Raw genomic sequence first — 57,283 nt, 5'->3', positions numbered from 1 at the left:
CATGCTAACACTTAAGCACTAAGCTGGAGAATAAGTTTGCTTGGGTCACTCTCACGCTTTGGGTACACTAGCCGGGTTTAGTGTTTTGCAATAATGGAGCGGTTTTGAGCGCATTGCCTGTTACCCAGATATTCCCTGATTTATTGGCGAGTTTGAGCAATAAACAACAGTTTATAGTATGTGCTCCACCGGGGGCCGGTAAGTCGACAGCATTACCGCTAATGTTACTGCAACAAGCAAAGCTTAAAGGCAAAATTATTTTGCTGGAGCCACGGCGTTTAGCTGCGCGCAATATCGCAGAGTTTTTGGCAAGCCAATTAGGCGAATCGGTGGGGGAGCGAGTTGGCTACCAAATGCGCGGTGACAAGCGACATTCTTCTCAGACCCAGTTATTAGTGGTAACCGAAGGCATATTAACTCGCTTGATTCAGCAAGATCCTGAGCTAGATGGCGTTGCGATGGTGATCTTCGATGAATTTCACGAACGCAGCATTCATGCCGATTTAGGTTTAGCGCTTAGCCTAGAAGTACAGCAGGCTTTTAACCCTGAGTTAAAGCTAATGATTATGTCGGCTACGCTTGAAAGTGACGCCTTGAGCAAGCTATTGCCCGAGGCGCAGATACTAGAAAGCCAAGGTCGCAGTTTTCCCATCACTTATAGTTATCATTCTATTAAGCGTGATTGGCAGTGGAGCGAGCGCTTTGCCCAGTTAGTGGCAAAAGCCATGGCCGAGCAATCCGGCAGCGTGTTGGCATTTTTACCGGGTAACGCTGAAATTCGCCAAGTTGAGCAGCACTTGCGGCCATTATTGTCGGCCGAGTATCAGCTGCATAGCCTTTACGGCAAGTTGAGTTTAGCCGAGCAACAAGCGGCTATTCGTCCGGCGCAAGACGGCAAACATAAAATCGTTTTAGCCACCAATATTGCCGAAACCAGTTTAACCATTGATGGCATTAGTTGTGTGGTAGACAGCGGTTTAGAGCGCCAAGCAAGTTATCATGCCAATAGTGGAACCACACGCTTACAAACCAAAATGATTTGCAAGGCTTCGGCGATACAACGGGCTGGGCGAGCAGGGCGCTTACAAGCTGGTCATTGTTATCGCGCCTACAGCGAAGAGCAATTAAATCATCGCCCCTTTGCTGCCAGCCCAGAGATTACTCGTAGTGAGTTAAGTCGTTTGGTGATTGAACTCCTACATTGGGGAGCCGATGCCGGAGAATTGCAATGGCTAGACATGCCACCTAGTGCTCACCTTCGGCAAGCCAAGCAATTGTTGAGTGATTTAGCCTTACTAAAAGATGGGCGTTTAAGTGATCGAGCGGAGCAATTAAATAGCAGTGGTGTTGGGCCACGAATGCTCGCCATGTTAGATCAAGCTCAGCAATGGCAGCAGCAACACAATGTTGAAGGCTTGTTGTGGCGAGCTTGTGAGTTAGCAGCGTTGCTAGATAGCAATAACTCACATCAAAGTGATCAACTTAGCCAAGCATTTACAGCCTTAAAAGGCCTTGCTAAGCAGCAATATCAGCAACAATTAAAGCAACTGGCGCAGCGCTTTAAGGTTAAAGCGACTGGGGGCGTAGCCGAGCATTGGGACGGTTTGTTGTTGGCTCAAGCGTTTCCCGACAGAATCGCCTTAAAGCGCCAAGGGCGTAATTATACCTGCAGTGGCGGTTTTGGTTTAGAGCTTGACGAACAACAGCATCAATTGAGCAAAAGTGATGCCTTAGTAGTGTGCGATCTATATTGGCCAGAGGGAAGAAACCAAGGCAAAGTTGCGCTGGCTTGCCAGCTAGATTTAGCGCAACTAAAAACCTTACAAGCAGAGCGTTTTACTAGCAGGTTACATTGCCAGTGGTCCGATTCCGCTAAACGGATCGTCGCCGAGAAGCAGCAATGCTTAGGAGAGTTGGTGCTAAGTGCCAAAGCTGCTGAGCAGCTTGAAGCAGAACAAGTGGTCAGTGCTTGGCTTAAGCAAATTCGAGTTAAAGGTTTTGCTTGGTTGCCAATTGGCGATAAGGCCAGCGCTTGGCTTGAACGGGTACGTTGTGCTCAACAGTGGTTTAGTGAACTGGCGATGGCAGGTTTTAGTGAAGAAGCGCTGTTAGAGGATGCAGAGCAATGGCTAACTATGCACTTGGTGAGTTGCAGAACATGGCAGCAGCTTAAAAATATCGATTGGTTGGCGGCCTTAAAGTCGCGGTTAGATTGGCAGCAACAGCAACAAATTGAAAGTTTAGTGCCTAGCCACTATTTAGCGCCTTCCGGTAACCGGGCGGCGATTCGTTACCAACTAGGGCAAGCTCCGGTTGTGGCTATTAAACTGCAGGAGATGTTTGGCCAACCGCAGTCTCCCCAGCTAGGCAATAAAGTTGCTATTACCTTAGAGTTGCTCTCTCCTGGCGGCAAGCCTTTGCAGCTTACTCAAGATTTAGCCAGCTTTTGGCAGTCTGCTTATGTAGAAGTTAAAAAAGAGATGAAAGGGCGCTACCCTAAGCACCCTTGGCCTGATGATCCGGTTAGTGCGCAAGCCACTCATAAAACTAAACGCCAACTCGAACGCTCCAAATAAACTTAATCGAAAGTCTTGAGCGGTGATTAGCTAAGCACTTAATAGGCAACCGTTAAAATAGGCGCAATTATCACGTTATTTGCGCTTAAAAAACACCGCCAGTGGGAGTATCCTTGTTGCACTTTGGCTTTCGCATTTCCTGCGCGTTTTAGTGAGCCATCCGTTAACGTTTGATCAAGCAGTAAGGCAGTATGAGTCCCAAAAAGCCCGATGGCTCGGCTAAAAAGCCAAGCCCCAAAAAAGCCTCGGCAAAGAAGCCGGCTAGCAAAAGTAACCGTACTCCAGCTAAAAAGACCACTAAACCGCGCTCAAGCGCTAAAAAAAATACTAAACCTTCAAGGGGAAAACGCCTGTGGGGCATTAGTTGGAAGCTAGCATTAGTTGGCATTGTCATTATGGTTGCCTGGGGTGTGGTACTAGACAGCAAAATTCAGCAGCGTTTTACTGGCGATAAGTGGCAACTGCCGGCAGCGGTATATGGCCGAGAGCTACAGCTCTATCCTGGTTTACGCCTAAGCAGAAAAGAGCTGCAAGATGAGTTGGCGTTACTAAATTATCGCAAAGTAAAACGCGCTAAACGTGGTGGTGAATATGCGGTATCGGAAACCAAAATTGAGGTAGTACGCCGCCAATTTGAGTTTGCCGATGGGGTAGAGCCCGAGTTGCCGATGCTACTCACGTTTAGCCCTTCACGTTTGGCTAAAATTCAGCACCGTGATACCGGCGAAGAGATTGCCCAAACCCGTCTTGACCCAGTATTGCTTGAGCGCCTGAATGTGACTGAGCAGGAAGATCGGCTGTTTGTGCCGTTAAATGATATTCCAGCAAGCTTAAAGCAGGCCTTGATACTTACCGAAGATCGCCAGTTTTATCAGCATGACGGAGTGTCACCCATGGCTATTGCCCGCGCCTTAATGGTGAATTTGCGTGCCGGGCGAACGGTACAAGGCGGTAGCACGATTACTCAACAGTTGGCTAAAAACTTCTTTTTAACGCGCGAACGTACCTTATGGCGTAAGCTGCAAGAAGCCTACATGGCGCTACTCATCGATTTTCGTTACAGCAAAGATGAGATTTTAGAGAGCTACTTTAACGAAGTATATCTTGGGCAAAATGGTAGCAATGCGGTGCATGGTATTGGCCTCGCCAGTTATTTCTATTTTGGTCGCCCAGTGAATGATTTATCGGTGGAGCAAGTGGCCTTGTTAGTGGCCATTATTAAAGGCCCTTCATATTACGATCCATGGCGCCATGAACAGCGCGCGATAAATCGTCGTGACTTGGTTTTACGTATATTGGCCGAAGAAGGTGAATTGTCGGCCGAGCGTTATCAGTTGGCTGTGAAAAAGCCATTAGGCTTGAGCAAGCGTGGCAGTATGGGCTATCAGAAAACGCCAGGCTTTGTATCGCTGGTTCGCCGAGAGCTGCAGCAGCATGCTAACAACTGGCGTAATTACAACGGTGTGAAAGTATTTACTACCCTGGATCCGCTATCACAACGTCATGCTCAAAGCGCCGCGCAAAATGTTTTAGAGCAGTTAGACAAAGGCGCGAAAAAGAAATTGCAAACAGCCATGGTGATTAGTGAACGCCATACTGGCGCGATCCGCGCGCTAATTGGCGGCAGGGAAAAGAATAATCAAGGGTTTAACCGGGCATTGGATGCGCGCCGCCAAATTGGCTCCTTAGTTAAACCCTTTGTTTATCTTACCGCAATAGAGCAAGGGCATCAGTTAGGCGAGTTGTTGGAAAACAGCCCCTTAGCGGTGCCTTTAGACGACGGCACCAATTGGCAGCCTAATAACTATGATAAGAGCTTTAGTGAGCCAGTGATGTTAGTGCGAGCCTTGGCCGAGTCACTTAACGTACCAACGGTGCGCTTAGGCCTTGAAGTAGGGGTCGATTCAGTCGTTGATACTTTAAAATTAGCTGGCTTGGAGGAGAATACTCGACCTTATCCGTCGATACTTTTGGGAAGCTTAAGCCTGTCGCCATTTCAAATGGCGCAGCTTTATCAAACCTTAGGTGGGGACGGTGAATATCGTCCACTTTATGCCGTGCACCAAGTGAACGACGGGCAAGGCAATGTATTGTATAAAGCTGATAATGACGCAGAGCGCCGCTGGTCTGAAATGGCCAACTTCCTCACGCTGTATGGCATGAGCCAAGTGACTCGCAGCGGCACTGCGCGCTCGCTCAAGTGGCGCATTCCCAAGGTCGATTTGGCGGGCAAAACGGGCACCACTAACGATTTGCGCGATAGCTGGTATGTGGGCATAGACCAGCGAGAGATTGTTACGGTTTGGGTTGGGCGAGACGACAACAAGCCCGCAGCAGTTACCGGTTCTTCTGCGGCATTACCAGTGTATGCGGCATATCTCAAAACCTCGTATCCACAGTCGCTACGAGCCATGCAACCCGATAACCTTAGCTGGGTACATTTTGCCAAAGCTAATGGACAGCCAACTTCTGCCGGCTGTGGTGAAACAAGCTTACTGCCTGCACCTAGCAGCCAAGCTGAATTAGCCGAAGGCTGTGTGCAACAAAGTGCAACTAAGGCCAAAACCTGGCTACAAAGTTTATTTAATTAAGGATCTGGAATGTTACAAGCAAACCAAGCGCAAATTATGTTGCAGCTACAAGACAACATGAACGCCAAAGTGAACCCAGAGTGGCTAACTACTCGTTCGCCATTTTTGCGTGCGGTAGTTATTGAAGGCGCAGAAGCGATTGAGCATCACGGTTGGAAGTGGTGGAAGAAACAAGACTGCGACCTAGAACAGCTACAAATGGAGCTAGTAGATATTTGGCACTTTGTATTGTCTGAGTTACTGCTGCAATCAGATGGCGAACATGCACCCGCTCAGGCTTACATTTTCGAAAATATTGAGCAAAGCACTGTGCAGTTTGATGGCAAACAGTGGCAATTTAGCCAACTTAACTTATTAGAGAAGCTTGAATTGCTTATTGGTTTAGCTGCCGCTAAGCGCACCAGTATTGGCTTGTTCTCGGCTCTGTTGGGGGATTGTAAGATGAGCTGGCTGGATCTTTATCAGCAATACGTGAGTAAAAACGTGCTTAATTTCTTCCGCCAAGATAATGGGTACAAACAAGGTACTTACCGCAAAGTGTGGGATGGCAGGGAAGATAACGAGCATTTGGTTGAGCTAATGGCTAACTTAGATGCTTCGGCATTGAGTTTTCAAGACGACTTGTACCAAGCCTTACATCAACGCTACGGCCAATCTAAATAATGTAGTATTTGCTGCAATGTGGCGCAGCTTTGCGCCACATGTGAGTGCATTCGCATTGTGCAACAACTTCTCATCTTGCTGGCTTCCTTATAAAAAACTAAACCCATACGTATTTTCTAGATAATTTCACTATTGATAGGCTTTTCATTGGCTTGAAACTGGAATTTTTAGTCTAATCAAAAAAGATATCAAAATTGGCCTCGTTATTGCTCCTTAGTATTTGTGTGGTTAACAGATGAACTTCACATTCACAATTTAAGTAGTAGAGGTAAATATTATGGCTGTTTCAAGTTTTAGAGGTGCATCAGGTGCGAGTTTTTGTCCAAGTAAGTCGAGCGATAAACGAACCCGCAATAATGCTAAATAATCTTTCATTCAGTGATTGTTTAGTTGTTTAAAAAGCGCTTAATAATCTTAAGCGCTTAATCTTTACCCCGCATTTAAATCTCACACGTCTCATTTTTCTGTATCTAACTGCCAGAAAAACCGCAACTTTTCCTTTTTCTCTCACTTTTTTCTAAAAAAATTTAAATTTCTTTGAAATAACCTAGTAGACAGCTAGGTCTTCTTGGTCATGGCTATACAGAGTTAAGCCATTACTAGGAGAAATAAAATGAAAGCCGTTATGTCAGCAATGTTAAGCGTAGTTTTTGGTTCGTTTTTAATGTTTAGCGCTGCGAGTCAGGCGGCGGTTGGTCCCCTAAATGGGGCGCAAGGAAGCACTAATATCGGTACCAGTGGAATAGACCGTCATACCTGTCAACGCGAAGCATTACGTGGCGAAGTAAAGTCGCCGTTTTGTTAAGTAGATAAGTTTTAGGAGAATGATGATGAAAGCCTTAACCACCAGTTTAGTTAGTGTAGTGTTTGGTTCGGCCTTAATGTTTAGTGCAGCAAGCCAGGCTTCTTTTACCCCAGCAAATAGCGCGCAAGGCAGTGTGCAAATAGGTACTAGCGGTATCGACCGTCATACCTGTCAGCGTGAAGCGCTGCGCGGCGAAGTTCAATCGCCATTTTGTTAATAATTAGGGAAGGAGAAGAATGATGAAAGCATTAAGTTCAGCAATATTGAGTGTAGTGTTTGGTTCTGCTTTGATGTTTAGCGCAGCTAGCCAAGCCTCATTTACCCCAGCAAGTAGTTTGCAAGATAGCGTGCAAATAGGCACTAGCGGTAATGACCGCCATACCTGCCAGCGTGAAGCCTTGCGTGGCGAAGTGCAATCACCTTTTTGTTAAGTACTTAGAATACTAAAAAAGGCGATGTAGCTTTACATCGCCTTTTTTAATGGGGGTGTTAGGCTCTTGGTCTACAGCGATCGCTAAACTGGGTTTGCTCCAAGTATTCTACCGAGAGGCTTAGTTCAGCTTGATGGTGATTGAGCGGGTTATTGCGCTTGCTGGTAAAGCGATAAACGTTATTGCTAGTGCAGGAGGCAGTGTTACGGTGAAAAACAGTTTCTTTTTGGACGGCTTCAAACATGACGAACTCCTAATTAATAGTTCGCGCCCTTAGGCGCTTTAGCGGTATTTGTTAGCCGCCCGCAAGTTGGCGATTAAATCGGCGGCAGAGTTAATTTAATCATTAGCCGTCTAGATGTCTAATTTTATTTGGCTACAAGTCATAACTAACAGTTATTTATCGCGCCACAGGGTAAACTATTTGCTTACTTATTAAAGGTGCATGTTTAATGCTAAAAGTGTTTTACCTGTTAATTGCGTGGCTAGCGGTATTGCTGGGCACGGTAGGTATTTTTTTGCCTTTGTTGCCTACTACGCCTTTCATCTTATTAGCCGCGATTCTATTTTCTAAAAGCTCTCCTCGGTTTGCTGCTTGGCTTGAGCAGCATCGCACTTTTGGTCCTTTATTAAATGATTGGCAGCAACATGGTGTGGTAAGCCTTAAAGCAAAGTGCAGCGCTACCCTTATGGTGGCTATTTCGGCTGGTTTAATGTTGTGGATGGAGGTTCCGTGGTTTGCCCGTATTGCCGCAGGTACATGCCTGTTAGCTGTGATGGTTTTTCTTTGGACTCGGCCTTCAGTAAAAAACTCTTCCCGCTAAGTTATTGCTTACTATACTCATTTTGTGAATTATAAAATCATCAATAAGAGTCGGGATATGAAAAAACATATTTGTTTGTTGTTAGGCTTTATTGCTGCTGGGGTACAAGCTGGTAATGGCACCGAGGTGGCGAATATAAACTGTAATGGCACTTGGATACGCTCGGGTACCGATAAGTTGGAGTTAATTAGTGCTTGTGGCAAGCCTGAATATGAAGAAGTAGTAAGCGGCGATAACTTCAATAAGTTAGAAGGCGTGCTTTATAACATTAAAGGCAAAAAATACGTGGTGTATCTAAAAACTGGCCAGGTAGTGAAAATTGAATGGCTAAGGTAAAGCCGCACTCTTGGGCAAGTGCGGTAATCCAGCTTATTTTAACTTGGCAAAACAACGCTCTGCTGCAGCAATAGTGGCATCAATATCTGCTTCGCTGTGAGCAAAAGAAGTGAATGAAGCTTCAAAAGCTGACGGGGCTAAGTAAACGCCTTCTTCCAGCATTAAGTGGAAGAACTTTTTGAAACGTTCTGCATCACAGGCGCAAGCTTGGGCGAAGTTAGTCACGCTGCTTTCTTCGGTGAAGAAGAAGCCTAACATTGCACCTACTTGATTAACGGTTAATGGAATGCCTTGGCGATCTGCAGCCGCTTTGAGGCCTTTGGCCAAGCGCTCGGTGATTACATTTAGGTGTTGATGAACCGCAGGATCTTTTAGGGCATTAAGTGCCGCTAAACCAGCCGCCATAGCAATAGGGTTACCCGATAAAGTACCCGCTTGATACACCGGACCAACAGGCGCTAAGTGATCCATAATTTTTTGGCTGCCACCAAAAGCGCCTACAGGCATGCCGCCGCCAATCACTTTTCCTAAACAAGTTAGGTCGGGTTTTACCCCATAATGAGCTTGTGCTCCGCCTAATGAAACCCGAAAACCAGTCATTACTTCATCAATAATAAATACCGCTTGGTATTTATCACAAATGGCACGTAGCCCTTGCAAGAAGCCGTCTACAGGAGGGATACAGTTCATGTTGCCTGCCACTGGCTCTACAATGATACAAGCAATGTCTTCTGGGTATTCGGCAAACAAAGCTTCAACCGAGGCTAAATCATTATAGGTGGCGGTAAGAGTATGTTGAGCAAAATCGGCGGGAATACCCGGCGAGCTTGGTTGGCCAAGGGTTAATGCCCCAGAGCCAGCTTTAACCAGTAATGAGTCGGCATGGCCGTGGTAGCAACCTTCAAACTTAACAATTTTGTTACGGCCGGTGTAGCCACGAGCAAGGCGAATCGCACTCATGGTGGCTTCGGTGCCCGAGTTAACCATACGCACTTGGTCCATTGATGGCACCAATTCGCAGACTAAGTTGGCCATGTCTATTTCGGCAGCGGTGGGCGCGCCAAAACTCAAGCCTTTAGCGGCGGCATCTACCACTGCTTGGTGAATTGCTGGGTGGTTATGACCCAAAATCATTGGGCCCCATGAGCCCACGTAATCGATGTAGCTGTTGCCATCGGCATCATAAATGCGCGCACCGTCGGCTCGTTCAATAAAAACCGGTGTTCCACCTACGCCATTAAAGGCACGAACCGGTGAATTAACGCCACCAGGAATAGTTTGCTGGGCTTGGCTAAAAAGTTGTTCTGAACGAGACATAAAGCATCCTTTAAAATCTGAGTCACGCGCCACAAAGGCAGTAAATTGCGCTCACTATAACAAATAATCAATAGCCAAGTAATGTTGCTTAGCGGCAGCGTTTTTAGGTTGGTGCAGCTTGCATGCTGTAGCTATTTAAATTAAAGAATTGAGCTGCTTAAACTAACTAGTTTTACGGGCAGAAAGTTAGTGGTATCGCAGAGAACTAACTGTAGTTTGTTGCCGAGGGAAAATCTGGGTAAACTGTCGTCTTTTCGCGACAGGTTAGAGTAAAAGTGGCAAAGCCAAAGTTATTAATTGTAAGTTTAATCGCTGCCTTGGCGTTAACTAGCCTGTATGGCTTGTCGGTTGTTGTTGAAGAAAAAGATCAACTAATTAGTCAACTAAAGCAGCAGCTTAGCAACTCTCTCGACAGCCAGTCGGTATTACAACAACGTTTGTCGATGGTGCGCCTTGAGCAAGATACCAGCTTGGCAGAGTTAGCACAGTTAAAACAAAGCATTAATCAACTGACCGAGCAAAAGCTTGCCTTAACTGAAGAGCTGTTGGTTTATAGAAAAATCATGGCCCCAGAAAAACAAGCTGGCGGCATGAAAATTGAACAACTAAACATTGAGCCAATGCTTAGCCCTAACTATTACCGACTGCAGGTATTGTTGATGCAAGTTGCGCGCAATAAACGCTGGTTAAGTGGGGAATTGCAGTTAGTGGTGGTGGGTAGTCAGAACCAAGAACCAGCGCAATATAATTTGGCAGATTTACAAAGTGAGGCCGTTCCCTTGGCGTTTAAATTTCGGTATTTTCAAGAAGTGAATACCGACATTAAGTTGCCCGAAGGCTTTAAAGCGGAGCGGATTGAGCTTACCGCTAAAGTTAACGGCAATAAATGGAACAAAAAAGCCGAGATTATTTACAAACAAAGTTGGCCAAGAGAATAAATACCGACTTGTCCCCTAAAACTATGGGTAAACCCTCTTAGGATAATACTTGAACAAATTACTCGGGTATTACATAATCTGCGTCAGTTAACATTTTTAAGGAATAGATTGTGTCAGAACAAGCTGTAACTGAACAAGCCGCATTTCCAATTCAATTTACCGACGCCGCTGCGTCGCGAGTAAAAGAGCTAGTTGCTGAAGAAGAAAACCCAGCGCTAATGTTGCGTGTCTATGTCACAGGCGGTGGTTGTTCTGGTTTTTCTTACGGATTCACCTTCGATGAAAAAGTAAATGAAGGTGATACCTTAGTAGAAAAACAAGGTGTATCGATGGTTGTAGATTCAATGAGTTTGCAATATTTAGTGGGCGGTATCGTTGATTTCACCTCTGGCCTAGAAGGTTCACGCTTCCTAGTGAACAACCCTAACGCTAGTACAACCTGTGGTTGTGGTTCATCATTTAGCATCTAAGCTGGTTAGCAAAACACCCTACAATTGTATCTTTTTGTAAGCCACCGTCTGGTGGCTTCGCTATTTTTCATACTTAGCTAACGCTTTGTAGCAAATTTGTCAGTAGTCTTCGGCAAAGCATATAGATTGTTTGCACTAACTTGTATACTGATTCTCTTATTTGAATTATCGACAGGGAGTGTTTAATTGTGTCTGTTGCCGTAAAACAGTTTTTTGCTGCTCGCCCATATATCCTTTCTATTTTTATTGTTGCTGTAGTGGTGTTTTGGATGCTTTCTGGTCAAATGACAAATGCAGATGAAGCCAAAGCTGAACCTGAGAAAGCCGCTCACAAGCTAACCCGCGTGCAAGTGAAAACCTACACAGCCGAGACCATTGAACGCAGCTTACATTTATACGGGCAAACAGAGGCGCGCCGTCAAAGTGTTATCTCTGCCGAAGTATCTGGTCGTTTGTTGGAGTTTTTGGTTGCCGAAGGTCGGCCAATTAAAAAGGGCCAAGCCCTTGCTCGTTTAGATATTCAAGATCGTCGTTCACAGCTACTGCGTGCCGAAGCCTTGTTAGAGCAACGCACCATTGAGTATGCTGGGGTTAAAGCGCTTAGCAAGCAAGGGTTCCAAGGTAAAGCCCGTTTAGCAGAGGCCAAGGCTGCGCTGGTGGATGCAGAATCCAATGTTAAATCGCTTAATTTAGCCATTGATAACACATTGGTATTAGCCCCATACAACGGTATTTTTGAAGAAAATATTGTTGAGGCGGGTGCTTATCTAGGTATTGGTGACCCAATCTTAAGGCTTGCCGATACTCAGCAACTATTGGTGCGTACCGATGTGTCTGAGCGCGATATCTCGCAGCTTTCTTTGGGTGAAAAAGCCTACGTAAACTTGGTTACTGGAGAAGAAGTTGAGGGAACCATCGACTTTATTGCTACCTTGTCTGATCCCAATACCCGAACCTTTAAAGTAGAAGTATTACTCGATAACCAACAACAAGAGTTAATGGCGGGGGTGAGTGCCAGTGTGCGTTTCCCGCTTGAAGAAGTAGAGGCGATTAAAGTTAGTCCGGCTGTATTAGCCCTTGATGAAAAAGGTAACCTTGGGGTTAAAACAGTTGTTGATGATGTAGTGCAGTTTGTGCCAGCCAGTTTAGTGCGCTCAGATCCCGATGGCGCGTGGTTATCCGGCTTTAGTGGTGACAACGATGTGATTGTTTTAGGCCAAGGTTTTGTGCGCCAAGGCGATAAGGTTGAGCCTGTCACTAAAGCAGACTTGTTAGCGCAAGAGAGGGCTGAATAATGCACGCTTTTATTGAAGCGGTTTTATCGCGCACTCGAACGGTATTATCCATTCTGCTGTTTTTATTTGTTGCCGGTATTATTACCTACAACAATATTCCTAAAGAATCGGATCCCGATGTCGAGATCCCAGTTATTTACGTATCGATCCCACACGATGGTATTTCGCCGCAAGATGCTGAGCGCTTATTGCTGCGCCCTATGGAGCAAGAGTTACAAGGTTTAGAAGGTATTAAGGAAATGACCGCCACCGCCAGTGAAGGTCATGGTTCGGTGGTGCTGGAGTTTATTGTTGGGGTTGATATTGACCAAGCCTTGTCGGATGTGCGGGCTAAGGTGGATCAAGCCAAACCTAAACTGCCTGCCGGCGGCGATGAGCCAGAGGTGCATCAAGTAACCTTAGCCACAGAACAGCCTGCTATTACGGTGTTGCTGTCGGGTGATGTTCCACAGCGTGCTTTACTAACGATTGCTCGAGACCTGCAAGACCAAATGGAAACCATGAAGCAGGTACTAGAAGTTAACATTGGTGGAGACCGTGAAGACTTTTTGGAGATTACGGTAAACCCGCTTTTGATGGAGTCTTATGGTTTAGACCAAGCCGATATCTACAACTTGGTAAGCCGCAATAACCGTTTGGTCACTGCGGGTACCCTAGATACCGGCAATGGCCGTTTTGCGGTAAAAGTACCTGCGGTATTTGAGAACGTAAAAGATGTTATTGAGCTGCCAATTAAGGTAGATGGTGACCGCATTGTTACCTTTGGTGATGTGGCCTCTGCCAGACGAACCTTTAAAGATGCCAGCACTTACGCACGGGTAAATGGTAAGCCCACCATCTCTTTAGAGGTGAGCAAACGCCCCGGCGAAAACCTGATTGAAACCATTGAACAGGTAAAAGCGCTAATTGCTCAAGAACAAGCGTTTTGGCCAGATTCGGTAATTATTGATTACGCCGGTGATAAATCTAAAGATATTCGCACCATGCTGTCAGAGCTGCAAAATAACATCTTATCTGCAGTCTTGTTGGTGGTGGTGGTGATTATTGCAGTAATGGGCGTACGTTCATCTCTGTTGGTGGGAATTGCTATTCCCGGCTCATTTTTGGCTGGTATTTTAATGCTGTCTTTAGGCGGGCTCACTATCAATATGGTGGTGTTGTTTTCGCTTATTATGGCGGTGGGAATGTTGGTGGATGGGGCCATTGTGGTAACCGAGTTTGCCGATAGGCAAATGAGTGAAGGTGTTCCTCGCCATCAAGCATATTCGCTGGCCTCGCAACGTATGGCGTGGCCAATTATTGCGTCAACCGCAACTACCTTAGCGGCGTTTGCTCCCTTATTGGCATGGCCAGGTATGGTGGGGCAGTTTATGGGGTACTTACCCTTAACCTTAATTGCGACCCTAAGTGCCTCCTTGGTGATGGCATTAATTTTTGTACCTTCCTTGGGTAATATTTTTGGTCGCCCACGTAAATTAACTGCCAAGCAGCAACAGGCGCTAATTAAAGCGGATAAAGGCGAATGGCAAGACCTTGATGGGTTTACCGGTGTTTATTTGCGGGTATTGCACAAAGCGGTAAACGCTCCGTTACGGGTACTGGGCTTGGGCATTGTTATTGCGATTGCAGTAATAATGGCTTATGCCAGCGCGGGTAAAGGTGTGGAGTTTTTTCCTGAAGTAGAGCCAGTGGGCTACAACATTATTGTTCGCTCGCATGGCGATTACTCTACCGATGAAAAGCTACAAGTAATGCTTGAGGTTGAGCGTCGCATCATCGATTTAGAAGACTACGATACGTTATACACTAAAGTAGGTGGCGATCAGCTGGGGGATATTCGGGTTAATCTTAAAGATTGGAACGAACGTCGACCAGCTAACGAAATTATTGAAGACATGCGTTCACGCTTAGCACCTATTGCCGGCTTAGAGATTGAGTTTCGTAAAGACAAAGCAGGCCCACCGGCGGGTAAAGACTTGCAGCTTGAGTTGAGCTCTCGCTTTCCCGAGCGTTTAGAGCCGATGGCCAAGAAAATTCGTGAGTTAGTGAATGACAATCCGCACTTTGTTAATGCCGAGGACTCAACCACCAAACCCGGAATTGAATGGCAGCTTAAGGTTGACCGTGCCAAAGCTGCTCGTTTTGGCGCCGATGTTACTTTGCTAGGTAATACCGTACAGTTTGTAACTAATGGTTTAAATATTGGTGATTATCGCCCCGATGATGTGGACGATGAGCTAGAGATTCGAGTGCGTTTCCCTGAAGAAAATCGCAGCATTAGCCGCTTAAGTGAGCTGCGGGTGAAAACGGCTTATGGCTTAGTACCCATTACTAACTTTGTAAGCTTAGAAGCTAAACCCAAACAAGATGTGATCAACAAGGTGGATGGTCGCCAAGTGCTCACGGTAAGTGCCGACGTAGCGGCTGGGCAAAACCTCAGTATTGAACTTCCTAAGATACAAGAGCAGCTTAAACAGCTTGAGCTTGACCCCTTGGTTGATATTAAGCTGCGCGGCCAAAATGAGGATCAACAAGAGAGTATGGTGTTTTTGGAAAGAGCTTTCTTGGTAGCTTTGTTTGTAATGGGACTGATTCTTATCACTCAGTTTAATAGCTTCTATCAAGCTTTGTTAATTCTCTCAGCAGTATTGTTCTCAACCATTGGTGTATTACTTGGTTTGTTAATCGCTGGGCAAGCCTTTGGCATTATTATGAGTGGTTTGGGGGTAATTACCTTAGCGGGGATCGTGGTGAACAATAACATTGTTTTGATTGATACCTACAACGTTCTGCGTCGCCAAGGCATTGCCGCTCAAGAAGCCATTATGCGTACTGGTGCACAGCGTTTACGCCCAGTAATGCTAACCACTATTACAACCATTTTGGGTCTAATGCCCATGGTCTTAGAGCTTAATATTGACCTGTTTGAGCGCAGTTTTGAAGTAGGTGCGCCTTCTTCTCAGTGGTGGTCACAACTGGCTACAGCAGTTGCTGGTGGCTTAAGTTTCGCAACACTGTTAACCCTTATTCTTACGCCGTGTTTGTTAATGCTTGGCGCTAAATTTAGCCGCAAAGATAAACAAGCTGCGATAGAAGAAGCGAAAGAACAGGAGCTGTTGGGCGCTTAAAGCTCAAGGCAGTTGCTGACAGTTAGGTTCGGTTGTCAAATAAAAGAGGAGGGATGTTACCCCTCCTCTTTTATTTTGCGGGGTATAAGGCGCCAAGAATGGCTGGGCGACTTGCTCCGGTTACTGAGCTAGCGTTGCCAGTTTGTTGTAGTTTAAAACAGCGTGCTAACCAAGCAAAAGCCATCGCTTCCAAGGCTTGTTCTGGAATGCCTAATTCTGAGGTTCGGCTGAGTGTTAACTTAGGCAATGCCCTCGTCAGCAATTCTAATAAAAAGCCATTTTTGTCTCCGCCGCCACACAAATACATCTTGCCCTTATTAGCATCAAATAACTCTTGAGCAATACTCTGAGCGCTTAGGTGGTGCAAAGTACATTGCACATCTACAGGTGTTATTTGGGCAAAGTCTGGCTGTGTGAGAAAGCTATCTAACCAAGCTAAATGAAAATACTCGCGGCCAGTGCTTTTTGGGGCAGCTATGGCAAAGTACTTATCTGCTAGCATTTGTTCTAGTAAGTTTTGCTGGCAGCGGCCGCTTTTTCCCCACTGACCATTATCATCATAATCCAAGCCATTAGGGTGATGACGTTTAAAGTGTTGATCTAACAAAGTATTGCCTGGTCCGGTGTCATACCCCAATAAGCTTTGCCCTGGAACTAAACGGGTAACATTGGCAATGCCACCTATGTTAACAATAAAACGAGCTTCGTTAGCATGGCTGAACATTGCTTGATGGAAGGCCGGTACCAACGGCGCTCCTTGGCCGCCTAGCGCCATATCTTTGTTTCGAAAATCAGCCACCACATCAATGTTGGTTTGCACCGCAATGTGGCTTGGGCTGCCTATTTGCAGGCTAAAGGCTAACTCGGGGAAGTGGCGTATGGTTTGGCCGTGGCTGCCAATAGCTGCAATGTCACTAGCCTTAAGTTTTGCCTGAGCAATAGCTTGAGTTGCGGTAGCTGCAAATAACTGAGCAACCGCCACGCTAGCCTCTGCCATGGTGGCTAGTTCGTTGGCTGCTGGGCTGCATAAACCGTGTAGTTGCTCAAGTAAGGTTTGTGGTATTGCCTGTTGGTAATGGGCTAGCAGAGCAGGTGTTTGCTGGCTAAAATCAACCACCACTGCGTCTACGCCGTCCATGCTGGTGCCCGACATTAAGCCCACATAAATGTCTGTCATTTATTTACCTAATTCATGGCTAGCAATACTCGCTTGGTATTGTCTAGCTGCTTGATTCTGGCCTTAGCAATCGGCAAGAAAATGTCTTTTTGCTTACCTTTTAAAGGCGTTGAAGTAGGTAGTTTCACGGTACGTGGGTTTTTGTGTACCCCGTGCACTAAAAATTCGTAGTGTAAATGTGGGCCGGTTACTCGCCCTGTCGCACCAACGGTGCCAATTTTCTTGCCCTGTTTAACCCGTTGGCCAGTTTTTACGTAGCGCTTATGCAAATGCAAGTACTTGGTGACGTAGGCGCTGCTGTGCTGAATAAACACATAGTTACCGTTGTATTTACTGTAACCCGATTTAGTGACTCTGCCATCGCCGGCAGCTTGCACTGGCGTTCCCACTTTAGCCGCATAATCAATGCCGTTGTGAGCGCGCACTCTGCCGGTTACTGGGTGTAAACGGCGCGGGTTAAAGTTAGAGCTAATGTATTTGAAGTTAACTGGCGCGCGCAAAAAGGCTTTACGCATTGGGCGGCCTTCTGGGGTGTAATAGTTGCCATCTTCGTGACGAACCGCTCTAAATACATCACCTTGGTTAATAAACTCGGCGGCAATAATATCGCCGTTTCCTGCAAATTGACCGTCGATGTAGTGCTCTTCAAACAGCACCATAAAGCTATCATCTTTACGAATGTCTAAAGCAAAATCGATATCCCAGCCAAAAATAGCGGCTAGCGCCATAATTTGTCCCTGACTGAGTTCAGCACTTATACCGGCATTCCAGAAGCTTGAATTGATGGTGCCTTGGGCAAAGTTAGTTCTTACTTCTAGCTCTTGGGTATCTACTTTTACCGCGAAACCATCTTGCTTATTTCGCTCAATAATCAGTGTTTGATGTTTCGATTGTGGATAATGTAGCTCCATTAATCGATCTTGGTCATCGAGATAAAAATCCAGGGTATCGCCGGGGTGAACCGTGCGCAGCTTTCTTGCTTCCCCGCCGAGTTGGTCGATGTCGTGTAAAGTGCGAGCACTTAAACCCACCCGCGAGAAGATAAGCGCCATGCTGTCACCCGATTTAACGGTTTGGCGTTTAAGGGTGTAGAAGTGCTCGGGTTCTTCGAGGGCTTGTTGCGGTTCTATCTCCAGTTGCAGGGGATAACGCACACCTAGGTTAAGTTCTTTGCCTTGCTGCAGTTGCGCAATTAACTCGGCGGCATCGCTGACCTTAACGGTATTATCGGTAGCGTTAGTTTGCGGAGTTAATGAACTTGATGCTTCAGAAGTTTGGGCGATTTCGCTTGCTGCCTCAGCTGCTGCGGCAGGGGATTTAGCCGCAGTATCCATGGCTGAGTGTTGCTCTTCAGCTTGCTCAACTGCTTGGTTTGGAGAAAGCTCTGGCACTTGTTCAACTGCGGGTTTACTAGCTAGCTTTTTCTCTTCTATTTGTTCAAGCTGAGCGGCTGTAGATTGTAGCTTGTCTAAACTGGGCTCGTTAGTGCTGGCGGCGTCTGTTGGTCGCACTTCTTGGATGTTGTTGGCCTTGGCCGAAAGATCGATAGTTTGCCGCAGGCTAGCACTTGCCGACTTTTTTTCACTCGGTATGAGCAGTGCGGCTATTACCAGCATTATGGCAACAAACAACAGCCGACGATGACGTTTAGGTAATAAGCTTTGCAATCTACTTCCAACATACAAACACAGTGATTACCGCGATTGTAGCCAGATGCTAGTAATAATGCCAGATTCAGCGGCGCAAGCCGTGAGCTAAACAGGCTACAGAGCAGTTGCTGACCAAATTGGCGCAAGCTGGTTAATAGTAGTGCAAGCGATTGACTAAGCAACTTTTGCTTGTGCGAAAGCTTATCGAATGACTAAAGCATATTTGTTGGTTTGTTTGGGATTTAAAAAAGGTAAAGCGACATAAAATATCAAATACCTCTTTAGGGGTGGTTTTGTCTGTCGAAAATTTTATAAGATCTTTAGCTTGCTAAAAACTGGCACAACACTTTCATTACTTATATCGAAGATTTTTCTTCACTCGTATATGCTCTCGTCCCACTCAGTTTATCTGGGTGGGTTTTTTTTCGGCTTTTTTCCAGCATGCTACAAAGTTGCTTTAGGCTCTCTAGAGTGCGAAGAGTTAAGCGATGGGCCTTATCGGGGTCTAGATGGTAAATGTGTTGCTGCTGCACAGCTTGAAGCTGTGGCCATTGCTTCCAAGAGTGTTCAAATTCCCATTGGGCAATAATAATGGCTTGAGGATCCGCTTCTAGTACCCACTCTTCCGACAGCAATGGATAGGGTGCCACCGCTTCGGCCATAATATTTTCCCCGCCACATAAGCGAATGCCATCATCAATCCAGCTTTTTGCAGAAATGCTACGCAGCGGTGTGTGCCACATTTGATAAAACACACTCACTTTGCTTTTAGACTGATACTGCTGCGCCAATAGAGTTAGCTGTTGCTCGGCAAACTGGCTTAAGCGTTGTCCGGTTTCTTGCTCACCTAAAATACTACCCAGCTCTGCCAGTTGTTTAGGTAGGTTGTCTAGCCGTTTGGCTTTGGACACAAATACCTGAATGTTTAAGGCGCGTAGCTTTTGCGCCAAACTTTGCTGGTTTCCTTGTTGCCAGACTAAAACTAAGTCGGGCTTTAAAGAAATGATGCTCTCGAGGCTAATGTATTGATAATTGCCAATGCGTGGCAGCGCTTTAGCGGCTTCTGGATAATCGGCATAATCTACTGTGGCAATCAGCTTATCACCAGCTCCAAGTGCATAAACTTGCTCGGTTAAATGTGGGGCTAAGGAGATGATGCGTTGCGGTTTAGCGTAAAGCACAGTGCTGAAAAAGGTCGCTAGCAATACGACGATGAGCTTAACGGTATTGGCTCTTGCAGCCTTAAAGATAGATAACACGCGCAAGGTAAATTGGACAAAGAATAAGTAAGTACAGTAGCGCACTCATATTGAGTTTTAAGGCAAGTCTGTCTAGCTCAGCCGCTTCTGGGTATTGCTGGCTTGGGCCAAAGCGGGCTTGTTCAACTTTTTGCTGTTGGTAATGGCGAGGTCCACCTAGCTCGCTTTGTAAGCTACTTGCGCTTACGCTTATTAGCTTACCACTACTGATATAAGGCCAGCGGAAGCCTTCACTAAGCGCGGCCCTGTTACGAGAGAGTTTGCCATAACAACAGATAATTAATGCTAATAGTTGGAAGGGCAGGTAGCTAAACAGCTGATAGCAGCGACTTGCGGTATGACCAAATTGGCGAAATTGCACGAGTTTAGGGTTCCAAGCAAAGTGTAACTCGGTAACGATGCGGTAGATTAAGGCCGGTACAATGCCTGCCAACATAAACCAAAAAATCACCCCAAACCAATTGGCTGCTAGCCTCAGCAATAGCATTTCAGCAGACGCTTTAGCCACGCCGACTGCAGACAAACTTTCGCAATCGCGTAATACCCAAGGCCGTAAAATGTTGCGGGCGGGTTTGTGCAAATGTTTGTTGAGAAGGTGAGTAATGCGATGGTAACTGTGCATTGGTGCTTGCCATTGTAGCAGGCAAAGTAGCAGGAAACTGTCTACTAACACGGTGAGGGGGTTAAGTTGGTTAAACAAGGCTAAGCCTAAGCTTAGAGGCAGTAAAATCGCCAGTAAAGCCAAACCGCCAGCAATGCGCTGCTGGCGAGGACCATTGCCACTGCGATTTACTTTTATTGATAGTTGCTCGGCAAACCAACGAACTAGCAGCATTACCTGACCAAATCCGCGGCCTGGTATTAAACGTTCTAAGGCTATACCCAAAAAGGGCAGGCTGAGGCTAAGCCACAGCCAGGAGCTTTCGTCCATTAGTCAGTTAGCTTCTCTAACATGGCTAGTACCAAGGCAGTAGAGTGCTTGGCTGCTGTTTCTAAGAATTCATCAAATGACGAGGGCGACTCTTTACCGGCAATGTCTGACAACGCTCGAACCACCACAAATGGCACTTTGGCGAGATGACAAACTTGCGCAATAGCGGCGCCTTCCATTTCTACTGCGGTCATATTTGGGAAGTCGGCACGGGCTTTAGCGACACGTTCAGGATCAGCCATAAAAATATCACCAGTACAGATTTGACCACGCACAATTTGATGGCCTGAAAGCTGCTTAGCAGCCTGTTCGGCAATCTCGATAAGCTTAGCGTCAGCTTTATAGGCGGCTGGGTTAGCAGGCAGTTGGCCCATTTCGTAACTAAAGGCTGTAAGGTCTACATCGTGATAGCGTAATTCGTTAGAGATAACCACATCGCCTACTTTTAAAGCGGGGTCAAAACCTCCGGCAGAGCCAGTATTGATCACTTGAGTGGGTTGGTAGCGTTGCAGTAACACGGTAGTGGCAATGGCGGCAGCTACTTTGCCGATGCCAGAGCGGGTTACTACTACTGGGTGCTGGTTAATTTCACCACTATAAAATTCACAACCAGCAAAACTATAGGTATCACAGTTATCGATCATTTCGCGAAGTGCTACCACTTCTTGTTCCATTGCACCAATAATAGCTGTAGTCATAACCGTCTCTTTATCAAAAGGAAAAATCAGCGGAATATTACCATAAGCTAGTTTAAGGAACAGCTACAGATCGCGCACAAACACCCGTTGTGTTTTACGCTGTTTAAATTTGATGTGCTGGTAAAACTGATTTGCTTGTTCGCGGGTAGAGTCACAACGTACTCGAATTTCGCCAACGCCGCGGCTAGTCGCCCAATGACGGCATTGTTTAACAAGTGCCCGGCCAATGCCTTGATTTTGTGAGTCTTGGTCAACCACCATACCGCTGATTTCAGCAAAGGGTAGTGAGCCTAAACGCAGAGCGATAAATACGTGTATCCAACCTACTACTTGCTCTTGTTCGTTGAGGTAAACAAAGGCTTGGTGGGCAGGGTTTTCTAAAATAGCGTGAATATTAGGTAGTACAGTTTGTGCCGTTGGATTGTAGCCTAGTTGCTTTGCCAGCATGGCCACGTCAACCGCGTCTTCTTCATGAATAGGGCGAATTTGCATAGCATTCCTTAATCGTAGTGGAACTAACAACGGATTTGATAATAAACCATAGTTACCGACTTAAGCGATGAACTGCAAGCAGCTTAGGAAAAATTTATGACTTTTTTAAGGCAATTGGTAACTTGTTATTAACTTTTTAATCAAAATTAGGTGTTGGGTTTAGTTATTCGGGGATTACCACTTAAGTGTCTATAAACTTAAAAGGCTGAAGATAATGCCTTAAGGGAACAGTTTAAGTTTAAGCTAAGCTTTGGCACTGTTCGGTGGATGGGCTTTAGCTGAATATTTCCCATTAGCTCAATTAGGTAAGCTAATGACTGCGGAAATTATAGTTTTTTTTATTGCTTGGGTCGCTGCCACTGAATTAATTCGAGTAAGCCGATATAAACCATTATTAAGCTTAAAAATAATCCAACATAGAGCATATTATCACCATATATTTGCGTTTAGTTATTGTTGCTATTGGGTATTGCGGTCTCCATATTCAAAACTGCGGGTAGCAAGCAACTCACTGCTAATAAGTTGCTTGCTCACTTCCTAAGAAAAAGCGTTATTTTGAGAAATCTACGTAGAAGGTTTTCTTCTCTAGGTATTGCTCAAAACCATATTTGCCATCTTCACCGCCGGAGCCACTTAGTTTGTAACCATTGTGGAAGCCTTGATGTTGCTCGCCATGACCGCGGTTTACATAAATCTCTCCGCATTCAAGGTCGTTTACTAAGTCCATGACTAGTTTAATTCGGTCGGTGAAGATCATCGCCGACAAACCGTACTCAGAGTCGTTGGCATAGTTAATCACTTGATCAAACTCAGTAAATTTAACTACGGGCAAAATAGGGCCAAAGATCTCTTCGTGAACGAGGCTCATCTCTTGGGTTACGTCGGTAAATACGGTGGGTTCAAACCAGTAGCCTTTTTCAAACTCCTTGCCGCTTAAGCGTTTACCACCAGTGACTAAGGTGGCACCTTCTTCTATGGCTTTAGCAACCATGGCTTCCATATTGGCTAGCTCTTTAGCACTTACTTTTGGTCCCATGTCGCTATCTTCGTTCATTGGGTCACCTACCTTTATGGCTTTCACCTTGGCAAGCAATTTGTCCATAAACTCGGTGTAGATAGCTTCATGAACATATAAACGTTCGTTACAAGTACATACTTGGCCACAGTTATCGAACTTAGAGTTTAGCGCTGCGTCTACTGCCGCATCTATGTTAGCGTCGTCTAGCACGATAAAGGGCGCTTTGCCGCCTAGCTCTAGTTGTACATGAGCTAAGTTGTCTGAGGCTGCCCGCACAATGGCTTGGCCGGCTGGAGTACTGCCTGTCATTGATACCATGGCTGTCTTTGGGTGGCGAACCAGTGCATCGCCTAAGGAGCGACCTGGGCCGGTGACTACGTTTAATAAACCTTTTGGCAAGCCAACTTTGTCGGCCAGTTTTGCTAGTTCAAGTGTTGCTAATGGTGTTTCGGTAGTTGGCTTAACAATAATTGCATTACCCGCCACTAAGGCTGGGCCAATTTTGCGACCAGCTAGCGCTAGTGGAAAATTCCATGCGGTAATGGCCACCACTACACCACGCGGCACCTTGTGGATCCAAATGTGCTCGTCAGGGTTGTCTGACTCAACAATGTCACCTTCAATGTGGCGAGCCCATTCGCAGGCGTATTCAATAAACGAGCAGGTTACGTCTACCTCCATGCGCGCTACTTTTAGTAACTTGCCTTGTTCTTGCACAAGCAGCTCGGCTAAGAAGTCACGGTTAGCTTTAATCTCTGCCACTAATTCATACAGTTTTTCGGCGCGTTTGCGAGCAGGTAGCTTACGCCATTGCTTTTGTGCTGCTACTGCTGCGCTCATGGCTAGCTCTGCATCGGTTTCATCGCCATTAGCGACAGTGGCGATAACTTCTTCAGTTGAAGGGTTAAGTACCTCGGCGCGTGCTCCTGATTTTGCATCTAGCCAGCTACCATTGATGTACATCTGATAATTTTTCATGAACAACCTATTGTTTAAGCGAAGTAAATGGCCAGCTGTTAGGCTAGCCTTCCCATTAATTTACGAATTTAAAGCTTTGATGTTCCGAGCCATCACATTCACCCAATGACAAGTTTTTGCCATTTTTCTGGGAGCCTTTCGCCATTTCTAGGCATTCACCAGTGGCGAGGTTTTTAATGCTGAACCAATTGTGGCCTTTGTTTGATAATAGCCAAGACTGGGCTGCCGATTGCTCATCACAGTGTTGTTGGCGTAAGTCTTGCTTGCCTTCTCGCGCTGCAACACAAAAATCATTTGCGGTGTTTTTAATGCTTATTTGTTGGCCCTGTTCACTCACTTGCTCGGTAAAAGTAAACTTCTGCTGTTGGCCACGATGGCTGCAGTAGCTTTGTCGATAGCGAGCGCCTTTTTCTGAGCGGGGGTTTCTAATTTCAAAACACTTGGTGCTGTGGCGCAAGCTCAAACCGGCCACATCAATAGGGAGTTTTACTGGGCCTAGTTTCTGCTCACTCTCATTGGCTTTTACTGGCGCATATACTCGTACCCAATCTACCAGCATTTTGTTTCTGGTTTCATCGGCTAAATCTTCATCGCTAGCTATGTGACCAACACTTGAGCGCCAGTCGTGATCTTCCATGTCGATGATCATGAACATCTCACGGTCTAGACCAAGATTTTCTGGGTCTTTAAGTGACGTTTTGTTTAAGCGACGAACTAAACGTCCGTCAATGTAAAACTCGACATTCCATGGATCGATCCAGTATGCGCCAAAGCGATGAAAGTTATCGCGATAAGGCGCTTCGTTTGGTAAGAAGTGATGCTGTTGAGAGCCAATATCTCGGATAATTGCGTTGCTTTCTTCATCACGAATAAATACATGGTAGTTGGTATTTGCATGGCGAGAATGCTTGTGGTGGTTGGCGCGATCGCTGCCGTATATCTCTAGTATATCTAGCTCGCGCTTGTCATCGGCACTTAATAACCAAAAGTTAGACGAAAGCACTTGGTTAGCCACTTTAATTTTGGCTTCCATGTAAACTGGATAGATGATTGGTGTTTTAGAAGTCACTACACCTAGGTGAACTTTCTCGGTATCCGGTTTTCTGGCAGCTTTAATCACCAGCTTTCCGTCTACTACATCAGAGTGTTCAGAACTCCATATAGTTAAGCCTGGGCCAGTCCAAGCATTGTGGTAATGGTCGTTCCATTTTTCACTAAACTGTTGGTTTTTTCCTTGGTAGTTAAAATCGTCAGAAAAGGCGTCAATTAATTCCCAAGTATTACCAAGCCCAGGATCCGCGGGGACATCATAGTCAGCCCAGTCTTTAGCTTGAAGTGTGAAGACGAGGCTAGTGGCGGCAATTAGTAAGGTGTTTCTAAATAGCATTTTGGCTCATACATCTAAAATTTGTAAACCAATTTTGCCAGACTTTTTTAACTTAAACTGCAAACTGGTTAACGTTTATTGAAATTGGTTGATAACAAGAGCGCGTGCAGCTAGATTTGAATTAAAGCTTTCTAGGGAAATTACCAGTGCAATGAGAAGTTTATGAAGGGTGATTGAAGCCAACAAGAAGCGACATTGGAATACTCAGAAAAGGTTTTTCTGGCAGATAACAACAGCAGAGGTGGTGGATAATATGTTGAAGGGAATAAATCGAGCAATCAGCGTGGCTGATTGCTCTTAACAGTAAAATTATTTAGCCCAAATGATCAAACTGAATAATTTTTTACCGCGCTTAACTACCGAATACTTACCGTATAAGGCATCGCTGGCTTGCAGGGTTAGCTGAGGGTCGTTTAGCTTTTCGCCGTTTACAGACACTGCGCCGTTACCTATAAATTCGCGCGCCATTTTATTTGATTTAGCCAACTCACTCGCTGTAAGTAGCTCAACTAAACCAGCTTCGCTTTGTTCAAGTTGAGTGGTAGGCAAACCATCTTGGGCTAGCTGTTCTAAATCTGACTCACTGAGAGAGGCTAAGTCGCCAGAGAATAGCGCTTGAGTAATCCGCATTGCTGAGGCTAAGCCTTCTTCGCCATGCACTAAACGAGTCACTTCTTTGGCTAAAATACCTTGCGCTTCTGGGCGACCTTGGGCGGCTTTATCACGCTCTTCAATGGCAGCAATTTCGGCTACGTCGATAAAGGTGAAGTAACGCAAGAACGAATATACGTCGGCATCAGCCGTGTTAATCCAGAATTGGTAGAACGCGTAAGGCGAGGTGCGCTTAGGGTCTAGCCAAATGGTGCCTGTTTCAGTTTTACCAAACTTGGTGCCATCAGCTTTAGTGACTAGCGGCATGGTTAAGCCGTAAACTTTGTTGCTGTACATGCGGCGAGCTAGGTCGATACCGCCAGTGATGTTACCCCATTGATCAGAGCCACCAATTTGTAAGGTGGTGTTTTGTTTATCGCTAAGCTCGGCAAAGTCGTATGACTGCAGCAGCATGTAGCTGAATTCGGTGAACGAGATACCTGACTCATCACGGTCGATACGCTGTTTTACCGATTCTTTTTTGATCATGGCATTAACGCTAAAGTGTTTACCTACGTTACGCATGAAATCAATCACGTTTACTTTGCCAATCCAATCAAGGTTATTGATTACCTTGGCGGCGTTGTCTTGTTCGCCAAACTCAATAAACTGGCTGACTTGCTTTTTCAGCTTCTCTACCCAGCCGGTAACTACGTCATCACTGTTTAGTTTACGCTCTGCGGCTTTAAAGCTTGGGTCACCAATTAAACCAGTTGCACCACCCACCAAGGCTAAGGGCTTGTGACCAGCTTGTTGGAAACGCTTAAGCATAAGCAGTGGTACTAGGCTACCAATGTGCAGGCTGTCGGCTGTTGGGTCAAAGCCACAATACAGGGTGCGGGCTCCACTAGAAAGGTGTTCGGCCAGTTCTTCGTCGGCAGTGCATTGAGCAACTAGGCCGCGCGCCTTCAAATCTTCTAATAATGGATTAACCGTTGTCGTCATAATTTAACCTGTATGTATTTCTGTACCCGTTTGGGCGCTATGAACAATTTTCGAGCCGAAGATTCTACACTTAAGTCCTTACTAAAAAAACTGCTTAGTGGACTTAAGCGCGGTAAATACCCGGCTTACTTGATTTTTCCGCTGCTAAGCTCGTCGGCAAGATCTAAGGGCGCAACAATTGTGCCTTCACCGGCAAAGCTAGGCGCCACTGCTAGATCAAAACCATCGTTGGCCATTCCCGGGAGCCACTTCTCGGTCAAGTCACTCAAACTAATGGCGAGGGCTTTAAAGTTTGCGTGATCTTTACTGGCCCAGTGTTCTGCAAGAGCTTGCTCGCTCCATAGCAGTAATACTTTTTCGTCACCGGTTTCGATAATCAAACAACCTTGTTCGTCACTTAAGGTCCAAACCTGTTGGCTCTTGCGAGTTTGTTCGATAAAGCTTTGGTAACGCTGCTTAGTGGTTAGACGGTCATTTGCGTCGATTAATGCTTGAGAGCTCATGTTGATTCCTAGGTGCGACTGAATTAGCGGCACGCAGTATAGCAGCTTCAAGAGATGCTGTTTATCTTTGCTGAAGGGGAATTGAGAGCACTGTTGTTGATCATCTAATGTTTAAATCTTGTGCTCCCTTGATCTACAACTAAGACCTAGCTGGCTGCTGCCAGTAGACTAGCCGCCGTTTTGGGGTTTTTCCCACTTTATTAAAGAGTGAAAGCTGTGCAGCTAGATTTATATGTAAACACCCTAGGTCGTCATATTAAACAACATTTTAGCGGGCGAGTGCGCAAGCTAAGTGTGGATGGCGATTTCACCTGCCCAAATCGCGATGGCAGTATTGGTAAAGGTGGCTGTACCTTTTGCAACGTAGATGCTTTTGTTAAACCGCAACAGCAAATGATGTCGATTGGCGAACAGCTGGATGCACGCAAGGCTGAGCTAAAACATAAAGACATCCGCTATTTAGCCTACTTTCAGGCCTATACCAGCACCTATGCCGAAGTAGAATATTTGCGTGGGATGTATCAGCAAGCCTTAGCCGATGAGTCTGTGGTGGGTTTATGCATTGGTACCCGCCCAGATTGCGTACCCGAAGCGGTGTTAGAAATGCTGGCAGAGTATCAGACTCAAGGAAAAGAAGTGTGGCTAGAGTTAGGTGTGCAAACTGCCCATGATGAAACGTTAAAGAAAATAAATCGTGGTCATGATTTTGCGGCGTTTCAAAAGGCTGTAGCTCGTGCCCACCAATACGGTTTAAAAGTATGCGCTCATCTTATCTTAGGCTTGCCTGGAGAAGCGCCTGAACATTATATGCAATCACTTAAGGCGGTACTTGCTGAAGGTATTGCTGGCATAAAGCTGCATCCTTTGCATGTAGTTGAGGGTAGTACCATGGCTAAGGCGTGGCGAGCAGGCCGCTTAGATACCATGAGCCAGCAGCACTACGTTGAACAAGCGGTAAAACTTATTCGCCATACCCCTGAACATGTGGTTTATCACCGTGTAAGTGCCCATGCTCGGCCGCCGGTTTTACTGGCGCCAAATTGGTGCCAAAACAAGTGGTTAGCCCTTACTGATATAGCCAAAAAGCTGGCCTGTGATGGCCCCCAAGGCAGTGCTTTAAGCTAGAGCTTGACTTAGTAATTGTGAGCTAATTGCTTGTTTAGTAAATGATTATTTTCTTATGTAATATAATCATGTAAAGTAGCAGCGGTTGCAGAAAAAATGGACAATCGATGCACGAAAGTTTTTATCCGGCAGTCTGGATGCAGGCTACTATTGCGCTACTAAGCATACTACTCGTTGCGGTAGTAATTATGTGGGCCTTTACTCGCAGAAAAGTGCGTGCTCAGCGCGCGGCAATGGTGAAGTCTCCCGCTGCTCAGCTGATGATTGACCTAGAAGCCAAGCAGGTTATTTTTGCTAATCCTCGTGTCTGTGAGTTACTGCAATTAGCTAACAACGGCAAGCGTTGGCAGTTTTCTGATGCAGCCCATCTTGGACAATTGTTAGAACTACTAAAGCCCCATCAATCTTCGGCTAAAATTGAAGGTGTTCACTGGGTGGTGAATTTCCCCCAGCAAACCCGGGTTTTGCTGCTTTACGCTAGCTTAACTGCGCATAATGGCCGCGAAGTATGGTTTATTAATGCTTACGAAAATGCCCAAGGTTATTCTTATTTAAACCGAATTGAGCAAGAGCAAAAACTGTTTGCTAACGTGCTTAACTCCATTCCCGAATTTATTTACTTTAAAGACGCTAATGAGCGTTTACTTGGCTGTAACCAAGCATGGGCGGGCTTTCATGGTTTAAAGCCGGGCGAGTTAACCGGCAAAAAACTTAGCGATTTTTTAACTCGTAATGAACTGGAACGCAGCCAAGCCTATGATGATCAAGTATTAGCGGGCAAGCCTTGCCAACATACCGAATGGTTTAGTGCCCCAGATAGCCGACAAATCCTGCTGCAAAATAATGTCTATCCACTTAAGAACCAACAAAACGAAGTGACAGGTGTGCTTAATGTGTCTTACGACGTAACCAAGTGGCACGAGCTTAACCGTAAACTGGAACATGAAAACCAAAACCGAATTAGCTCCGAGAAAGAGTTAGGGCGGCAAAACAACCTTATTCGCACCGTGTTTAACTCAACCCCCGATCCATTGGGCTTTATTGATGATAAAGGTAATTTTGTTGGCGGAAACGAACCCTTCGCCAAAATGTTTGGTTTTACCAGTGATGAGTTGTTAGGCAAACACCTTACTGAGGTTCTTAGTGAAGAACAGTTAGAGCAGCATCAGTTGCAAAACCGCCAAATTTTAGAAGATGGCAAGCCGATCCGTTATGAAGAACTAGTGTACTTAGATGATGGTCACCAGATTTGGTATGAGGTGATCAAAGGCCCGTATTTTGATGATGTGAGTGGCGAGCGTGGCATTATCTTCATCACGCGAGATGTTACCGAGCGTAAAGCCACCGAGCAGCAATTGGCTGATGCGATTATGCAGTTACAGGAACTCAGCTTTATCGACAGCCTAACTCAGGTCGCTAACCGCCGTAGCTTTGATGAGAAACTATTGCAGCTGTGGCTAACCCATCGTCGTGAAGGGGTAGAGTTAAGTTTGTTATTGTTGGATATTGACTGCTTCAAGCAATATAACGATAACTATGGCCACCAACAGGGCGACGAAGCCTTGCGCCAAGTGGCTAAGTTAATTAGCCGCTCGGTGAAGCGTGGTTCCGATCTTGTGGCCCGTTATGGCGGTGAAGAGTTTGCTATTTTGCTACCTAACACCGGCTGTGAAGGTGCCAAGCAAATCGCCGAAACCGTGTTGCACAATATGAAAGAAGCAGAGATTCCCCATGCATTTTCAGATGTGAGCGACTTTGTATCGGTAAGTATTGGCGTGGCCAGCGTTATTCCTCAACAGGGTGTGGATTATGGTGAACTGGTAAGGGTGGCAGATTTGCAGCTTTATCGTGCTAAACATCAGGGTAAAGCCCGCTACTGTAGCGCCGGAGACAGCGCTATAGAGGCTACAAAAACAGCGCCCTAGCTAGGCGCTGTAACCTTGCTCAATGCCTTTAGTTACAATACTTACAGCATCATGAGCATGTAAGCTTTCTAAGTGGTTTACCCTTAACCAAAAATCAACTAAGTCTGCTCGGCTATTTAAGCTGTGTTGTAAACGGCGAGCTGCATCTTCACAGAACATCAAGTTTTGCCCATTAAGGCGAGCAAATTCTTGTTCATCTTCACGTTTAACCGCCGCCTGTACTGGGGTTTTTAAACTACTTTCCACTTCATCAAGCAAACTGATTATGGGAATATCTTGCTGTTCAGTGGCAATTTTAACTTTTAGCTGAGCGATACTACGCTGACTGTGGGGTGTAGCAACTATGCCTTCACTGCTGCCAAGCCATTGATGCACCGCTTCACTTGAAACTTGCTCATCGGCAAACTGTTGTTTGAAGGCCTGCTGAATAAGCTGGCGTGATAGCGCGGCCGAGCAAGGGCATGTGGATGAGTACGGAACCTCAACTTCAAGCTCAATAATGGTTTGTTGTTGGTGACGAGTGGCAGTGATTGCAACGGGATAAGCCTTCCAACCGGTTTTGCCTGATAACAGCGATTTACGGCGCAAATGGTAGTCGAAGCTAAAGCGAACCTGCGCTTGCTCACTTAAATCTTGATGACTTTCAATAAACTGATCCAAAACGCGGTGTAATCCAGCATAATCCAATACGCCTTCGTTAGATAATTGATCCAATATCAAATATAAACGAGACATATGAATGCCTTTGGCTTGTGGGTCATCTAAGCTGACAAAGGCCTCAATTTTAGCACTCACGCGGCTAGCTGCTTGTGCTTCAAATGCCAGCATTATGGGCATTTCAATTTGGCTCATACCTACCCAATCGAGCTTTCCTTCGGTTTGGGCGCGGCTTGAGTTTGCTACGTCAGGCATTGCAGTAGACATGCACTTAGTACTCCACAACAGGATGCGTGAGCTAGGGGCTGTTTATCTTTCGCGGTTAAATTTTGTTCGCGAAAAAATCGTTTTAGGCGCGGCAAGGAATGTGAAGCCTAGCATTCTAGGTAAACATGCCTTAACAAAGCATACAACGATTTTAGTCGAACCCTTCGGGCAGCGTTTGTGGCTTATTTCTACTGCGTTATCAGCTTCTCATGTAGACTAACTACACATTAAAGCTTCTGCCTTGTATAAATAAGCCACAAATGGCTGCAAAAATCAGCTCGAAAGAAAAACAGCCCCTAGGGCTCATTGCATTTATATGACACAAAAAGATGGGCTGTTATACCACAAAAGCTAGGTTAATATTAACCATCTTTATTTTATGAATTAGCTAGGGTCTGTTGATCTTTGGTGTTGAAATTTTGTTCGAGATAAGCGGCTTTAATCGCGGCGAGCACTTAGAAGCCTAGTGGGCTAAGCAAGAATTGCTTAACAAAGAGTAAAGTTCGCTTATCCGAACCCTTCGGGCAGCATTTTTTAGCCATTTATTCAGCGTTAGCGAGTGATTATTAAGCCCACTTAACTGTACACTCACTGCCTTGCCTAAATGGCTAATAAATTGCTGCAAAAAACCATCAGCAAAGATTAACAGACCCTAACATTTGCTTAGCTTGCTTCGCGCTATAAAAGGAATCTGGCTTAATGACGCCACTGAAAAATCTTGCCACCTATTACGTTCATTTATTATCTCGATTGGGCGTAGTTAAATTTACCATAAGCTTAGCTAGCGCCATTATTTTAGTGGCTTTGGCAATCCAAATGAGTGTTACCTTCGCGCTTACTGGCCAGGTGTCGTCGGTGGATTTAGTTCGCTCGGTGTTTTTTGGTTTAATTATTACGCCGTGGGCGGTGTTTTTTATGTCGGTGGTGGTAGAGCAAATTGAAGACTCGCGCCAACGCTTAAGCAAGATGATCCGTAAGCTCGAAAAAATGCGCTCGCGAGACCTGCAGCTTACCAATAAACTTAAAGCCAACATCAGCCAGCTAAATAATGAGATTGATGAGCGCGAGAAAGCCGAAGCTGCTCGTGGCCAAGCCATGGCCAACTTAGAGCAAGAAGTAAGGCAACGCCAACAAGCGCAACAAGAGCTGGAAGAACACTCTGCCTTGTTACGTAGTTTTATCGATAGTTCTCCCGACTTAGTGTATTACCGTAATGAGCAAGGCCAGTTTTCCGGTTGTAACTTAGCGTTAGAGCAGTTGGTTGGGCGCTCTGAAAAGCAACTTATTGGCCTTACTCCCTACGACGTTTACCCGGAAGATATTGCTGATAAAATTGTGGAAACCGATCACCAAGTCTTTGACAATGATAAGCCGCTTACCTACGAGCAGTGGTTAGAGTATCCCGATGGGCGCAAAGCGTTCTTTGAACTGCGTAAAGTGCCATTTTATGGGCGTAATGGTAACCGTTTAGGTTTGTTAGGTTTTGGTCGAGACATTACCGAGAGAATGCGCCATCAAGCTAATATTGAGAAAGCCAATCGAGATAAAACTCAGTTTATCTCTACGCTGAGCCACGAGTTGCGCACTCCGCTTAATGGGGTGGTGGGTTTAAGCCAAATGTTATTAGACACCCCACTTAATGATGACCAGCGCAAACACGTAAATACCATCTTATTGAGTGCGACTACCCTGGGTAATATTTTCAACGATATTATTGATTTAGATAAGCTAGACCGGCGTCGCTTTGCGGTGTCGCTAGAGCCAATGGACTTTAAAGCCTTAGTTACCGACATTGAAACGCTCACTAAAATGCAGTTACAAAGTAAGGGCTTAGATTTTCGTTTTGAGCAAATTGGTCCTATTCCCAATAGCATCATGGGCGACCCAACGCGCCTGCGCCAAGTGCTGTGGAATTTAACCCATAACGCAGTTAAGTTTACCGAGCAGGGCGAAGTTGCTTTAACCATAAAAGCCGAGCCTTTGTCTGAGCAAGAAGTGCAACTTGAATTGATGATTGAAGATACCGGACCAGGCATTCCTAAAGACCAGTTGGAAGAGATTTTTGCCATGTACTACCAAGTAGAAGGCAGTAAATCAGCAACCGGTACCGGCATTGGTTTGTCGGTCTCTCGCCAGCTAGTTCGTGCAATGGGTGGTGACATTAGCGTTAGCAGCAAAGAGGGAGAAGGCTCATGCTTTACCGTTACCCTAAAAGTTACTTTAGATGCTATTCCTGATGAAGCTGAACAAATTGATCATCCTCCATTAGATATCCTGCTGGTTGAAGACGTTGAGCTAAACGTCACCATAGCCAAAGCACTTCTCGAAAAATTGGGTCACTATGTTGAGGTGGCCATGAGCGGTGAGCAGGCGCTAGAAGTATTTGACCCTGATAACTTCGACTTGGTTTTACTAGATATTCAGCTACCTGATATGACTGGCTTTGATATTGCCAAACGTTGGCAGGAGCAATTCGCCAAGCAGCATTTACCTCCTTTAGTGGCCCTTACCGCCAATGTGGTAAACAGCAAAAGCGAATTTGCTAAAGCGGGCATGGTTGATGTTATTCACAAACCGATTAATCGCAATGCGGTAGTGCATTGTTTTAATCGTGTGTTTGCGATTGGCGAAGAGCCAGAAGTCGAGCCAGCAGTAAACCCTAAACAGGCATTAAGTCGCAGCTCTATGCCGATCTTAGATTTAGATTTAGTTGAGCAGTTTTGCGAGACCATTGGGGTAAAAGTGCTTAACGATAGCATCAATTTGTTCAAGCAAGTGATGCCTGATTACATGAAAGTACTCGAGAGTAACTTGTTTGCAAAAGACCAGGATGGCATTGCCTCTGAGGCGCATAAAATTAAGGGTGCTGCGGGCTCGATAGGTTTAGCGAGAATCCAGCGTTTAGCCAACAAAATTCAATCGCCGGAGTTACCCGCATGGTGGGATAATGTTGAAGATTGGATCCACCAACTTAGTCATGATTATCCAGAAGATTTGAAGCTATTAGACAAGGCCATTGCCGACTTTAATCACAATGATTAGACAAAGTTAACCAGTAGTAAAATCATTACCGGACAAAGTAGGCTAAGAATAAAGCCGCTGGCAATGGCTATCGGCACTAGTTGGTTGCCGCCAGCACGCTGCAGCATAGGCAAGGAGAAGTCCATGGCAGTTGCGCCGGCATAACCAATAGTGGCGGCGGGCGAGCGCTGCATTAAAACTGGAATTAATAGCAGGGTAATTAATTCGCGGCTTAAATCGGCAAAAAAGGCAGTACTACCAATTAAGGGAGTTGCTGCTTTACTTAATAAAGCGCCCGATAGTGAATACCAACCAAAGCCGCTGCTCATGGCTAAACCTAGGTTTAAGGGTAAGTCGAATAAGTAGGCAGTAATCGCGCCAGCAGGTAAGGAGCTAAGCACCATTACCACCGCAACAATTAAGCCGCGCCGATTAAGCAACATCTGGCAAACACTAATACCGGCACTTCGCAGCTCGATACCAATACAAAAAATTAGCAGAATAAGTGCATATTCAGCTAATACAGATTGAGCGGGTAATTGTTGCTGGTAAGCCAAGCCCGAAACTAAACCGGTTATCAGCAGTGCGATAAGCAACGCAGGTTCTTTAAACATCGCGAGTTTGCTATTGCTTTTTTTGTGGATAGGTTCCGCGGTTGGCATCGCCAAATAGCGCCCCACAAAGTACAAGGCACTTAGATTGAAGGTGAGCAATAAACTCACTAATACTGCGCTTTGGCTAAATAGCTGAATAATGTTTTGACCAAGGTTATCAATGAAGGCCAAGCCATAACCCATCAGAAATAGAATCAGGTATAGCATCCAGCTACTTAGTCGGCGAATAGCAAGTAAAGCCGAGGGATGTTTTACGGGAATCATGTAACCGACAATTAATGCCCCTAAAATCATCAATAAGCTGCTATACATCTCTATTTCCTTGTTCGCGCGGAGCTGAAATATAGCAAGGAATTGAGACTCTCACCAAGTGGAGTTTTGTAAAATGGTTTTTGGTGAAGTTTTAGACATGTAAAAGCCGTTAATTTGGCTTGATAACGCTATTGCTGATTGGCTTTAGCTTATTTGCTCGGTGAGCGAAACGGCAGGCTTAATAAGCCTTTGAGTTGGCGGTTATCTTTAGCATTAGGCCAGAGACTTAAGCCAAATTTTAGTTGGCTATGTCCATCTTGCGGTTGAGCGACATAACTATGAAACAATCTATCCCAAACCGCTAGGTTAAAGCCGTAGTTGGCATTATGTTCATGATATCTTTGCGAATGATGTACTCGGTGCATATCAGGAGTGACAAGCAGCTTTCGCAATAAGGCATCTAGTTTTAACGGTAGCTTTAGATTGCTGTGATTGAACATCGCCATGCCATTTAGTATCACCTCAAATAAAAACACCGCTAATACTGGCACGCCAAGTAATACAATCAAGCCTAGTTTAATCAGCATCGATAAGGCTATTTCGATAGGGTGGAAACGTAATCCAAGGCTTACATCATAATCTGGGTCGACATGGTGTATACGGTGAATTCGCCATAGCCAAGGTAGCGAGTGGAATAACCTATGTTGCCAATAAATCGCCAGATCGAGCAAAATCACACACAAAGGTACGTCAATGGCTGCGCTAAGGTTTAGCTGATTAAACAAACCCCATTGCTGATGTTGCGCCCAACTAGCAAGCGCTAAAGTGGTGATAGGAAATAGCAGCTTTAAACATAAGCTATTTACTAGGATTAACCCAAAGTTGGCTGGCCAACGTTGGGAGCGGGGGATAGTGCGCTTGTGCCTTGGCCAAGCTATTTCTAGCAGCATAAAAAGGGCCAGCAGCCCAACAAAAATACCTAAACGCCAAAGCTCGAGTGTTTGCATGAAGCAAAGTATACTAAGCATTGTTAAAACAACAACCAAATCTGCACTAAGATTAGATTATTGGTCTTTAGCTTTCTTCGAACCTGATTGGAGTTACACATGGAAGTACAACAGTGGTTAAAAGAAGCAGCGCAAGCTTTTGATATGCAGCTTGGTATTGTGAGCAAAATTGAAAATAATCGTTATGTCGTAGAGGCCGCGTATTCTAGCCTTGATCTCGTAAAGCCTGGTGATGAATTTTCTTTAGATATGACTTACTGTGCCGATGTAGTAAGCCAAGCCAAAGTGTTGGATTACCAGCAAGTGGGGGCCATGACCGATATGTGTTTACACCCTTGTTATCAGGCTATGCATTTAGAAAGCTACATTGGCACTCCTTTAGTCAAGCATGGTGAAATTATTGGAACACTTAATTTCTCTTCTTTAGAACCAAAGAAACAAGGCTTCTCAGATAAAGATAGGGAGAAAATTCAAATGCTCGCAAATGAATACTTAGCCCTGCTAGATTTAGCAGTTGATTAAACTTTCGAAAAAATTTACATTTCATTTCCCTTTTTTGATAGCGATAACATTCTACAGTTCTAAAGAAGGCTATTTTTTTTGATTGCTTTAGTATTACTCGAGCAGTGTTTTTCTACCTATAGCAGTAATTTGGATGAGTGATTGCCAAGCCGTATGACAAACCCTAAAGCCGATATAAGAACCATCAACATTGATGCCCTAAAAGAAGGCATGTTTGTTGTATCCATCACCAGTCAAACGGGAAAAACCAGTATTGCTCAATCTGGGCGTATTACTCAGGCTAAACAAGTTACCGCTTTAAAAAGTAAAGGGGTTAAGGTTGTAACTGTGGATTGGTCCCGAAGCGTGTTTTCAGAGCAGGAGCCTAAAGCAAAATCTTCTGAAATTAATAGCTCAAGTAGTAAACCAAAAAAGCGTAGCGGCGAAAGCGAGAAGCAAGCGGCTAAAAAGCTATTTAACGAAGCTAAAAGCTTACAATCAAAATACTTTAAGCAATTACAACAAGGCGAGCCCATTGATATAGCACCAATGGAAAAAGCCGCTGAAGGTTTAATTGACTCGCTAGAAAACCAAAGCAACGCCATGTTGTGTTTAGCAAAAATTCGTGCCAAAGATAAGTATTTAATGGAGCACTCACTGAATGTGGGGATGTTACTGGCCTATTTTGGGCGCTCCCTTGGTATGAATCGGTCAAAGCAAAAGCATTTACTGATGGGCGGGATGTTGCATGATATCGGCAAGATTAATACTCCTGATGAGATCTTACATAAACCTGGTAAGCTCACGGATGAAGAATTTGTGATTATGCGAGAGCATGTGGTGCATAGCCATCAGATTCTTAAGGCGCAAGACGGCATTAGTAAAATAATGCTCGAAATCGCCAGTAATCACCACGAACGTTTAGATGGCTTGGGTTACCCTAATAAGCTCAAAGGTGATGAATTATCGGCTTATACTCGTATGGCCAACATTGTGGATTGTTACGATGCACTAACCGCAGACCGCGTATATAAAAGTGGTATGCCGCCAACAGCAGCGTTCCGAATTTTGTTATCGGGGGTTGGTACTCAGTTTGATAAGGCCCTGGTGGAAAAGTTTATCCGTTGCATGGGGGTGTACCCAGTAGGTACCTTGGTCAAATTAAAATCGGGTAAGTTAGGTGTAGTGGTTGAGCGTAATGAGCTTAAGCCTCTACAGCCAGTGGTTAAGCAAGTTTTTAATACCTTAACGAATACCCATACAGAAGTTAAGATCTTAGATCTTAGTAAGTATGAGCATGAAGAAATAGAAAGCGCGGTATCGGCGCGTGATTACGGTATATCTTTGGACAGATACCTGTCTGAATAGTACTCATCTAATGGGATTAGGCACAGGCTTAATCCCAATAATTTTTGTCGAGTCGAGATTTTAGTGGTGGTGCTTCATTTTATGCATCACTTTTTTTACTGGCACAGTGAGCTGTTGCTGACCGCCATCGGAAAAGACCAGCGTTAATTCCACTTCTTCACCTTCGGCAAAGTTGCTGGCTAAATCAAATAGCATTAAGTGCAAACCGCCCGGCTTTAGCTCTACCTGTTTTCCTGCTGGCACCTCGATTTTTTCCACTTGACGCATTTGCATGACATCACCGTCCATTAACATGGTATGCAACTCCACACGGCCGGCAGCAGGCGTACTGGCTGATACTAAGCTAACAGTTTGTTCACTGGTATTGGTCATTGTTAGGAAGATTGCGCTGGTGGGCGCATTAGGTGGAGTAGCTCTCGCATACGCCTCGTTAACGGTAATAGCGGCATCATTGGCTGCTAGGTGAATGCTAAATAAAAGACTGAGAGCGAGCAAGATTGAGCGCATGGTTAATCCTTATTTTATTGAGGAAGTAATTGTTGAATTTTGGTGACTAAAGGCTCCGGGTCTAGGGTGTGTGGCACTTTTGCCAGTAACTCGCCTTGAGCATTTAAGAAATAAAAAAATGAGTTGTGGTCAACGCTGTATTCCAGTTGTGAGTCGGGAATATCTACATATTTGTAATACACTCCCAAGCTTTGGGTTAAGCCTAATAGCTGGCCTTCTTGCGGGCTTAAGCCAACGATATCTGGATGAAAATAACCTGCGTAGGTGGACACCGTTTCTGGGTCATCACGTTTTGGGTCAACACTAACAAACAAGCTTTGCAGTTGCTGGCGTTGTGGCGCTGATATCCCCTGCAGCGCAGCGCTAAGTACTGCTAAAGACGTTGGACAAACGTCTGGGCAGTGGGTAAAACCAAAGTAAGCAATATAGAGTTGTTTATCGTTATTCAGTTCTGTAAAGCGCCCGTCACTGCTGGTAATTTTGAATAAGTTTACCGGTACGGTAGCAATCACTTTATTGCTTACAGCCGCTTGTTTAGGGCTAGATTCAGCAGAAAGCCATTGAAAACTCATTACTCCGGCTAATCCACTAACAATAATTAGAGCAATCCATGCTAGGTATTTCATTGGCTATCTACCTCAAAACTAAGAGCAACAGGTTGGGTGGGGTCTAAAGAAACAATTTCTGCTCGCCAGCGCATTTTTCCAGTGTTACAAATCGGCAGCAAAATATCCGATTGATAGCGACCATGTTTGTTAGGCTCGAGCTGCAGCTTGATTTCGCCCATGTACATTTCTATGCCTTGTAAACGGAGTTCTAAGTTGGGAGGGTTTTCCTGGTTGGTGCTTAACTCAATATTTTGGCTTAACATGGCGGGAAGTTGGTCGCTAGGTAAGGTTAATTGCCATGTTTGCTCATTAACTTGCCACTCACAGCGACCATTATGCAGTTGTTGGCAGTGCTTAAAGTCTAGTACATCAAGCTGTTGTTGCTGCCAATAACTTACACCGGCGCCAAGTCCAAAAGCGCCAGCAATAACTACTAATACCAGTAATAATTTCTTAGTTAAACCAACCAATTAACCATCCATTGCGTGCTTGGTTTCACGCCATCATTGCAAGTAGGGCTAATCTACTCCGCTTGAATTAATCTCACAAGCCTTAATAATTAAATAGCTGCAGAGTGAGAACTATTTCCGGTTCCTTGGGTCTGTTTATTAAAGGAGGTGTTATGCAAACGAAGCCTTTTAGATGGATACTGATATTGATACTCAGCGGCTTACTGAGCGGCTGTGGTATGCGTTTTGTGTATAACAACCTTAACTGGCTGGCTTACTGGTACATCGATGATTACATCGAAATGAACAGTGAGCAAAAAGCCGCTTTCAAACCCATGTTAAAAAGCTGGTTGCTATGGCACAGGAATGAACAGTTGCCAGTATACTTGGCTCAGCTTCAGCTGTTTCATGCTCAAATCAATAGTGGTATCAGCCAACAGCAATTATTGGAGCAAGTTGATGCTTGGCAAGAGCATTATCGGGTATTGGCTGGTCATGTGTATATTGATGTAGCGCAGTTAGCGCAAACTGCTTCTTCGCAGCAGCTATCAGATTTTATTGCTAAGCTAGCCGAGCAGCGCGAAGATAACGACCGCCAGCAAAGTCATTATGATTACCGTATTGAACACATTTCTAACAGTGTTGAGCGCTGGCTAGGTGATGTATCACCCAAACAACAACAGGTAATAGAGCAGCTGGCTATACAGCTTATTGATACTCGCGCCGATTGGCACAACGTGCAAAGTCGCTGGCAGCAATATCTGGCTTACTCTTTAAGTGGGCAAAGTAAGTCAGAAAGTTTTGAGCAAGCATTTTATGTATTGATGGTTAATTCAGAATCACTTTGGCCGCCGGGCTTAAGCGAGCGTTTCTATCATAATCGGCAGTTGTGGGCACAAGGCATGAGTGAAATATTAGCCCTGGCCAATAAACAACAAAAGCGCCATGTCTTAGCTAAGATAGACGCTTATATTGAAGATATTCAATCACTTATAGAAGATGATCCACAGCCAGCAAAACCAACCGTGGTAGCGCAGTTAATTAATGAACTATCGCTTACGCAGCCACTTTTAGTGGCGCACTGTTGTCTTCAAACTTCATTGGGCGACCAACTGGTAGAATAGTACGGCCATATTCAGCATTAAGTACTTGTGCCATAGCAAAGTAAATGGCTGATAGACCACAGAAGATGCCTTCGTAGCCAGCAATGGTTCCTATCAATTCACTGCCGGTGAAATCACGTAGCGCAAGCAGTGCAAATAAAATGGTTAAGCTACCAAATACAACTTGTTTAGCGGTTGGGTAGCGCAACGAACCGATAAACATAAATGCCGTGAATAAGCCCCAAAGTGCTAAATACCAGCCCATAAAGGTATGCGGACTCGGCTCAGCTAAGCCCATTTTAGGTAGTACCAACAAACCTACTAGAGTTAACCAGAATAAGCCGTAAGAGGTAAAAGCTGTGGTGCCAAAAGTATCACCACGTTTGAAACACATAATCCCTACAATAACTTGAGATAAACCACCGTAGAAAATGCCCATGGCCAAAATCATTGCATCAATTGGAAAAAAGCCAGCATTGTGAATGTTTAATAACACGGTAGTCATACCGAAACCCATCAATCCAAGTGGGGCTGGGTTAGCGGTAGTAGTATTGCTCATAGTAGATGATTCCAAATAAAAGGTTAAAAAAAGCACAGTGCTCCAAGGGCCGTGCATTATCTGAGCGAGCATACTTTATAGATGTGATCCAGATCAACAAAAGCTTGGTTTTTATAAATTGTATTACTAAATAAATTTTTCTATCGTAAAGCTTAAATTTTTAGCAAATATAAAGTACCGAAAATGCCGCATTGTATTGTTGAATATTCTCAAGACTTGAGTGAGCAAATTACTATCAGCGAGGTCTTAGCTAAGGCTTTTTATTTACTCAAAAACAGTGGTGAGTTTGAGCCCGCGGCAATTAAGCTGCGAGCCATTGCTTATCAAGATGTATTGAGTGGTTTAGACGATCACAGCTTCTTACATATTCGTTTGCATATTCTTTCCGGAAGAACGACTGAGCAAAAGCTAGCCTTAACCACTGCGCTAGTAGAAGGATTAGCTGCAGAATTGCCCATGGTAAAAAGTCTTAGCGCTGAAGTGGTAGACATTCAGCGCGACAGCTACATAAAACGAATTAGTTAAGGGTTTAACTTAGCTCAAATTTATCGAGTAGGGTGAGACGAGTCAGAGCTAGCTGAGTTTGGTTTGCTTGCTCGATAAAGCGTAAGCAACCTATTTCACAAAACAGTAGATCTTTGGCCACTGGATAAAGGGTGAAGCTTAGCTCGTTGTCTTGTAAGTCTTTACAAAGCAGCTTAAGCCCCTGTTTTTCGCAATAACTAATGCTGACATAGTCATGCTGATTACCGTAGTCACCAGCTAGGTGACTTAAATCTTGCAAACTTTGCTGTTCACTTTTTGGGCTTGGGTTAGTTTGTTCAAATAGCCAGATCCAAAAACTGCTAGTGGCGTAAAAATCGTCCCAAATATTGTGCTCATGCTGTGGGTACCAAGTGGTTTGTAGTTGAGCATGGCGTTCCATTTTACCAAGCTTGCTTGCGAGCTCTACAGAAAATTCAGCTGGGATCACTGAGTCTTTTAAGCCGTGGGCTAACCAAATCGGTAGCTGGTTAAGTCGTTGGTATAGCTCTTCGCAAACCGGGCGGGCTGGCAGGTTTAAAGACCACGGCGCTAAGCGGTTAGGATCGCCAGCAGCCAATATACTTAAAGCAGCAAAGCGCTGTGGTTGTGCTAAAGCTAAATTGGTCACGCCAAAACCGCCCATGCTTAAGCCAGTTAAATATATTTGCTTGTTATCGATGGGAAGTTGTTGTTCTAGTTGGTCGAGTAAGCTAATCAACTCGGCAATTGCCCAACCGTCGCGACCTTCTGGCACATGTGGGCTTATACAAATAGCGTCTAGGTGATGCTGTTGTAAGTAGCGATTAGGGCCAAAATTGAGCAGCGTTTCTATCTCACCGCCTATTTCCCCACGACCATGCAGAAACAGGACTAAAGGGTAATGTTTAGCGCTATCTAGCGAGCTAGGCTGACTCAGTAAATACTGGTAGGAAGGCTTATTTTGATGGGTATGTTGCTGAACAGAGATGGAATGAGAATGCGCTGTGTTCACGTTAAGCTCCTTTAACTAAACCCTAACGTGAACCATCATAGCGAGTTGTGACGACTAAAAATAGAGACGAACCACCGATTCCACTACACAAGCTGGGCGGCGACAGCCTTCAATTTCTACGGTAATTTCTTTTACTAGCTCCAAACCTCGCTTAATAGGTACCACCTTGGTTAAGCGGGTGCGTGCTCTAATCCGGTTATTTACCTTAACCGGGTAAGGAAAACGCACTTGGTTGATGCCGTAATTCACCATCATTTTTGCCGATGGATAAAGCGGTTTGTCTGGGTCAACACTCTCGGTAAGTGCAGGCAGCAAGGACAAGGTTAAAAAACCATGAGCAATGGTGGTTTTAAACGGTGACTCTTCTGCGGCGCGCTGTGGATCGGTGTGCAACCACTGATGATCTTTGGTGACATCAGCAAATTGATTGATGCGCTCTTGAGTGACATTGAGCCAATCACCAATGTGAATTTCCTCACCTAGCTGCATAGATAACTCTTCAAGCAAGGCTTCGGCTTTAGGGTGTAACTCGATGGTATCTTTAAAACTGGCTTGTTGCTCACCGTTTGAGCTTAATTGATGTTCCCTGACCCAGTTAACTAATTGACTATCATGCGCTTTATTTAGAAACTCAATCCAATGATCGCGAATTGCAGGCGATAGCCAATCTTTCAATTCAAATGGGTTTTGAGCTAGCATTTCACGTTTTTTCTTAATAAAATCAACTACTTTCATGTTTATTCTCTAATGCGTCCCAGCCCAACATTTGGCATATTCTAAAATAATGAATTAGTCAGTCAAATATTTCTGTATCTTAAACGTAAGTACTTGTAATTAAATATAGGCGCGGCTTAATTAGTCGGCAAGAATGTGCTTAGTTAACTAAGCACATTTATTAGCTGAATTAACGTAACCATACCTGTAAATCGCGAACAATCCGGTTGCCGCTAAAGATTGGGTGTGGGTCTTCGATGGGGTCAAGTGCAAAGTAGTCGCGTTGTTCTTCTGGTAGTGCATGGTAGCTGCCCCATACTTGATACAACCAGGCTTCGGCATCCCATTCTAAGTGCTGTTCTTGATAGTACTCTAAGGCCGTTTGGCCCGCAGCACTTTCTATTACACCTAACAGGTAGTTCTCTACATCTTGTTTAATCTTTTGCTCTTGCAGGGCAAACTCTTCGGCACCTTCTAGAGAAACCGCATGTTCGGTGTTGGTTTCACTCACTTTAGTATGACGTTGCAACTTGAGCTGGCTAAGCGATAGCAATAAGTCGTGTTCATGTTCGCTGTTGTGAATATCAACACTGGCCTTGGATAGCAGTGCAGGGGCTTGGTTAAATAAGCTTGCTACATCGATTTGCTGAGTTGGGTCTTTCGGGCTGAAGTCGGGATGCTGAGCATGAAATAGCTGCAAACCTTTAAGCAGGCGAGACTTACCACGTAACTCGCGAAAGCGCCCCAGCAAAGTGAGTAGGCGTGTTTGCACAACGGCCAGCTCTTGGGTGCAGTCGTAAACCGCTTGGCTTAGGTTCAACACCAAGATCCGGCGCAGCTCGCGAATATCGCCAGCTATTTGGCTCAAAGTATCAAAGTTTAATAAGGCAAGGCTATTGAGCAGTTCGCTTACTTGCTGCTGAGCTAACTCATTTTCACGGATTTTGGCGCTTAAGCTGGGCACATAACCAAACTCATTGTTGATTCGGCTCCACAATACCCGTGAGCTATGGCGCAGGCTTTCGGTGAGGCTGTAGCTGTGTTCGCTTAAATCGCTGAGATAAACGTCGGCTGCGGCTAAATCGCCAATATGTAAGGCTTCTTTGTAGTGTGCTGCCAAGGTTTTAATGGTTTCTAAGCGCGAGCCAACATTAGAATCAATTTGCCGATTTCGAGTATCACTTAAGGCTTCTTCTAATAATGAGCGCAAGTTAGAGCTTAGATGCAAACCTTCGTCGGCGGATGGGCGCCAAATAACGCCAGCTTTGAGTAAGGCATCAATTTGTTTACTGTCTAGCTTACTTTCATCTAGCTTGCCGTTAACGTAAGCATGCATCAGGCTTTCGCCATGACGCGCAAGCAGCTTAAATAGCTTTAAGCCAGCTTGTTGCAAATGTTGGTTCACAGTAAGGGCTCCTGCTGGCCAATGGCATCCATGGCTTGTTGTTCTAAGCCTAGGCCTTCGGCTTCATCAATAAAGCTAATCACTTCAAAAATGTAATCCACTTTTGCTGTGGCAATGTAGATCTGCTTTTCTTGGTTAGGGCGAACCAAATAACCTTGTTCACAGAGGCGCTTAAACACTTGCTTAAGTTGGCCATCTACTTGGCTACTGGTTGAGCCAAACAATTTGTATTGAGAAATTTTTGCCAATTGTTCACGCAGTGCTGGGGTGTCTTCCACCACGGTTTGTAACTCGCTTAAACGCAGCGCCACTCCGGCACTAATGGGGCTATCTTGGCCTTGTGCTTCTTGGCTGAGAATTAGCCACTCGGTGAGCGGCAGTAAGCTACCTGCTATTTCGCTAAATTGCTGGCTTATCACTTTGTGTTCATTATCACCTAGCTCGCGATAGGCGCAAAAATACAGTTCGCCTTCGCAAGCACTGGCCAGGCGGCGGTTAAGTACATGTAAGTGGCTGTCGATGCGCTCGCGGTTAACTTCTTCGGCTAAAAAGTGAAAACCATCTTCGTCACTCACTTGGCAGATAAATTGGCCACTTAACAGGGCTTCTAATATCCGCCCGGTTTCGCTCATGCCGGTGGCGCTTAATTTACTCATAGCTCAGCCTCCGCTTGTTTAGTACTGGTTTTGGCCGCTTGGGCTGCTTTTAGCTTTTCTTGTAAAGGATTAATCCGCGGCTGCACAACTTGCAGTTGGCGCTTGTCACGGTTGATGATGTAGCGGTGGGTGAACAAGTCTAATACTTCAGATTCTGGGTTAGGAAAAGCCCCCAGTATGCGAATTTGGTTATGGTCACAGGCATCAAAGATCTTTTTCACGTTGCTTTGGTGCAAGGTGCCTAATTCATCAATTGGCCAGTGAATGTAAGTATCGGCATTGCCACGCAATAGGCGGGTAAAGGCCAATAAGAACTTACACAAAATTAAGTAGGCCATGCCGTGGCTACTGGATTCATTAAGCTGGCGGTCGGTGCGGATCACTAGGTCGCTATTGCCCTCGCGCAGGGTGAGCTCAATCAGCAATAACCGCGATACCCCTTCTTTAAGTGCGCTGCGACCAATAATGTCTAGGGCTACCCGCATGCTGGTGGCGTAGTCTTCGTCGGGCAATTGATTAAAGCCTTGCTGCTGCCACGCTTGGAAGTTATCTACAAAGGCTTTTAGTTCATCCCAAAACTCTAGTTCGCTAATCTTAGAGCGAATTTTTACTGCTGAATCAGATACGCCATCTAGGCTTAAGTCTTCACCAATTTCGCGGGTAATTCGGCGACTTTGACTCAAAATTCGTTGGTCGATGTCGCTTAAGTTTTGGTAGAAGCTGCTAATGCTCATGCCTAGGTTGCGACCGTGATCGATTAGGCCTTGCACTTTTTGCGGCACTAAACCGTTTAACAGTTCAGATAGGTGCGGCACTAACTCACGATAGGCGAGGGTGCTTTCTCCTTCTTCGTTGGTGCGCCGGCATGCGGCACGTGAACGCTCCCAAGTTTCGCTTAAGTCTGAGCCAGCCTGTTGTGCTAATAGGCTATCAAAATGGCGCACCGATTCATTTACTTGCTCAAGCTGCTGGTTGCGCTGCACAATTTGCTGCTCGGCTTGGCGGGCTCGCTCGGCGGGTGTACCGGCAGCTTCTGCTGTTTGGTCTGCGTGGTTTTGCTTGGGTAAAGCCAAGAGTTTGATTTTTCGCAATAGGTTTTGAGTTTGGCTGTATTGTTGCTGTAGCTGTTCTAGCTCTTGTTTAAGCTTGCTAAGCTCAGCTTGCTGGCTATCGCGCTGTTGTTTGAAGTGAGCCAGTTGCTCGTTAAGGGCTTGCTTAGCACTGCTTTGTGCTTGGCGAGCATTAGCAAGGGCATCGTTAAGTTGTGGTTTTTGCTTTAGCCACACTTGTTGATGCCAAATTTTGTATTCGCTTACTTCATCACGATATTGTTCGGCGTCTTGAATTTGTTGATTAAGTTGGCGCTTTTGCTTGGCTAAATCAACAATGAGCTGGTCATCTAAGCCCTGTGCTTGCAACTCGCCGCGATACCATTGTTCCGACTGTTTTAGCGCGTCTTTCGCTTGTTTTTGGCGATTGCTAATGGCGTCTTGGGCTTGGCTTAGTTGCAAGGCTAGTGCATCAATTTTTTCTTCCCACCAGGCCATTTTTTCTAGCTTGGCTTCTTGGTGTTGTTCGCGTAACTCGTCTAGGTATTCTTGATGCTGCGTTTGCGCATTGTCTAAATAAGCTTTTAGTTTAGTTTGCTTTTCTAGTCCAACACTTTGGCGCTGTTTAAGGGCGCTAGAAAAACTTTCTTTAAGCAATTGTTTTTCTTCTTGCAGGCGCTTTAGTTGATCTTCGCTATTATGATGTGCTGCGGTGGCTTCGGCGACTGACAAATCTTGCTGCTGCACCGCTTTGTTGGCATCACTTAAATTGATTTCAGCTTGCTTAAGCTGTTTTTGCGCCTCGTTAAAGCTTTGCTGGATTTGCTCAATTTGCTGTTTAATTTGTTCTTCGGTGGCGGCGCATTCTGGGGCATCGATGGCTTTTAAGTCTATGGCTAGACCAAATACGCTTTGATGGTTGGTTTCGCTATGAGGTTTTAAATCACGACGTTTGAGCAGCCCAGGATTAATGAATTTACCGATGCTTTGCTCCCACTGCGGGTGCTCGCTACGTAAGTGCGCCAGTAGGCTGCCATCGGCTGGTTGTAGGTTGTCTTTTAGCTCACTTAGCTTTTGTTCTAGCTGGCGAGATTGTTGGCTAGCGTTGGCCAAGGCTTGGTCGGCTTGTTGGCGCTGCTGCTTTAGGTTATGCAATTGTTGGTTGTGTTGGCGTACTTGCGCAGATAACAATTGTTGTTGTTGGTTGGCCTCATCGAGGCGATTATCCATGATATTAAGCTGGCGGCTTTCTTCTTCGGTATAGCCCATTTGCAGGGTGCCCGCTTCTAGCTGAGCTAACTCTAACTGCTTTTTGTGCTGCTGTTGTTGGAAGCTTTGCTCAATCTGGCTAATTTGTTTTTGTTGCTGCTGCTGTTCGTTATTTAGTTCAGCTTGTTGCTGTTGCTTCTCTTGGTTGAGCTGTTGCTGCAGCTGATCTTTGTTTTTATGCAGTTTGTTTAATGCCGAGTTTAGCTGCTCGTTGATTTCGCTTTTGCGTTGGTTGAAGTGGGCTTCAATGTCGCTGTGTTGCTCGGTGAGCAGCTGGTGGCGTTCGCTAACTTCTCGCACTTGCTCACGCCAAAGTGGTAGCTGCTCAACCGCGCTAAGTGCTTGCTCGATGTTTTTATCTTGCCAAGCTTGGTAATCGTCTTCGATGTGATTAAGTTGCTTGTCGAAACTTGATACATCGGCATTGGCACTAGAGACAGCTTGGTTAAGCTGTTCGCGTTGATTCTGCCACTCTTGCTCTAGTTCATTTAACTGTTGTTTTAATTGGTTAAGCTGGCGTTGGCTATGTTCACTTTGGCTAAATAGCTGTGCTTCATCGTTTTGTAGGTGTTTGTCTAATTGGTTTAGCTGCGCTTCGCTGCTAAGCAGTTGTTGGTTGATTTGCTCTAGTTTTACGAACTTAGGGCGGATCGCTTCAAACTGCTGGATTAATCGGGTTTCTTGGATCCACGCTTGCGCTTTATTGGCATCTACCCAAGTTGGTTTTAAGGTAACGCCTTCTTCTTCCAAAATGGCGGCAATCATCGATTTGATGGTTTCCATTTTGCCTTCTTTGGAGTGCACTGCTTTAGCTAGCTTTTCAATGTGGCGCAGGCCGTGTTTCGGATCGCACATAGAAAACTGGCGAGCAAACGCTTTTAAATCGCTGTCGCCAGCATTTTGTAAGCTGCGATCGTTTTGAATAATTGCCCGAAATTCTCTGGTATTAAGAAAGCGGGTGGTGGCCAGCGCCGCGCCGTTGTACTCTTGCTTCTTAAGTTTTTGGCCTAGTTTAGCAGGAGCCAAAAACCAAGTACCTTGCTCGTCTTGTTTGTCGATAAAATCTTCTAGTTCAAAAGGCTTACCAATAAAGCGGTATTTTACCCCTTGGTCTTCACGGCCCGATGACAAGACTACTTGGGCTACTTGGCCATTGTATTGCTGGTACTCGTAGATGATGTAGCTGGCTTCTCGTGGTAGGTACCAGCGCTCGAAACTGTCGCGGGTACTTGGCACTACGCGGCTGGGGTATTCGCCATAAAATACCGGAATAAGACGCTGTAATGTGGTTTTACCTGAGGCGTTAGTTCCACATATATTGCTGTGTTGGTCGAGTTTAAGTTCTACCACACCTTTTAGGTGAGTATCGATCAAGATGATCCGCAATAAGCCAGACAAAGTGCATCCTTTTAAATTAACTAAACGTAGCACCCACTGCTGAAGTAAGTGCTGCTGCCATAATCAAACAACAAACCACAGATAGGTTTGAACGCGGGCAGGGCAATAGCTCAGTTTAACCAAGAACTGACAGTGAGCGAAGCTTTGAGAGGTTTGTTTGCTTAAAAACTGTTAGTTATCACCAAAAAAATCAAATAGCGATGATTTCTTGACTAATCGTTTAGTTATTGCAGTTAGCTAATAGTTATGGAATACTCCGCCGCCCTTGGGTTCTCTCACCCCCAATTAACAAAAAGATAGGTAGTTCTATAATGTGGTTTTTACAGTTAACTGAGGCCGAGCGCCGCAGTGTTATTATTCTCGCTTTATTCCATATCGTTACTATTGCTGCTAGTAATTATTTAGTGCAATTGCCCTTCACCATATTTGGTTTTCATACCACTTGGGGCGCGTTTACCTTCCCATTTATATTTCTAGCCACCGACCTTACCGTTCGCTTGTTTGGTGCCTCTAGGGCGCGCAAAATTATCTTTACTGCAATGCTGCCAGCCTTGTTGGTAAGCTACATTGTGTCGGTATTGTTTTACCAAGGTGACTATCAAGGTTTAGCCGGCTTGTTAGCCTGGAACGCTTTTGTTGCGCGTATTGCTTTGGCTAGCTTTTTGGCTTATTCGGTAGGTCAGTTATTGGATGTAAAAGTGTTTGATCGTTTACGCCAACTTAAGCATTGGTGGGTAGCACCTGCGGGCTCAAGTGTGTTTGGCAACTTGGTGGATACTTTCTTGTTCTTTGCAGTGGCCTTTTATGCCAGCAGTGACGCCTTTATGGCTGAACACTGGGTCGAAATAGCCTGGGTAGATTACGGCTTCAAACTTGCGGTTAATCTTGCTTTGTTTGTTCCGCTATATGGCATGCTGTTACACTTTTTGCAGAGCCGTTTAAAAGCTAATAAAGCACTAGCCTAAAGCTTGTTATTGTAATGCCAGTTTGTTGTTGCTGGCATTACAACATGATGCGCCGTAGCTTAGTTACCAGTTTGTTGTTTTTGTTTGGCTGCGGCTTGCTGCAACATTTCCTCAAGTTTTTTGTGATGCCCCTTAGCCACCAAAGCGCTAGCTAGCGCACTTTCTCGAATTAATGTAGCGTTTAGCTCTTGGCTCTTTTTGCCAACCGGGGTTTTATAAAATGCGACTAATTGCTCTAGCTCTTCATCAGTAAAGTGTTTTAGATAAACCTCAGCAATCTTTGGTTTCATCTCTTCCCAAGTAAGATAGGTGTTTGCCCACTCGTCCAGTACTGGTCGAAAGTTCTCTAAAGGAGGGTTTTGACGAATTAGTGCTTGATTGAGATTGTTACGAATTATCTGCATTTGCAGTTCGCTGTCGTTGAGCTCTAACAACTCATTAATGGGGGCTGCTTGCAGTGAACAACTGGCAAAAACAAGGGCTGCTGTCAGTAGCTTTTTCATAGGTTCATCCTTGAGACAATTTAGCTGGCGGCTTAAAGGCCAAGCTATGATTCATTTATGCTTTTAGCCTACACCTTAAGTAAAGCGGGGGAAAGGATTGTAATGGCAGCTAAAGCTAGGTCTAAGGTAAAATAGACAATTAAGATATTCAATTAGAAGAGTTTTACAGCAATGGCCAAGGCGAAACCCCAAGTTAAACTGCATAGTTATGGCATTTATAATAAATGGGATAGCGATGCCAAAGCACTGCCGCAGGTTAGCCAATTTACCACCCAAGTTGAAGCTCAAATAGATGTTGAGTTCGGCTTGATTATTAATATTAAGAAAGCCAAGGGCCAGAAGATTCGCTATTGCATCTACCACCCCAATATCCCAGATGAAGATGGCGAGGTTATGGCTCCTTTTGATGGTGAAGAGTATATTCGCAGCAACGATTGGGATTTTTATTTAGGTGATACCATTTGGGCTCCTATTAGCAATAAGCTAGGAACTTGGCGCATGACCATTGAATTAGCTGGAGAGATAATTGCTGAGAAGTCGTTTGAGTTGTACCAAGAGAGCCCCGGTGACCCCGCGCAGTTTTTCCGCAAGCGAGGTATGTGAATAACATTATCAACTTCTTAGTTGAGAGGGCAATTTAGCATCCAGTTGATGCCAAACTGGTCGCACACTCTAGCAAAACGCGCTTGCCAAAACGTATTTTGCAAACCCATAGTGATGCTGCCGTTTTCAGAAAGCTTTTCGAATACCTGTTGTTGCTCGGCCAAGTCTGAAAAGTTTAAGTTGAGCTCGATATTACCCGCGTTTTTTAGCCGCTCTACGGGCATGCCATCGGATGCCATAAATTCCAGTTCTCCGGCTTTGAAGTGACAATGCATCACTTTATTCAATAATTCATCGGGAATGGGTATGTCGGTTTGGTTATCGCTAAAGCGCATTAACGCCATAACTTCGCCTTTAAAGCAGTGCTGATAAAAAGCTAAAGCTTGTTCGGCTTTACCTGAAAAATTAAGGTAGGGAATAATGGCTTGCATAGCTAAATAGCTTGTTGTGATGGCAATAGAAAGGGGGAAGTGCCATCACTTCCCCCTTCGCGATTACTGTAACTAGTTATAGTCTTCGTCTATGTAGCGTTCTAATTGTTTCCGCTCGTTGTATTCGTCGATGCGGCGACGAGCACGTGCTTTGTCCCGCTGGTTTTTATGACTTTTTGCGTTATGGACTAGGTCTTCTTCATCCCATTCGTCCATATCATCAAAGCGTGATCGTTTCATAAGCCTACTCCAAGCTTTATACCAATCGTACTAAGTAACTGTTCATTCTACCTGGTTAAAATACTCGATAACTGCGTTAGAATTTTTGATTGTAGAATAACTACTTATCGAAAAATCCTGCCTTATTCTCGAGTATTTTTCCTGCGCTATTTCTGAGCTCTCACTTAGTGTGATTGGTATTACTCTATTGGGTCCACATACCTAGTGTTTTGTACCCAACGTGATTTCTTCTCGCGGCTGCGAGACACGCAAAATGTGCAGTAAAAAGTATAGTAGGTAAAATGAATATTTTATTACTGTAATGTGACGTTAGCCTGCTGTAAACAAGCTATGCCATAGCGCATAGGCAACTTTCCACTTAGCTGATTAAATCTTAGTTTTTAAGGCGCTTTTAAGCTTTATTTAGCACTATGCTTTAAGACTAAAAGTACAAATAAACTAAGATCTTTTGCTGATGTTTTGTTGCTTTTTTGAGAGAGAAGTAAAACTTTGAGCGGTTTTCTTTCTAATTGTTCGAATGATTTTTCACATAAAATTCAATTTTTTTCATTGTGAATTTAAGCGATGCTAGTTTCATCGACGTAATATCAGAAGATATTTAAGGGGACCGAGTGAGTATTCGCAATACCAAACAGACTTATGGATGGGTAGCCATTGTTATCCATTGGTTGGTGGCATTAAGTGTTTTTGCTTTGTTTGGGCTAGGGTTATTTATGGTTGATTTAAACTATTACTCTAGTTGGTACCAAACCGCCCCGATGATCCATAAAAGTGTTGGGATATTGTTGTTTATGTTGATGCTATTCCGACTGATTTGGAGAATGTTGAATCCACATCCAGAGTCTCCAGCTAACCATAAAGCTTGGGAAAGGCAGGGAGCTAAAGTCGGCCATTGGCTACTTTACGCACTATTATTTTGTTTAATGATTTCGGGTTACCTAATTTCTACCGCCGATGGACGTGCCATTGTGGTGTTTGAATGGTTTGAGGTTCCCGCCACCATTACCGGTATTGCTCAGCAAGAAGAGCTGGCCGGCGATATTCATGAGATTTTAGCTTGGGCATTAATTGTATTGGCTGCAGGTCATGCCTTTGCTGCTCTAAAACATCACTTTATAGATAAAGATAACACCTTAGTTCGAATGCTTAAGTCGACTAAATAACCTAAAGGGACAGACAATGAAAACACAACTTAAAGCCGCATTATTGTTAGCCAGTACAATGGGCTTAGCCTTACCGGCTAGCGCTGCCGATTACACCATTGATACTCGCGGTGCACATGCTTCAATTAACTTTAAAGTTAACCATTTAGGTTACAGCTTTGTAGTAGGCCGCTTTGATACCTTTAGTGGTGACTTTAGTTACGACCAAGCGGCGCCAGAGGCGACCACCGTTAGCGTTAAAATTGATGCTACTTCGGTTAACTCTAATCACGCTGAGCGTGACAAGCACATTCGCAGTAAAGACTTCCTAGCAGTAGATCAATACCCAGAAGCAAGCTTTACCAGCAGCAAATATGAAGCGAATGGTGACGAAGGTGGCAAGCTTTATGGTCAGCTTACGCTGCGTGGCGTGACAAAAGACATCGTAATTGATGTGACTAAAGTGGGTGAAGGTAAAGACCCATGGGGCGGCTATCGTGCTGGTTTTGTTGGCTCAACAGAATTAGTGATGAAAGACTTTGGTATTCCTACCAATCTTGGTCCTAAATCTACGACCGTGGCAATGGACTTAGTGATCGAAGGTATTAAGAAGTAAGTTGAACGTTCTCGCTGTCAACTTCGGCAGCGAGTCTTTTCCTTCCGCCTATTTTTCACTCTTAATGAGCTGGTTTTCTGTACGTTTAACTTATTTATCTAGTTAACTATTGTTCGCTTTTGTCAAATTATTGAAAATGTTTTCATGGTCTTGCTTGTAAAGATTTTGTTGATCAAGCTATCAAAACAGGCATAAATTACTGATAGTAATCAAAATATTGAACTTAAACCTAGTCAAGCGATGCGCTTAATATTACCCTTGCTGAGTTTATTCATTTCAGGCCGAATAAGGCTTTGATTTTATTAGGCTAGCAACTCAACACAGGGAGTGTTCCGTTTGACTATCAGTATAGTGATTGGTTTTATTGCTTTAGCAGTTTTGGTGTACCGTTTGAGGCATATTCATTACACCTTTGTGTGTGAACTGCGCTCCGGAAAAGTCACCGTGGTTAAAGGGCATGTACCAAGTTCATTCATCCACGATTGTCGTCAAATGATGCGCGGCCGCAAGGTTGTTGGCTTGGTAAAAGGTATTAACAGTGACGGAAAAATGAAGCTGCGCTTTTCTTCCTCAATCACCCAATCTGATCAAATTTATATGGAGAAACAATTTCCTCATAAATTGTATGACAGTAAAGCTTCAGATATAAACGGTAGTGTCTCGTTAGACTAACATTATACAAAAATAAAATAGCCCGGCTTTGCCGGGCTTTTTTATTTGGCTTTAGAAAACATACTTAGTGGAGCGGGGGAGGCTTTTTGCTCCACACCCTGGATGGGATCCCAAACTGGCTTAACAAATGAACGAAGTTTGGCTGCAATGCGAACTGCCATGTTGGCTCCGTTAACCGGAATATATAACCAACGAGCAAACAAGAATACCTTGCGTCTAAATACCCACAAGTACATCGCTTGTTCGGAATAGAAACGGTATCCCCAGCGCTCTTCAAAAAGACGTGAAGAGGCTTCGGTATATTTAGGGTGCCATCGGAAGAAGAAGAACTTCATATCGTACCAAGCCATTCTGGTGCCTAGATTATCAAAAATAATGATTGATTCAGGCTGAGTGACAATTTTGTAACCTTTTTGACGAAGTTGAATGCCTATATCGATGTGTTCGCGTATTACCATATCTGGCAGCTCAATGTCTTTTAAGGCTTTAGTGCTAAACAGCACGCCATGTAGCTCGAACATTTCACTTTCTTGGATACCTTGAGGAAGCTCCTCGGGTAATGAGCGGCGAAAAGACTTATGTTCAATAAGGTAATCTTCACCCTGATAATCAATAGTGTGTACTGCATTTGTAAATAGGTGATTACGTAGTTCCGCGCCCTTATCAACTCCTTCTTTCTCGAGTGTTACCGGGTTTACCACCGCAATTTTTGGATCGCTGTTGGCTATCTCTAGTAAGGGTGGGAGCCAATTAGCAGTGACGTTGGAGTCATTATCAAGAAACATTACGTACTCTGTTTTTATAAGAGGCCTTACTTGCTTCATAGCTTGAATTGGTGAGATTAATCCGTAACTTATCAATTCGGCATTTTGGTGTTGAGCTAGCTCTTTTTTGATTTTTTGCTTAAGTGAACTTGGATAATCTAAATCGATGACTTTGAGTTCAAAGTGCTGCTCGGTGCATAGATATAAGTTGCGAATACAATTAATGATGCCTGAGTAACGGTCTCGCGGGGTAATTACAACGGTTATCGAATTCTTGTCCATGCTGCTCTCGCTTAAGCTTCCTTGAGAAGTCGGTTAAAAATACCTAAATAATTGTTAATCATATGCTGTGTATCAAATTGCGAGCGAATGCGCAGCGCTGCGGCCTTCCCAAGCCTTTCTCGTAGCGCTTTGGAGTCAATCAGCTTAGCTATAGTGTTTGCTAATAGCTCGGGCTTTGCTGCAGGTACCAAAAAGCCGGTTTCGCCGTCTATTACAATATCGGGGATACCTCCAACTTTAGTGGCTACCACGGGAGTATGATGCAAGCCAGCCTCAATAAATACTAGACCAAAGGCTTCTTCTAAAGAAGGTTGTACAAAAATGTCTGCAGCCTCCATCCATGCAGCGGTATTACTAATTTGCCCAAGAAAATGCACTTGTTCTTGCAGTCCTAATTTATCGCGATAGCGTAGCAGTGCCTCGCTTTCTTTCTTAGAACCGCTACCGGCTATATATAACTGACAGTTATTCCGTTGTGGCAATAGCTTAAACGCTTTTAGCGTATCTTGATGGCCTTTAATTCGCCCTAGGTGGCCTGCACTAAACAAAATAATTTGATTTTCGGGAAGCTGAAGATTTTTGCGCGCTTGAGCAGGTTGCAAAGGTGCAATTTGGGTATCGACTCCCGCATGATTAGCTAAGCAGCGTTGTTCGCTTAAACCCAGGTTTTGTATAAGCAACTGCCTGCGTTGCTCGGAAACTGCAACGAAGCAGTTGGCTAAGCGCCTTAAAATGCGATTTATTCGATTTTCTTGGTAGTAGCGTAAAATTGAACGATGAAAAGTAAGTACAGTAGGCACATTGCACACTTTGGCTGCCAAACCTGCCCAGATCATGCTGCGATCGCAGTGACAATGAACTAAGTTGATCCGGTGTTTTTTGATTAATCTGACTAAGTTGTAAAAAATACAAGGGCCGTCAAAAGCCTTGGTGTGCAGCACTTCTAGCTGGTCGGGTTGTTGAATACTACTGTGAGGTGCTTTAAAACTTACCGGCAGCACAAACACACCGTTGTCTCTTAATCCCGCTACGGTGGTAATGAATCTAACTGTGCGACCGCCTCGTTCGAGGCTTTGTACCACTTCAAGTACTCGCAATGAAGAATCCATTCTGGTAAATCCTTTGATGAAAATTAACAAATTCTTTGAGTTAGAGAGTGATCCTTCACCCCTAACTGGCTTATCATAATGCCACTAAGGATAGTCAAGTAAGTAATGATATTGTGAATAGCGTGTTAAGTAAAAAGATATCTCATGTTGTGAGCAGTTTACAGGTGGGAGGAGCAGAACGCTTTGTTATTGATTTATGTGTAGAACAGCGTGCTCAGGGAATGGAACCTGAAATTATTTCTTTGGGGCATCATGATGACCCTCTTGTGGTGGTGGCTGAGGCTCTTAACTTAAAAGTGACAGTCATCCGTGGCATGAAAGGCCTAGTGCAATTACGCTTATGGCAAGCTTATCGGCGCCACCCTATCATTCACATGCATTCACCTTCAGCCGTTATGTTGTCCCTACCTATCTTGCCGTTTTGTTTAGAGCGTAAAATTGTTTATACCCGCCATGGCGCAGCGCGATTAGCGACTAACCGTTGGCGTAAAGTGCACCGTTTTGCCCGCCGGTTTATCGATAGCATTTGTTTTGTTTCGGAAGAGGGTCAGCAAATCTTTCACGAAGAGCACGGTTGGGAACATGTAGATTCTTCGGTAATTGATAACGGTATTGCCATGCCGGAGGAAAAAGATATTGTTCCTCATCCGCAAGATGGGCGTTTACGTATTGGCTCAGTAGGGCGCTTAGTAAGCCTTAAACATCAAATTAGTTTGCTTGAAGCTGTTCGCTTATTGCCTAAGGGGACACAACAAAAGGTTGAAGTGCACTTTTTTGGCACCGGCGACCAGTTGGCTCCGCTGCAAGAGTTTACCCAACAGCATTTAGCTAATGCCGAAGTCGTTTTCCATGGCATGGTCAGCGATCGCAGTAAAATTTATAACTGTTTCGAATTACTGGCGATGACGTCAAGAACCGAAGGCA

The 57,283-nt window shown here is 44.8% G+C and carries 54 protein-coding genes (1 of these 54 cut by a window edge); 25 read left to right on the top strand and 29 right to left on the bottom strand.

All coding sequences use genetic code 11. The features are described from left to right. The first annotated feature begins 104 nt into the window (after window positions 1–104). From hrpB to K5L93_RS06610, 6 genes are all read left to right on the top strand, one after another. Window positions 105–2,576, top strand: coding sequence for an ATP-dependent helicase HrpB (hrpB, locus tag K5L93_RS06635; protein ID WP_220719009.1), 2,472 nt, complete (start codon window positions 105–107; stop codon window positions 2,574–2,576). A 191-nt stretch (window positions 2,577–2,767) separates the two neighbouring features. Continuing rightward, complete coding sequence (mrcB, locus tag K5L93_RS06630) at window positions 2,768–5,167, top strand: penicillin-binding protein 1B (RefSeq protein WP_246615008.1); 2,400 nt, start codon at window positions 2,768–2,770, stop codon at window positions 5,165–5,167. A gap of 9 nt (window positions 5,168–5,176) precedes the next feature. Then, a complete protein-coding gene (locus K5L93_RS06625; protein WP_220719008.1) occupies window positions 5,177–5,830 on the top strand; it encodes a dUTP diphosphatase in 654 nt (217 codons plus the stop codon). A 613-nt stretch (window positions 5,831–6,443) separates the two neighbouring features. Then, window positions 6,444–6,635, top strand: a complete 192-nt coding sequence (locus tag K5L93_RS06620; protein WP_220719007.1) for a hypothetical protein — start codon at window positions 6,444–6,446, stop codon at window positions 6,633–6,635. A 22-nt stretch (window positions 6,636–6,657) separates the two neighbouring features. Continuing rightward, window positions 6,658–6,852, top strand: coding sequence for a hypothetical protein (locus K5L93_RS06615; RefSeq protein WP_152784127.1), 195 nt, complete (start codon window positions 6,658–6,660; stop codon window positions 6,850–6,852). A 19-nt stretch (window positions 6,853–6,871) separates the two neighbouring features. Further along, window positions 6,872–7,066, top strand: a complete 195-nt coding sequence (locus tag K5L93_RS06610; RefSeq protein WP_246615007.1) for a hypothetical protein — start codon at window positions 6,872–6,874, stop codon at window positions 7,064–7,066. A 58-nt stretch (window positions 7,067–7,124) separates the two neighbouring features. Here the strand turns inward: K5L93_RS06610 and K5L93_RS06605 are convergent, their stop codons facing one another. Next, window positions 7,125–7,310 carry a hypothetical protein gene (locus K5L93_RS06605; protein WP_220719006.1) on the bottom strand — a complete coding sequence of 62 codons (186 nt, stop codon included), beginning with the start codon at window positions 7,308–7,310 and terminating at the stop codon, window positions 7,125–7,127. Between the two features lie 208 nt (window positions 7,311–7,518). Between K5L93_RS06605 and K5L93_RS06600 the strand changes: the two genes are divergently transcribed. Both K5L93_RS06600 and K5L93_RS06595 read left to right on the top strand, forming a co-directional pair. After that, window positions 7,519–7,890, top strand: coding sequence for a YbaN family protein (locus K5L93_RS06600; protein ID WP_220719005.1), 372 nt, complete (start codon window positions 7,519–7,521; stop codon window positions 7,888–7,890). A gap of 57 nt (window positions 7,891–7,947) precedes the next feature. Further along, window positions 7,948–8,226 carry a hypothetical protein gene (locus K5L93_RS06595; RefSeq protein WP_016403553.1) on the top strand — a complete coding sequence of 93 codons (279 nt, stop codon included), beginning with the start codon at window positions 7,948–7,950 and terminating at the stop codon, window positions 8,224–8,226. 33 nt (window positions 8,227–8,259) lie between these two features. On the opposite strand, the gene hemL is transcribed toward K5L93_RS06595, so the two are convergent. Continuing rightward, complete coding sequence (gene hemL, locus K5L93_RS06590; RefSeq protein ID WP_220719004.1) at window positions 8,260–9,543, bottom strand: glutamate-1-semialdehyde 2,1-aminomutase; 1,284 nt, start codon at window positions 9,541–9,543, stop codon at window positions 8,260–8,262. Between the two features lie 275 nt (window positions 9,544–9,818). Here hemL and K5L93_RS06585 point away from each other — a divergent pair, with 275 nt between their 5' ends. From K5L93_RS06585 to K5L93_RS06570, 4 genes are all read left to right on the top strand, one after another. Next, window positions 9,819–10,481 carry a DUF6776 family protein gene (locus K5L93_RS06585; protein ID WP_220719003.1) on the top strand — a complete coding sequence of 221 codons (663 nt, stop codon included), beginning with the start codon at window positions 9,819–9,821 and terminating at the stop codon, window positions 10,479–10,481. Window positions 10,482–10,591: 110 nt separating this feature from the next. Further along, window positions 10,592–10,951 carry an iron-sulfur cluster insertion protein ErpA gene (gene erpA / locus K5L93_RS06580; protein WP_016403550.1) on the top strand — a complete coding sequence of 120 codons (360 nt, stop codon included), beginning with the start codon at window positions 10,592–10,594 and terminating at the stop codon, window positions 10,949–10,951. A 188-nt stretch (window positions 10,952–11,139) separates the two neighbouring features. Next, window positions 11,140–12,246: an efflux RND transporter periplasmic adaptor subunit gene (locus K5L93_RS06575; RefSeq protein ID WP_220719002.1), complete on the top strand. Its 1,107-nt coding sequence runs from the start codon at window positions 11,140–11,142 to the stop codon at window positions 12,244–12,246. Continuing rightward, the gene (locus K5L93_RS06570) at window positions 12,246–15,374 is read left to right on the top strand and encodes an efflux RND transporter permease subunit (protein WP_220719001.1); all 3,129 of its coding nucleotides are present in this window, start codon (window positions 12,246–12,248) and stop codon (window positions 15,372–15,374) included. Before K5L93_RS06575 ends, K5L93_RS06570 begins: the two co-directional genes overlap by 1 nt. Before the next feature lie 70 nt (window positions 15,375–15,444). Here the strand turns inward: K5L93_RS06570 and K5L93_RS06565 are convergent, their stop codons facing one another. The 10 genes from K5L93_RS06565 to K5L93_RS06520 all read right to left on the bottom strand — a co-directional run bounded on the left by K5L93_RS06565 (window position 15,445) and on the right by K5L93_RS06520 (window position 27,062). Continuing rightward, complete coding sequence (locus K5L93_RS06565; protein ID WP_220719000.1) at window positions 15,445–16,551, bottom strand: anhydro-N-acetylmuramic acid kinase; 1,107 nt, start codon at window positions 16,549–16,551, stop codon at window positions 15,445–15,447. Between the two features lie 8 nt (window positions 16,552–16,559). After that, the gene (locus tag K5L93_RS06560) at window positions 16,560–18,218 is read right to left on the bottom strand and encodes a peptidoglycan DD-metalloendopeptidase family protein (RefSeq protein WP_246615006.1); all 1,659 of its coding nucleotides are present in this window, start codon (window positions 18,216–18,218) and stop codon (window positions 16,560–16,562) included. 338 nt (window positions 18,219–18,556) lie between these two features. Beyond that, a complete protein-coding gene (locus K5L93_RS06555) occupies window positions 18,557–19,405 on the bottom strand; it encodes a cobalamin-binding protein (protein WP_220718999.1) in 849 nt (282 codons plus the stop codon). Window positions 19,406–19,442: 37 nt separating this feature from the next. Beyond that, window positions 19,443–20,390, bottom strand: a complete 948-nt coding sequence (locus tag K5L93_RS06550) for a cobalamin biosynthesis protein CobD/CbiB (protein ID WP_220718998.1) — start codon at window positions 20,388–20,390, stop codon at window positions 19,443–19,445. Further along, window positions 20,390–21,088: a 5'-methylthioadenosine/S-adenosylhomocysteine nucleosidase gene (gene mtnN, locus K5L93_RS06545; protein ID WP_220718997.1), complete on the bottom strand. Its 699-nt coding sequence runs from the start codon at window positions 21,086–21,088 to the stop codon at window positions 20,390–20,392. The genes K5L93_RS06550 and mtnN overlap by 1 nt, the downstream gene beginning before the upstream one ends. A 63-nt stretch (window positions 21,089–21,151) precedes the next feature. Beyond that, window positions 21,152–21,580, bottom strand: a complete 429-nt coding sequence (locus K5L93_RS06540) for a GNAT family N-acetyltransferase (RefSeq protein ID WP_220718996.1) — start codon at window positions 21,578–21,580, stop codon at window positions 21,152–21,154. A 550-nt stretch (window positions 21,581–22,130) separates the two neighbouring features. After that, window positions 22,131–23,576 (bottom strand): aldehyde dehydrogenase, encoded by a 1,446-nt coding sequence (gene aldA / locus K5L93_RS06535; protein ID WP_220718995.1) that lies wholly within the window; start codon window positions 23,574–23,576, stop codon window positions 22,131–22,133. Window positions 23,577–23,631: 55 nt separating this feature from the next. Then, on the bottom strand, window positions 23,632–24,963 hold the full coding sequence (locus tag K5L93_RS06530; protein ID WP_220718994.1) for an RICIN domain-containing protein: 1,332 nt from the start codon (window positions 24,961–24,963) through the stop codon (window positions 23,632–23,634). A 309-nt stretch (window positions 24,964–25,272) separates the two neighbouring features. Continuing rightward, window positions 25,273–26,559, bottom strand: coding sequence for a tyrosine--tRNA ligase (tyrS, locus tag K5L93_RS06525; RefSeq protein ID WP_220718993.1), 1,287 nt, complete (start codon window positions 26,557–26,559; stop codon window positions 25,273–25,275). Between the two features lie 125 nt (window positions 26,560–26,684). Further along, complete coding sequence (locus K5L93_RS06520; RefSeq protein ID WP_220718992.1) at window positions 26,685–27,062, bottom strand: DUF2750 domain-containing protein; 378 nt, start codon at window positions 27,060–27,062, stop codon at window positions 26,685–26,687. Window positions 27,063–27,278: 216 nt separating this feature from the next. On the opposite strand from K5L93_RS06520, the gene mnmL reads away from it, so the two are divergent. Further along, the gene (gene mnmL / locus K5L93_RS06515; RefSeq protein ID WP_220718991.1) at window positions 27,279–28,187 is read left to right on the top strand and encodes a tRNA modification radical SAM protein MnmL/YtqA; all 909 of its coding nucleotides are present in this window, start codon (window positions 27,279–27,281) and stop codon (window positions 28,185–28,187) included. A 107-nt stretch (window positions 28,188–28,294) separates the two neighbouring features. Then, window positions 28,295–30,112 carry a sensor domain-containing diguanylate cyclase gene (locus K5L93_RS06510; RefSeq protein WP_220718990.1) on the top strand — a complete coding sequence of 606 codons (1,818 nt, stop codon included), beginning with the start codon at window positions 28,295–28,297 and terminating at the stop codon, window positions 30,110–30,112. On the opposite strand, the gene folE2 is transcribed toward K5L93_RS06510, so the two are convergent. Further along, a complete protein-coding gene (gene folE2, locus K5L93_RS06505; protein ID WP_220718989.1) occupies window positions 30,113–31,036 on the bottom strand; it encodes a GTP cyclohydrolase FolE2 in 924 nt (307 codons plus the stop codon). It lies immediately after the preceding gene. Between the two features lie 699 nt (window positions 31,037–31,735). Here folE2 and arcB point away from each other — a divergent pair. After that, window positions 31,736–34,078, top strand: a complete 2,343-nt coding sequence (arcB, locus tag K5L93_RS06500) for an aerobic respiration two-component sensor histidine kinase ArcB (protein ID WP_220718988.1) — start codon at window positions 31,736–31,738, stop codon at window positions 34,076–34,078. Here the strand turns inward: arcB and K5L93_RS06495 are convergent. Both K5L93_RS06495 and K5L93_RS06490 read right to left on the bottom strand, forming a co-directional pair. After that, the gene (locus K5L93_RS06495) at window positions 34,075–34,983 is read right to left on the bottom strand and encodes a LysO family transporter (RefSeq protein ID WP_220718987.1); all 909 of its coding nucleotides are present in this window, start codon (window positions 34,981–34,983) and stop codon (window positions 34,075–34,077) included. The genes arcB and K5L93_RS06495 overlap by 4 nt on opposite strands. Window positions 34,984–35,132: 149 nt before the next feature. Then, window positions 35,133–35,930 carry a sterol desaturase family protein gene (locus K5L93_RS06490; protein WP_220718986.1) on the bottom strand — a complete coding sequence of 266 codons (798 nt, stop codon included), beginning with the start codon at window positions 35,928–35,930 and terminating at the stop codon, window positions 35,133–35,135. Between the two features lie 99 nt (window positions 35,931–36,029). On the opposite strand from K5L93_RS06490, the gene K5L93_RS06485 reads away from it, so the two are divergent. Continuing rightward, window positions 36,030–36,452: a GAF domain-containing protein gene (locus tag K5L93_RS06485; RefSeq protein WP_220718985.1), complete on the top strand. Its 423-nt coding sequence runs from the start codon at window positions 36,030–36,032 to the stop codon at window positions 36,450–36,452. A 153-nt stretch (window positions 36,453–36,605) separates the two neighbouring features. Beyond that, a complete protein-coding gene (locus K5L93_RS06480) occupies window positions 36,606–37,799 on the top strand; it encodes a cyclic di-GMP phosphodiesterase (RefSeq protein WP_246615005.1) in 1,194 nt (397 codons plus the stop codon). A gap of 60 nt (window positions 37,800–37,859) precedes the next feature. Here the strand turns inward: K5L93_RS06480 and K5L93_RS06475 are convergent, their stop codons facing one another. The 3 genes from K5L93_RS06475 to K5L93_RS06465 are packed head-to-tail and all read right to left on the bottom strand — an operon-like array spanning window position 37,860 to window position 39,384. Next, window positions 37,860–38,306, bottom strand: a complete 447-nt coding sequence (locus K5L93_RS06475) for a copper chaperone PCu(A)C (protein WP_220718983.1) — start codon at window positions 38,304–38,306, stop codon at window positions 37,860–37,862. 14 nt (window positions 38,307–38,320) lie between these two features. Next, window positions 38,321–38,932, bottom strand: coding sequence for an SCO family protein (locus K5L93_RS06470; RefSeq protein WP_220718982.1), 612 nt, complete (start codon window positions 38,930–38,932; stop codon window positions 38,321–38,323). Next, a complete protein-coding gene (locus K5L93_RS06465; protein WP_220718981.1) occupies window positions 38,929–39,384 on the bottom strand; it encodes a hypothetical protein in 456 nt (151 codons plus the stop codon). The genes K5L93_RS06470 and K5L93_RS06465 overlap by 4 nt, the downstream gene beginning before the upstream one ends. Before the next feature lie 152 nt (window positions 39,385–39,536). Here K5L93_RS06465 and K5L93_RS06460 point away from each other — a divergent pair, with 152 nt between their 5' ends. Further along, entirely contained in the window at window positions 39,537–40,487 is a 951-nt protein-coding gene (locus K5L93_RS06460) for a DUF6279 family lipoprotein (protein ID WP_220718980.1), read from the top strand. On the opposite strand, the gene K5L93_RS06455 is transcribed toward K5L93_RS06460, so the two are convergent. Then, a complete protein-coding gene (locus tag K5L93_RS06455; protein WP_220718979.1) occupies window positions 40,420–41,025 on the bottom strand; it encodes an acetate uptake transporter in 606 nt (201 codons plus the stop codon). The genes K5L93_RS06460 and K5L93_RS06455 overlap by 68 nt on opposite strands. Window positions 41,026–41,208: 183 nt before the next feature. Between K5L93_RS06455 and K5L93_RS06450 the strand changes: the two genes are divergently transcribed. Then, window positions 41,209–41,550, top strand: coding sequence for a 5-carboxymethyl-2-hydroxymuconate Delta-isomerase (locus K5L93_RS06450; RefSeq protein ID WP_220718978.1), 342 nt, complete (start codon window positions 41,209–41,211; stop codon window positions 41,548–41,550). A 4-nt stretch (window positions 41,551–41,554) separates the two neighbouring features. On the opposite strand, the gene K5L93_RS06445 is transcribed toward K5L93_RS06450, so the two are convergent. From K5L93_RS06445 to K5L93_RS06425, 5 genes are all read right to left on the bottom strand, one after another. Then, complete coding sequence (locus K5L93_RS06445; RefSeq protein ID WP_220718977.1) at window positions 41,555–42,541, bottom strand: carboxylesterase family protein; 987 nt, start codon at window positions 42,539–42,541, stop codon at window positions 41,555–41,557. Window positions 42,542–42,595: 54 nt separating this feature from the next. Beyond that, a complete protein-coding gene (locus K5L93_RS06440; protein ID WP_220718976.1) occupies window positions 42,596–43,276 on the bottom strand; it encodes a MaoC family dehydratase in 681 nt (226 codons plus the stop codon). Window positions 43,277–43,445: 169 nt separating this feature from the next. After that, window positions 43,446–44,660, bottom strand: a complete 1,215-nt coding sequence (locus K5L93_RS06435) for a phosphoenolpyruvate carboxylase (RefSeq protein ID WP_220718975.1) — start codon at window positions 44,658–44,660, stop codon at window positions 43,446–43,448. Beyond that, window positions 44,657–45,316 carry a condensin complex protein MksE gene (locus K5L93_RS06430; RefSeq protein WP_220718974.1) on the bottom strand — a complete coding sequence of 220 codons (660 nt, stop codon included), beginning with the start codon at window positions 45,314–45,316 and terminating at the stop codon, window positions 44,657–44,659. Before K5L93_RS06430 ends, K5L93_RS06435 begins: the two co-directional genes overlap by 4 nt. After that, complete coding sequence (locus tag K5L93_RS06425; protein ID WP_220718973.1) at window positions 45,313–49,032, bottom strand: ATP-binding protein; 3,720 nt, start codon at window positions 49,030–49,032, stop codon at window positions 45,313–45,315. Before K5L93_RS06425 ends, K5L93_RS06430 begins: the two co-directional genes overlap by 4 nt. 311 nt (window positions 49,033–49,343) lie before the next feature. On the opposite strand from K5L93_RS06425, the gene K5L93_RS06420 reads away from it, so the two are divergent. Further along, the gene (locus tag K5L93_RS06420) at window positions 49,344–49,997 is read left to right on the top strand and encodes a 7-cyano-7-deazaguanine/7-aminomethyl-7-deazaguanine transporter (RefSeq protein WP_220718972.1); all 654 of its coding nucleotides are present in this window, start codon (window positions 49,344–49,346) and stop codon (window positions 49,995–49,997) included. A 59-nt stretch (window positions 49,998–50,056) separates the two neighbouring features. Here K5L93_RS06420 and K5L93_RS06415 read toward each other — a convergent pair whose 3' ends face one another. Beyond that, on the bottom strand, window positions 50,057–50,500 hold the full coding sequence (locus tag K5L93_RS06415; protein WP_016403514.1) for a DUF2059 domain-containing protein: 444 nt from the start codon (window positions 50,498–50,500) through the stop codon (window positions 50,057–50,059). A 171-nt stretch (window positions 50,501–50,671) separates the two neighbouring features. On the opposite strand from K5L93_RS06415, the gene K5L93_RS06410 reads away from it, so the two are divergent. Continuing rightward, window positions 50,672–51,103 (top strand): DUF3859 domain-containing protein, encoded by a 432-nt coding sequence (locus K5L93_RS06410; protein ID WP_220718971.1) that lies wholly within the window; start codon window positions 50,672–50,674, stop codon window positions 51,101–51,103. 17 nt (window positions 51,104–51,120) lie between these two features. On the opposite strand, the gene K5L93_RS06405 is transcribed toward K5L93_RS06410, so the two are convergent. Both K5L93_RS06405 and K5L93_RS06400 read right to left on the bottom strand, forming a co-directional pair. Then, on the bottom strand, window positions 51,121–51,534 hold the full coding sequence (locus K5L93_RS06405; RefSeq protein WP_220718970.1) for a VOC family protein: 414 nt from the start codon (window positions 51,532–51,534) through the stop codon (window positions 51,121–51,123). 72 nt (window positions 51,535–51,606) lie between these two features. Next, entirely contained in the window at window positions 51,607–51,774 is a 168-nt protein-coding gene (locus K5L93_RS06400) for a PA3496 family putative envelope integrity protein (protein ID WP_016403511.1), read from the bottom strand. Window positions 51,775–52,385: 611 nt separating this feature from the next. On the opposite strand from K5L93_RS06400, the gene K5L93_RS06395 reads away from it, so the two are divergent. From K5L93_RS06395 to K5L93_RS06385, 3 genes are all read left to right on the top strand, one after another. Beyond that, window positions 52,386–52,937: a cytochrome b gene (locus tag K5L93_RS06395; RefSeq protein ID WP_220718969.1), complete on the top strand. Its 552-nt coding sequence runs from the start codon at window positions 52,386–52,388 to the stop codon at window positions 52,935–52,937. Between the two features lie 16 nt (window positions 52,938–52,953). After that, entirely contained in the window at window positions 52,954–53,532 is a 579-nt protein-coding gene (locus tag K5L93_RS06390) for a YceI family protein (RefSeq protein WP_220718968.1), read from the top strand. Window positions 53,533–53,868: 336 nt separating this feature from the next. Then, on the top strand, window positions 53,869–54,204 hold the full coding sequence (locus K5L93_RS06385; RefSeq protein WP_220718967.1) for a DUF3634 family protein: 336 nt from the start codon (window positions 53,869–53,871) through the stop codon (window positions 54,202–54,204). Between the two features lie 41 nt (window positions 54,205–54,245). On the opposite strand, the gene K5L93_RS06380 is transcribed toward K5L93_RS06385, so the two are convergent. Beyond that, complete coding sequence (locus tag K5L93_RS06380) at window positions 54,246–55,250, bottom strand: glycosyltransferase (RefSeq protein ID WP_220718966.1); 1,005 nt, start codon at window positions 55,248–55,250, stop codon at window positions 54,246–54,248. Window positions 55,251–55,261: 11 nt separating this feature from the next. Beyond that, window positions 55,262–56,359, bottom strand: coding sequence for a glycosyltransferase family 4 protein (locus K5L93_RS06375; protein WP_220718965.1), 1,098 nt, complete (start codon window positions 56,357–56,359; stop codon window positions 55,262–55,264). 149 nt (window positions 56,360–56,508) lie between these two features. Between K5L93_RS06375 and K5L93_RS06370 the strand changes: the two genes are divergently transcribed. Then, window positions 56,509–57,283: the 5' portion of a glycosyltransferase family 4 protein gene (locus K5L93_RS06370; RefSeq protein ID WP_220718964.1), read on the top strand. It continues 281 nt past the right edge of the window; only the first 775 of its 1,056 coding nucleotides appear in the window; it begins with the start codon at window positions 56,509–56,511; its stop codon lies beyond the right edge, outside the window.

The organism is Agarivorans litoreus (assembly GCF_019649015.1).
GTDB lineage: Bacteria > Pseudomonadota > Gammaproteobacteria > Enterobacterales > Celerinatantimonadaceae > Agarivorans > Agarivorans litoreus.
This window is presented reverse-complemented; position numbering and strand designations above follow the sequence as displayed.

Excerpts from the sequence above, each read along its gene's own strand:
- K5L93_RS06415 (WP_016403514.1), bottom strand. The coding sequence starts at position 50,500 with ATGAAAAAGCTACTGACAGCAGCCCTTGTTTTTGCCAGTTGTTCACTG.
- mrcB (WP_246615008.1), top strand. The coding sequence starts at position 2,768 with ATGAGTCCCAAAAAGCCCGATGGCTCGGCTAAAAAGCCAAGCCCCAAA.
- K5L93_RS06490 (WP_220718986.1), bottom strand. The coding sequence starts at position 35,930 with ATGCAAACACTCGAGCTTTGGCGTTTAGGTATTTTTGTTGGGCTGCTG.
- K5L93_RS06570 (WP_220719001.1), top strand. The coding sequence starts at position 12,246 with ATGCACGCTTTTATTGAAGCGGTTTTATCGCGCACTCGAACGGTATTA.
- arcB (WP_220718988.1), top strand. The coding sequence starts at position 31,736 with ATGACGCCACTGAAAAATCTTGCCACCTATTACGTTCATTTATTATCT.
- K5L93_RS06550 (WP_220718998.1), bottom strand. The coding sequence starts at position 20,390 with ATGGACGAAAGCTCCTGGCTGTGGCTTAGCCTCAGCCTGCCCTTTTTG.
- K5L93_RS06410 (WP_220718971.1), top strand. The coding sequence starts at position 50,672 with ATGGCCAAGGCGAAACCCCAAGTTAAACTGCATAGTTATGGCATTTAT.
- K5L93_RS06480 (WP_246615005.1), top strand. The coding sequence starts at position 36,606 with ATGACAAACCCTAAAGCCGATATAAGAACCATCAACATTGATGCCCTA.
- K5L93_RS06600 (WP_220719005.1), top strand. The coding sequence starts at position 7,519 with ATGCTAAAAGTGTTTTACCTGTTAATTGCGTGGCTAGCGGTATTGCTG.
- K5L93_RS06420 (WP_220718972.1), top strand. The coding sequence starts at position 49,344 with ATGTGGTTTTTACAGTTAACTGAGGCCGAGCGCCGCAGTGTTATTATT.
- K5L93_RS06455 (WP_220718979.1), bottom strand. The coding sequence starts at position 41,025 with ATGAGCAATACTACTACCGCTAACCCAGCCCCACTTGGATTGATGGGT.
- K5L93_RS06405 (WP_220718970.1), bottom strand. The coding sequence starts at position 51,534 with ATGCAAGCCATTATTCCCTACCTTAATTTTTCAGGTAAAGCCGAACAA.
- K5L93_RS06485 (WP_220718985.1), top strand. The coding sequence starts at position 36,030 with ATGGAAGTACAACAGTGGTTAAAAGAAGCAGCGCAAGCTTTTGATATG.
- K5L93_RS06450 (WP_220718978.1), top strand. The coding sequence starts at position 41,209 with ATGCCGCATTGTATTGTTGAATATTCTCAAGACTTGAGTGAGCAAATT.
- K5L93_RS06495 (WP_220718987.1), bottom strand. The coding sequence starts at position 34,983 with ATGTATAGCAGCTTATTGATGATTTTAGGGGCATTAATTGTCGGTTAC.
- K5L93_RS06595 (WP_016403553.1), top strand. The coding sequence starts at position 7,948 with ATGAAAAAACATATTTGTTTGTTGTTAGGCTTTATTGCTGCTGGGGTA.
- K5L93_RS06390 (WP_220718968.1), top strand. The coding sequence starts at position 52,954 with ATGAAAACACAACTTAAAGCCGCATTATTGTTAGCCAGTACAATGGGC.
- K5L93_RS06565 (WP_220719000.1), bottom strand. The coding sequence starts at position 16,551 with ATGACAGACATTTATGTGGGCTTAATGTCGGGCACCAGCATGGACGGC.
- K5L93_RS06510 (WP_220718990.1), top strand. The coding sequence starts at position 28,295 with ATGCACGAAAGTTTTTATCCGGCAGTCTGGATGCAGGCTACTATTGCG.
- K5L93_RS06610 (WP_246615007.1), top strand. The coding sequence starts at position 6,872 with ATGATGAAAGCATTAAGTTCAGCAATATTGAGTGTAGTGTTTGGTTCT.
- K5L93_RS06440 (WP_220718976.1), bottom strand. The coding sequence starts at position 43,276 with ATGAAAGTAGTTGATTTTATTAAGAAAAAACGTGAAATGCTAGCTCAA.
- K5L93_RS06475 (WP_220718983.1), bottom strand. The coding sequence starts at position 38,306 with ATGCGCTCAATCTTGCTCGCTCTCAGTCTTTTATTTAGCATTCACCTA.
- K5L93_RS06375 (WP_220718965.1), bottom strand. The coding sequence starts at position 56,359 with ATGGATTCTTCATTGCGAGTACTTGAAGTGGTACAAAGCCTCGAACGA.
- K5L93_RS06615 (WP_152784127.1), top strand. The coding sequence starts at position 6,658 with ATGATGAAAGCCTTAACCACCAGTTTAGTTAGTGTAGTGTTTGGTTCG.
- K5L93_RS06605 (WP_220719006.1), bottom strand. The coding sequence starts at position 7,310 with ATGTTTGAAGCCGTCCAAAAAGAAACTGTTTTTCACCGTAACACTGCC.
- K5L93_RS06530 (WP_220718994.1), bottom strand. The coding sequence starts at position 24,963 with ATGCTATTTAGAAACACCTTACTAATTGCCGCCACTAGCCTCGTCTTC.
- K5L93_RS06620 (WP_220719007.1), top strand. The coding sequence starts at position 6,444 with ATGAAAGCCGTTATGTCAGCAATGTTAAGCGTAGTTTTTGGTTCGTTT.
- K5L93_RS06430 (WP_220718974.1), bottom strand. The coding sequence starts at position 45,316 with ATGAGTAAATTAAGCGCCACCGGCATGAGCGAAACCGGGCGGATATTA.
- folE2 (WP_220718989.1), bottom strand. The coding sequence starts at position 31,036 with ATGTCTACTGCAATGCCTGACGTAGCAAACTCAAGCCGCGCCCAAACC.
- tyrS (WP_220718993.1), bottom strand. The coding sequence starts at position 26,559 with ATGACGACAACGGTTAATCCATTATTAGAAGATTTGAAGGCGCGCGGC.
- K5L93_RS06470 (WP_220718982.1), bottom strand. The coding sequence starts at position 38,932 with ATGAAATACCTAGCATGGATTGCTCTAATTATTGTTAGTGGATTAGCC.
- K5L93_RS06380 (WP_220718966.1), bottom strand. The coding sequence starts at position 55,250 with ATGGACAAGAATTCGATAACCGTTGTAATTACCCCGCGAGACCGTTAC.
- mtnN (WP_220718997.1), bottom strand. The coding sequence starts at position 21,088 with ATGACTACAGCTATTATTGGTGCAATGGAACAAGAAGTGGTAGCACTT.
- K5L93_RS06520 (WP_220718992.1), bottom strand. The coding sequence starts at position 27,062 with ATGAGCTCTCAAGCATTAATCGACGCAAATGACCGTCTAACCACTAAG.
- K5L93_RS06460 (WP_220718980.1), top strand. The coding sequence starts at position 39,537 with ATGCAAACGAAGCCTTTTAGATGGATACTGATATTGATACTCAGCGGC.
- hemL (WP_220719004.1), bottom strand. The coding sequence starts at position 9,543 with ATGTCTCGTTCAGAACAACTTTTTAGCCAAGCCCAGCAAACTATTCCT.
- K5L93_RS06625 (WP_220719008.1), top strand. The coding sequence starts at position 5,177 with ATGTTACAAGCAAACCAAGCGCAAATTATGTTGCAGCTACAAGACAAC.
- aldA (WP_220718995.1), bottom strand. The coding sequence starts at position 23,576 with ATGAAAAATTATCAGATGTACATCAATGGTAGCTGGCTAGATGCAAAA.
- K5L93_RS06540 (WP_220718996.1), bottom strand. The coding sequence starts at position 21,580 with ATGCAAATTCGCCCTATTCATGAAGAAGACGCGGTTGACGTGGCCATG.
- K5L93_RS06400 (WP_016403511.1), bottom strand. The coding sequence starts at position 51,774 with ATGAAACGATCACGCTTTGATGATATGGACGAATGGGATGAAGAAGAC.